This window comes from Legionella dresdenensis (assembly GCF_042649825.1).
In the GTDB taxonomy this organism is placed as follows: domain Bacteria; phylum Pseudomonadota; class Gammaproteobacteria; order Legionellales; family Legionellaceae; genus Legionella_C; species Legionella_C dresdenensis.
In genome coordinates this window covers 132,623-190,293 of sequence record NZ_JBHSAB010000023.1, presented here as the reverse complement: position 1 = coordinate 190,293, position 57,671 = coordinate 132,623, and the positions used below count along the sequence as shown (strand labels likewise).

Below are 57,671 nucleotides of genomic sequence, written 5' to 3'. Positions count from 1 at the left end.
TTCCGCATTTTCCTCAGGCTGAACGGATATGAGCTGTAAAATCCGGTACAAAGTATAAATCCATGAAAATGCTATTGTTCATTGCTGTAACATGCAAAGTGTGGTATAACTAGCACGCTTTTTAACTACACACACGTTTCGACACATAAAGCGGGGTCCCTTTAATGGGTGTTTTATGGGAGGCGTGGAGGCATAACCCTGGAGATATTTAAATGAGTAATGTAAGTATGCGTGAGCTGCTTGAAGCAGGTGCACATTTCGGTCACAGAACCCGATACTGGAATCCTAAAATGGCAGAGTTCATTTTCGGTTCCCGAAACAAGATCCATATTATTAATCTTGAAAAAACAATGCCTATGCTGAGTGATGTAACCAACTATGTTGGTCGTCTGGCGGCAAACAAGGCAAAAATTCTTTTCGTTGGCACCAAGCGTGCTGCTCAGGAAAGCATCCGTACCCACGCCAAGCGTTGCGGCATGCCTTATGTTGATCACCGTTGGTTAGGTGGTATGCTGACTAACTACAAAACTGTTCGTCAGTCAATTTTCCGTTTGAAAGAATTAAAAGAGTTGCGTGATAAAGGCGCTTTCGCAGGCATGATTAAAAAAGAAGCCTTGATGCTGACGCGTGAACTTGAGAAACTGGAGAGAGGTCTGGGCGGTATTGAAGATATGGGCGGCCTGCCTGATGCTCTGTTTGTTGTGGATGTTGGCTTTGAGCACATTGCTGTTGAAGAAGCCCGCCGCTTGAAGATTCCAGTTATTGGTGTAGTTGATACTAATAACAGCCCTGATAACATTGATTACATTATTCCTGGCAATGATGATTCAATGAGAGCAGTTGACATTTATGTCCGTTGTATTGCAGACGCTATTTTGGATGCTAAAAACGGCAATACTGTCGGCGGCGTCTCTGCTGATTCTGAATTTGTTGAGATTTCTGAAAAAGAAACTGACAAAACCGGTGAGTAATTAAAATTATGTAGAGGGGTGCTTAATCATCATTAACGCACCCCTTTTTGCTATGTGGAGGAAGTAAAATGTCAGTTAGTGCATCTTTAGTAATGAAATTACGTGAGCGTACCGGTTCTGGTATGATGGAATGTAAAAAATTCCTGGTTGAAGCAAATGGCGATATCGAGTTGGCAATTGCCAATATGCGTAAAGCAGGTCAGGCGAAAGCTGATAAGAAAGCGGATCGCATTGCTGCTGAAGGAGTGATCGTTATTCAACGTTCAACTGATGGCCGTACAGCCGTTATCATTGAAATCAACAGTGAGACAGACTTCGTAGCTCGTGACGAAAGCTTTAACACGTTTGCTGAGCAAGTTGCAACTACTGCACTAAACAGCAATGTTAGTGACATTAACGACTTATCAGGGCTTCAGATTGCAGGTACAGATACTACTATTGAGCAGGCAAGACAACAACTGGTCGCTAAAATCGGCGAGAACATCAAACTGCGCCGCATGGAAAGAGTAAGTTGCGACGGCGTTATCGGTGCGTACCTGCACGGTTCCCGCATTGGCGTTATCGTTGCCCTTAAAAATGGCGAAGAAGCCTTGGCTAAAGATATTGCTATGCACATCGCAGCAAGCAGGCCGTTGGTTGTAAGCCGTGATCAGGTTTCTGCTGAAACAATTGAAAGCGAACGTGATATCTTTACTGCTCAGGCTCGTGAAAGCGGTAAACCACAAGAAATTATTGACAAAATGATCGAAGGCCGCATCAATAAGTTTGTTGATGAAGTCAGCCTGTTAGGCCAACCCTTTGTTAAAAATCCTGATATCAAAGTAGGTCAGTTACTGAAAGAGAAAAACGCAGAAGTTATTTCTTTCCTGCGCTATGAAGTCGGTGAAGGTATCGAGAAGAAAGAAGATAACTTCGTTGAAGAAGTAATGGCACAGGTTCGCGGTAATGACTAAATTAAAATACAAACGTATTTTATTAAAATGCAGTGGTGAGGCATTAATGGGCAATGCGCAGTTTGGCATTGACCCTGCAGTGCTTGATCGGATGGCTAAGGAAATCGCTGAACTGATAAGCTTGGGCGTTGAAGTCGGCCTGGTTATCGGTGGTGGAAATCTGTTTCGGGGCAAGGCATTATCAAAGGCTGGACTTGGACGGGTTACAGGCGATCATATGGGCATGCTGGCTACTGTAATGAATGCTTTAGCATTGCGTGATGCGCTTGAGCGCATTGATTTGCCGGCACGAATTATGTCGGCAATCCCCATGCTTGGAGTAGTAGATCCTTACCATCGGCGTAAAGCGATTACCCATCTGCGAGATGGGCATGTTGTCATTTTTGCGGCCGGTACTGGCAACCCATTCTTTACAACCGATACAGCTGCCTGCCTGCGGGCAATCGAGATAGGCGCGGATGTTGTGCTTAAGGCTACCAAGGTTGACGGTGTTTACTCAGATGATCCGATGAAGAATCCGGAAGCGGTCCGTTATGATTCATTAACTTACAAAGAAGTTTTAAACCAGGGATTGGAAGTTATGGATTTAACGGCAATTTGCTTATGCCAGGATCAAAACATGCCCCTGCAGATCTTTGACATGGCAGCCCCTGGCGCTTTACTCAAGATCGTATCAGGTGAGCGAGTCGGAACAATTGTAGGAGCTAATCATGATTAATGATATCAGGCAAGATGCAGAAAAACGGATGAAAAAAACCATCGAAACTCTGCAGAATGATTTAACAAAAGTAAGAACCGGTCGAGCGAACGTCAGTTTACTGGATCACGTAATGGTTGATTATTACGGTACCCCAACACCTATAAATCAGGTTGCTAATATAACTGCCAGTGATGCCCGTACTATTCTGGTAACCCCATGGGAAAAAACTATGGTCGCTGCCATTGAAAAAGCTATCCTTACCTCTGATCTGGGTTTAAACCCAGCGACAGCTGGTAACGCGATTCGTGTTCCCATGCCGCCTTTAACCGAGGAACGCCGTAAAGAACTGATCAAAGTTGTGCGTGCAGAAGGCGAACAAGGGCGAGTAGCAGTGCGAAATATTCGTCGTGATGCAAATAATCATCTGAAAGATTTGGTAAAAGACAAATCTATTTCTGAAGACGATGAGCGCCGTGCTACTGAGGTTATTCAGAAATTAACTGACAAGTATATTGCCGAAGTTGATGCGTTGTTGGTTGAAAAAGAAAAGGATCTGATGGAAATCTGATTGTTGGGTCGAACGACCCAACCTGCATTTTATATTGTAATTAGTAAAGCTTTACGCCTCTTCAAGTACTTCTTCAGGCATTGTCACATTAAGCTCAAGAACGGCATTATCGCCCATTCTTTCCAGATTAACGCTTACTTTATCGCGTGAAATAGGAATATATTTCGCAATAACTGTCAGAATTTCCTCTTGCAGTTTTGGCAAATAATCTGGTGTGTTGCGCTGTGTACGCTCGTGAGAAATAATAATCTGCAAGCGTTCTTTCGCCACAGACGCAGTGCTGTGGCGTTTTCTTAAGTAACTGAATATACTCATGCTGGAACATCCTCCTTGTTCTTGCCAAACAAGCGCCGTAAAATTCCTTTACGTTCAGTGTTTACAAAGCGCATTGGCCTGCTTTCGCCCAGAAAACGGGCTATAGCATCCTGATATGCCAATCCGGCATCGCTAGTCTCATCCAATATAACCGGAGTTCCTGTATTTGACGCTTTTAATACGGCTTTTGATTCTGGAATAACGCCCATGAGCGGAATAGCCAAAATTTCTTTTACATCTTCAACCGACAGCATTTCACCTTTTTCAACGCGGGCAGGATCATAACGAGTCAACAGTAAATGTTCCTGGACTGGAGGTTTGTTTTCAATGGCACGGCGGGTTTTGCTGGCCAGAATACCTAAAATACGATCCGAGTCACGGACAGAAGACACTTCGGGGTTAGTCACTACGATGGCGTGATCAGCAAAATACATTGCAGTCAACGCACCGGTTTCAATACCTGCAGGCGAATCGCAGACAATATAATCAAATTCAGCAGCGAGATCATCCAGGATTTTACCGACGCCTTCCAGGGTAAGTGCATCTTTATCACGTGTTTGAGAGGCTGGCAAGATATAGAGTTGGGGAACCCTTTTGTCTTTAATCAAGGCTTGATTAAGGCTTGCTTCTCCATTGATTACATTGATAAAATCATAAACTACACGGCGTTCGCAACCCATGATAATATCGAGGTTACGCAGTCCTATATCAAAATCAATAACAACTGTTTTATGGCCTTGTAATGCCAGACCGGAAGAAATGGCAGCCGATGTAGTTGTTTTGCCTACACCACCTTTACCGGAAGTAACTACGATAATTTTAGCCAAGGTGATACCCTACCTCTAAAGTCGATGTTTAAATTATTGTTCAGTTTACACGGTATTGATTGGTCAGTTCAAGCACAATAATACAATCTTCGTTTAATTAATAAAAATTGTTGCGAAACCGTTTTTTTCAAACACAAAGTGCTGTATTTATCGGCTTAAATCCATTATTGTGTGCAAAGCGTAAGTTGTAAAAATTGCACAGGAGAGTACATGCATTACCGGCGTATGTTAAAGTCAAAAATTCATCGAGCTCGCGTGACTCATGCTGATCTTGATTATGAGGGCAGTATTACCATTTCTCCGGAGTTGCTGGCTGCTGCCGACATTCTGCCCAATGAAGCGGTAAATGTCTGGAATGTTACTGCCGGTACCCGGTTTGAAACGTATGCAATTACCGGACAACCAGGATCGACTGCTGTCTGTGTTAATGGCGCCGCGGCTCATTTGGTGTCGCCCGGCGACATTATTATTATTGCGTCGTTTATTCAGCTTGAGGAAGCAAGATGTCGGCTCCATCAACCGGTTGTTGTCTTTGTTGATGAGAAAAACCGGCAGAAAGAAATCCGGACTGAAATACCGGCATTGTTGGACTAATTGAAGGAGGTTGTGATGCGTAGACTGATTTTTTCTTTTCTGATATTACTGCAACCCCAGGTTTATGCGGCAAATTGTCAGACTATGCGGGAAATTTACATTGAAAATAAAACTACTAAAGTCTGGAAAACAGTTATTTGTCCCGGTCAGAAATTGCCTTTTCATACGCATCAGTATGCCAGGGTAGTGATTCCAGAGCAGGATGGAATTTTGCAGGTTATTTACCGTTCCGGCAAAAAAGAAATGCTGAAGCTTGAAAAGAAAACGCCCATTTACCTGAGTAAAGAGCAAGGTAAATACTCACATCAGGATCTGAATATTGGCAAAAAACCGTTGGAAGTAACGGTCATAGAGTTGCGAAAAGGGTAAAAAATTGACATCCCCGCCAATGCGGGGATGATAGTACTCAGGAGTGGATTACCAGCCTCCGGAACCACAGCAGCCGGAGGTACTGTAACTGCTATAGTAGGTTGTATAAGAGTTGCAGCATGATGAATAAGTATATTCACCGCAGCACCCATTATTAAATCCGCATCCGGTTAAAGCCGCGGCGCTCACAATAACAACAGCAATTACTAGTTTTTTCATGATTTGCATCCTTGCTTTGGGGATATAATACAAGTATATACCATTGTTTTAAATTTGCACTTAAAGTTTAAAGTTAATCAATTCAAGGTTGAATAATGTCTGTATCATCCTCTTTAAATTATACAGATCTGTATTTAATGCTCATTTCACACTATAATTTGGGGTTAAGTAAATTACAGGGGATTAGTATGTCGCTTCCCATTGTCCAGCAAGCCTTAACGTTTGATGATGTTCTTTTGGTTCCTGCCCACTCTCAAGTCCTGCCTAAGGATGTTTCTCTGAAAACCCGGTTAACGCGTGATATTGAATTGAATATTCCGGTTTTATCCGCAGCCATGGATACAGTTACGGAAGCCCGATTGGCAATTGCAATTGCCCAAGAGGGCGGAATTGGGATTATTCACAAAAATATGACGATTCAGGCTCAGGCTGATGAAGTGCGTAAGGTGAAAAAATTTGAAAGCGGTATGGTAAAAGATCCTGTGTTTGTTGCACCTGATATTTCTGTGCAGCAATTGCTGGATGTTATGGCTAAACATAATTTTTCAGGAATGCCTGTTGTTGATAATAATCAATTGGTTGGTATCGTAACCAGCCGTGATATCCGGTTTGAAACAAACCTGTCATTACCGGTTTCTGCGGTTATGACGCCTAAAGAGCGGCTGGTAACGGTAAAAGAAGGCGCGTCGCGTGAGCAGGTACGCAGTCTGCTGCATAAACATCGAATCGAAAAACTGCTGGTGGTAAATGATTTATTCAATCTTCGTGGCCTGATAACTGTTAAAGACATTCAAAAAGCAAAAGAAAATCCTTTTGCCTGTAAAGATGCTTCCGAACAGCTCCGGGTTGGGGCAGCAGTGGGTGTTGGCGAAGGTACAGATGAGCGGGTGGCGGCATTAATTGATGCCGGGGTAGATGTGCTCATTGTCGATACTGCCCATGGTCATTCGGACGGGGTGTTAAAACGCGTGCGCTGGATTAAAAAACATTTCCCGCATATTCAAATCGTAGGCGGAAATATTGCGACAGCCGCAGCGGCTGCAGATCTGGTGAAGGCCGGTGCTGATGCGGTTAAGGTGGGTATTGGCCCTGGTTCAATTTGTACCACCCGCATTGTAACCGGAGTCGGGATTCCGCAATTATCGGCAATTGCAAATGTCGCGAAGGAATTGAAAAATTCCGTACCCATTATCGCAGATGGCGGTATTCGTTTTTCTGGTGATATCTGTAAGGCGTTGGCGGCTGGCGCTCATACCGTTATGCTTGGCAGCCTGTTTGCCGGGACAGAAGAGTCGCCGGGTGAAATTGAGCTATATCAGGGGCGCACCTATAAAAGTTACCGCGGTATGGGGTCAATTGGCGCCATGGCGCAAAAGCAAGGCTCTAGCGACCGTTATTTTCAGGATATCGGTCAGGGTACTGAAAAGCTGGTACCGGAAGGGATTGAAGGACGAGTTGCCTATAAGGGACCGGTTCAGACCATTATTCATCAAATGATGGGCGGATTACGCTCCTGTATGGGGTATACCGGTTGCGAGACAATAGTTGATTTGCATAAGAAAGCCCAGTTTGTGCAGGTAACTAATGCGGGTATGCGTGAATCGCATGTCCATGATGTCAATATCACAAAACAGGCCCCCAATTATCAGGTAGACAATTAGTAATGATAACTATTAAAAAACAACCATTAATAATTCTTGATTTTGGCTCACAATATACACAATTAATTGCCAGACGTGTGCGGGAAATGGGCGTATATTGTGAAATTCATCCTTATAATTTGAATGAGAATATTGCCAAAAATATGAAACCATGCGGCATCATTCTTTCCGGCGGTCCATCCTCTGTTAATGACGAATGTAATATCAGTGCGCCCGGTTGGGTTTTTAGCTGTCAATTACCCGTCCTGGGGATATGTTATGGCATGCAAACCATGGCGGCACAACTGGGAGGAAAGGTCAGTACATCTCACTTGCGTGAATATGGCTATGCTGAATTAACCCTGCGTAATCATTCAGAGTTACTGGTTAATATTGAAGACAGAACCACTATAGAGGGCGATGCGCTGCTTGATGTCTGGATGAGCCATGGCGATAAAGTTACCGAACTGCCGCCCGGATTTAAGGTGATCTGCGAAACCGCCAATGCACCCATCGCCGGCATGGCTAATGATGACAATAAATGGTATGGCCTGCAATTTCATCCGGAAGTTACTCATACTACTCAAGGGCTACGCATCCTGGAACGGTTTGTTGTCGATATTTGTCAGGCGCGTGCTGATTGGACTGCGCATAATATCATTGAGCGTTCGCTGGCAGATATTAAAGCAAAGGTTGGCGCCAGTCATGTACTGCTGGGGCTGTCTGGCGGGGTTGATTCATCGGTGGTTGCTGCGTTGCTGCATAAAGCCATTGGCGATCAGTTAATCTGTGTGTTTGTGGACACGGGCTTGCTAAGGCTTAATGAAGCCGAACAAGTACTGGCAATGTTTTCAAAGCATATGGGTATTCGAGTTATTGCGGTGAATGCCGAACAGAAATTTTTGCAAGCGCTCGCGGGAGTTGATTGCCCTGAACAAAAGCGGAAAATCATAGGTCGGACGTTTATTGAGGTTTTTGATGAACAGGCCAGGCAAATTCCTGAAGTGGAATGGCTTGCCCAGGGAACTATTTACCCTGATGTCATAGAATCGGCGGCTACCCAGACCAATGGCGCATCAGTGGTAATCAAGTCGCATCATAATGTTGGCGGCTTACCGGAAAAACTGCATCTTAAATTGCTCGAACCTATACGCGAGTTGTTCAAGGATGAAGTCAGGAAAATAGGTCTTGAGCTGGGATTACCGCATGATATGGTTTATCGGCATCCGTTCCCTGGGCCGGGGCTTGGTGTAAGGATTCTTGGCGAAATTAAAAAAGAATATGCGGATATTCTGCGCAAAGCTGATGCGATATTCATTGACGAATTGCATAAAGCAGATCTATACCATAAAGTAAGCCAGGCGTTTGCGGTTTTTCTGCCCGTTAAAAGTGTCGGCGTGATGGGAGACGGTAGACGTTATGATTATGTTATTTGTCTGCGCGTGGTTGAAACAGTTGACTTTATGACGGCGCACTGGAGCCATTTGCCTTGGGATTTTCTTGGTAAAGTATCAAACCGGATAATCAACGAAGTGGCAGGTGTTTCCCGTGTTACTTATGATATCTCCGGCAAACCGCCCGCGACTATAGAATGGGAATAAAAAACGACAGTTTCTGGATGGAAAAAGCATACCAGCAGGCTCTGAAGGCAAAAGAAGATAATGAAGTGCCGGTGGGCGCCGTGCTGGTTGATGCGGATAATTGCCTGATAGGGCAGGGATATAATCAGGTATTACAGGATAATGATCCTTGTGCACATGCAGAAATTCTGGCGATTCGGCAGGCTGCGAAAACGGTGGGGAATTTCAGGCTTAATAATACCACGCTGTATGTGACTCTTGAGCCTTGTGCAATGTGCGCGGGCGCAATTGTTCATGCCAGAATCAAACGGCTGGTTTTTGCCGCTCGGGATTTTAAAGCGGGTGCGGCAGGGTCTGTTTATAATTTATTGCGTGGTTTTCCGTTGAATCATCAGGTGCAGATTGATGAGGGAAACATGCAGGAACCGTGTGCAAGGTTGTTAACCGAGTTTTTTAGGAATAAATAGAGGCTTGGATTACACCTTTGCTATTTAAATTCGCATCAAAATGATCAATAATTATATTTTTGTATTAGTTATTTGTTCTCATGAAACCACCTTCGCCTAGCTTTCCGCACCCATTAGAATCATTTTGTAGTTCTCGGCTTCTTGGCTGTCGAGTGTTTAATTCAAATTATTGGATTCGATCTATACTAATTTTATTCTCAAGAAACGATTTTCAATCTACCAAAATTCAAACAGATTTATTAAAAGAATGGGCCGCCCAACCTGCTAATATTATCAAACGAATATCAGCTCCCTATAAAAAACAATTTTCCTATAAACTACTAGCGTTAATGAAAAAAAAGAATGCTACTAGCCAATACCGTTTATTAGGGATTCAACAACCAAAATTAACTTGGATCTAGGTTCCAGCCTTTATGAAAAATTACAAAATCAAGCGAATTTCTCCACATTAAATCGCAATCAAATAATCGATGCAGCAGGAGTTTTAATACTTAACGATATCCAAGCGGTAATTGCCAATGGTAATGACTTAACTCTGCAAGGAATCTATATAAAATTTTTTACAGAGTTATTTTTAAAACTTAAGCCCTGTTTAAACGAAGCGTCTCATCTTAAAAAATCTACCTTAGATGTAGCGGCTCACTTTTAGGATTACTCCAACCCACATTTATCCGCAAAAGCGACCCCATTATAGGACTTTTATCATGGAATCTTGACAAATTAAACCAGCTCCTTTGCCAAAGCCTCCTTCAACTGCTCTTTCTGCTCATTATCCAAAGCAACGCCAGCATTATTGGAAATATAAAATGCGTCCTCAACCCTTTCACCCGCTGTGGCGATTTTTGCGCTGTGCAGATGAATCTGTTGCCCGGTGAAGATCGCGCTTATTTTGGCTAATAATCCAGGCCGATCAGAGGCAATCAGAAACAGGCGGGTATATCTGCCCTGAGGATCATCGTAAAAAGTAATCTGCGGTTTGAATTTAAAATGCGCCAGTGCGCGTGAAATCCGTCGTTTTATTGCAATAGGCAATTGCTCGGGGTTCGACAGGCTTGCTGTTAAAACTGCCTGGATTTCTTCCCGCTGTTTTTCATCAGTAATAGTTTGATAATGATCATCAAGGATAATATAAGTATCCAGATCAAATTGATTATTACAGGTAGAAACACTTGCTTCCTGAATAGTAAAATTATTATTGCTTAATACTGTGGTTGCTATAATAAAGCGGTTTTCATTATGAGGCATATAAATAAAAACCTCAGTGCCGCCTTGACTATGATGGGGCAACACCATAACCAGCGGAAACTGTTTGCAATTGAGAATAGCCATAGTATGGCAGGCTATCATTTCAGCTGATTCATGCAGAAAATATTTGTTTTTGAGATCAGCCCAAAGGGTGAGAATTTGCGGCGAATCGATATTAGCCTGATTTAAGATGGCTAAAGCCTGCAATTTGCGGTTATTAATCAAGGCCGTTTCATCAAGCTGCTTTTTCTGCTGTTCAAGAGCCCGTTGCGCCGCCTGATGAAGTTCTTTTAACAGCGAATCTTTCCAACTGTTCCATAATTTGGGATTGGTTCCGCAAATATCGGCAACGGTAAGCAAATATAGATAATCAAGATAATTCGCTTCGGGTAATTGCTCACAAAAAGCTTTAATGGTTGCCGGATCATAAATATCTTGTCTTTGTGCAGTTTGCGACATCAACAGATGATTTTTAACCAGCCAGACCAGCAACTGGCGATCAGCATTCGCCAGCTGGTGGCGAATAGCAAAATTATTAGCTTCTTCCGCGCCTAACTCAGAATGATCGCCGCCGCGTCCTTTGGCAACATCATGAAATAAAGCGGCAAGAAACAGAATTGATTTTTTCGGCAGACGATTTATCAGGTTTGCCGCCAGCTGGAAAGGCTGATTAAACTGATTATCGCTAAAGCGCACCAGGTTGCGGATTACAAACAGAGTGTGTTGATCAACCGTATAAACATGAAATAAATCATATTGCATCTGCCCGGTAACTGCGGCAAAGCAATCGAGGTAATGGCTCAAAACACCATAGCGATTCATATGGTACAGGGCTTCATAAGGGTTGTCCTGTTCAAAAATGGCCAGAAAGCAACGAGTAATTTCTGGTGAAGAGCGAAAATGCTTGTTGATAAGATAAATATGATTACGCAACAGGCGAATGGTTGTTGCTTTAACGCCAGCAATATCAGGTTTTTTGGCTATCCATAGAAACAGTTGGATAATTGCTTTTGGGCAGAGGCTGAAGACATGATTATTTTTGACTTCAATAAAGTTGTTTGAGAGCTGAAACTGTTCATCCAATGGTGTAATGAGTTGTTTTTCCTGATAGACAATCGCTTCTGAAAACCACTGCAGCAGCATTTCATTTAATTCACGGCAGCGTTTGATAACTTTAAAATAGGCTTTCATGAATTGTTCTATCGCCAGGGAATGGGGAGTGTCGGAAAAGCCGAAGATGGCAGCAAGTTTTACCTGATAATCAAACAACAATCGCTCTTCCGGTTTACCAGCCAGAATATGCAAGGCAAAGCGTACTTTCCAGAGATAATGCTGGCAATTAATAAATTCCTCATATTCTTTATCTGTGAGGAAACCGTAATTAATGCTTTCCGACAATTTTTTAATGCCAAAATGGCGTTTGCCAATGCTGGTTAAAATTTGTAGATCACGTAAACCGCCAGGACCTTGTTTAACATTGGGTTCGAGATTATAGGCGGTTTCACCAAATTTTTTATAACGTTGTTGCTGCTCGGCCAATTTGGCAAAAAAATAATCCAGTCCATTCCAGATATGAAGCGGATGCGTGGCGTATTTTAACTCCTCCATTAACGCTCCGCGTCCACAGAGTAAATGCATATCAAGCAAGCTGGATATAACGCTGACATCATTGCTGGCGAGTTCGGCGCATTGAGCAATAGTAGTAATTTGGTGGCTGATAGTCAGGCCATAGTCCCAACAGTCTTGAATAAAATTCTGAGCTTTTTGCAAATCGTTGGGGTTGGTCAGGTTTTCATCATAAAGCAGCAGCAAATCAACATCTGAATGCAGTTGCAATTCACGCCGGCCATAACTGCCCAGTGCGAGCAGGCAGAAACAGGTTTGTTCCAAGCCGTTTTTGTCAAACAGATGCAATAGTAATTGGTCGATAAAATGAACCAGCTTGTGGATCAGGTGCAGGATATTGCAATTCAGGGAAAACTCAGCGCTCAGCTCATCCTTGAACTGTTTCAGGGAATATTTATGCCAGTCGGCAGGCAACGTGTTTTTTTTCAATTTTATCAGCGGCTTTGAGGATTACAGACATAGTTTAGTCTATAAAGAAGACGCAGGAAAGAGTAAGGGATATTGTCATTCCCGCGAAGGCGGGAATCTATCTTTCAAGCTGGCTCCTTACCTTGTTTGCCGGATGGATCCCCGCCTTCGCGGGGATGACAAGGGCTATTACCGCTTTAATTCCCGCGGTAATTTCGCCACCGCCTCGCGCGGAACCAGTAACCAGTAATGACCTTCGTTTTTCATATTACCGGCAATAAGCGTCGCCATTTGACCCGCTCCCCAGAATACATCGCCGCGGACTGTGCCGCGAATCGCTCCGCCAGTGTCCTGAGCAATCATCAGCCGCTGCAGCTTTTGAGGCGCATTGGCCATAAGTGGTACCGGGTGGGTCGTGTCCAGCCAGAGCGGGGCGCCTAACGGAATCCATTTGCGATCGACTGCCAATGAATAGCCTGCAGTCAACGGTACTCCCTGAGCGCCAAGCGCATCGGTGTTATCCAGCATTCGGAAGAATACAAAGGATTTATTCTGATTGAGTATCGGATCCCGTTCTTGAGGATTGGCTGTAAGGTAGGCTTTAATCGCTTGCATTGAAGCAGTATCTTTGGTCATGACGCCTTTATCAATCAATACTTTTCCAATCGCAGTATAAGGCGCGCCATTTTCACCGGCATAGCCAACAGATATTTTTTTGCCGTCAGTCAGTTTGATAATGCCTGAGCCTTGAATTTCCAGAAAAAGGCGATCAACATGATTATCAACCCAGACTAAAACCGGCGCATGTTTGGATATGGCGCCCTTATTGATTTCTTCACGCGTGTAATAAGGGCGGATTTTACCTTTTTCCATCCGACCTATTATACGTTTACTGCCATAATCATTATTAAAATCCGACAAATTGACTGTAACCAGATTACGGGGCATGCCATAGATTGGTACGTTGTATTTTGCAGTACGGGTAAGGCTTCCGTGAAGTAATGGCATATAATAGCCGGTAAACAGGCCTTTTACCGTTTGTTTATTATAAAACTCAATCGGCTTGAACCAGTGTTGAAAGAATTTTTTTGCCGCGTTTCGGGTTACAGGATTAATTGCAATAGCCGCACGACAGGCAGGTTGCCAGTCTTTGACCTGTAATGGAATCAGCTCGCTGCCGGCATTGCTTTCCGGATCCTGGCGCAGAAAAGTCTTACACGAAACCTGAAAGGTCTCTAATGATTTTTTAACATTACTTTTATCCCAGCCAGGCAGTTTTTTGAACGCAGCGGGTTTTAAGGTAATGATTTCAGGTTGCGGGCGCCAGAGAAACCAGGCAGTGCCTGCAACAGCGAGAATGAATAAGATTGGGAATATTTTTTTCATAGGTTGAGATCATACATGAATGGTTGAAAATTGCAAGTTAATTGCTCATATTTGGTTTGATTATAGCGTTTTGGATAATAATTGAAATATCGTAAGCCTTGATTACGCTGCGTTACATCAAGGCTGCCCAGTGTTTAAATTTTAGGGGTTGGGGTCAAGGCTTTCTTTGCGATATTCTTCATATCCTTCAACGAAAGTACCATTTTTAACCTGACATAATAAGGATGCGGTTTTACTTCCTTCCAGAGCATTCACTAAATCTGCTCCAAGGCCAACTTCCTTTTCTAAAAAAGCATCAACCATGGTCTTGTAAGCGGTCCATGAGGCTGCTTCAATAAGCCCTAATCCAAAAAAGCGATCGCGGGTTCGACGGCGGCGGTGGTGTGATATCGTTGCTGTCCGGTTGATAAAATTTTCCATATTTATTGGGCTAATATCATTGGCGGATTTTAACGCAGTGTGCAGATCAATCAACAGTTCCCGGTACAAGGTTATTTTATCCAGTTTTCCGTTTTTAATTTTACTTTTATGAAGACGATTAATCTGTTCCTGTACATGTTGAAATAGCAGTATTAAAACCTGTTGATTTGGGGTTGGGATATCCTCTGTACCAGCGTTGCCGGCAAGATTTTTATACACGGTAATATCGAATTGTTCAGGTTCGATTTCGTCAATCGCTTGATTGATTTCCCTTTGTTGAAGGAATGAGCGCAGTCGATTACGCTCGCTTTGAGACGGCATTTGCTCGTTCAAAAGTTTATCATAGAGGAGTTTGTTATCGGGATCGCACACCGTATACTCTGCACCGGCTTCAATCCATTCTTTCGCGACGGCGAAGCTTTTTGCTTCACGAAGGGATTGATTGAGGAGGTCCTTAACCGGTTGAGTAAGAGCAGCGCCAATTTCCCGTAAATATTGAATCACAGGCGCTGTTTTCGCAAAACATAAGGGGCCTTCATTGCTATCGCTGCATGCATCTAAAATACTGCTGTTATTTTGGTTGGCACGGTTCTGAAGCTCTTTTAAAAAGAATGTGTCTCCTTTTTGCACTGCCAGCAGGACTTCTTTTTTACGGCCTAGAGGAATAAGCCCGGGATTTTCGGTGTAAATCTGTTTTATGGTTTGGTATTTTAGCGTGTCCTCGTCAGTTGTCTTAATATCCAATAATAATTCGACTAATTCACTTGCTGTAATAATTTTCTGATCAATAGCGATTTGAAAGCGTTGTTTATGACGAGTTTGTCCAGCAATTTCGGCTGATTGGGAAAGATCAGCGCCTCTTGTAATCAGAAATTCTAATGCGTCGCGATTCAGTTTTTTTGACGTATAAAGCCGGTCAAAAATGAATTCGGGGGTACAGGTCTGTTTGCGTGCAATAAGGAACTGATAAATTGGCAGCTTTTGATTATTTGGCATTTTAATTTCGGCGGTCAGATCAACTCCGCGTTCAATAAATTTTTGAGCCATTTGGGGATCGGTTGTAAGACAGACTGGCGTAAAGCCGCTGTTGGCTATTTTTGAATCAAACAGGGGTGAATTAGCTGGAATGCGTTCAAATAGCTCAGTATTATTAAGTGAGGCTGCGACATGGGCCACAGTCCATCCGGTTTCGCCCACCGTATTAATATCCACCTGTTTTTTTAGCAATGCTAATATTACTTTCGGATCGGCATTGGTTTTTTTATCCAGTTCGGTTTGCAGTTCTTGAAGTGGAGTCGGCTGTGGCTTGAACTCTTCCTGAATAATATGGACAACAGCCTGTGCATTTTCGGAATAATGTTGCTTGATATAATCGACGAGTTCTTGCGGTTGAAAAATATTCAATTGAATGAGTTTGCGGTAAAGAGGAATACCTAAACCAGCAGTATTTGCCAATTCAGGATTGAATTTCAGTAAGTACTTTACAGTCTCCGGATTTGGTTGATTCTGCTTAAGGCTAATTGCAAGCAGGATTTCAGGTTTCCAACCAGCCTGGTTAATTAAATAATCCGCGACTGTAAGCTGTTTGAAGCCAGAGTGACTGCTATATCTTAGCTTCAGGTCAGCGCCTTTTGTAATGAATGCCTCGAGTATTTCAGAGGTTTTAGACATACAAACAGGCGGTAAAGAGGATTGACTATTGAGCAGATGGGAGTTATCGGGAATCATTGCGAGTAGTTTCTGATTGCCTGAATATGCTGCAACGTGAGCTATAGTCCATCCCTGTCGGCTTTTTACAGTCTGTTTTGCTCCTGCTTCGAGCAGGTTAATAATGACTTGTGGGTTGGATTCTTTTCCAAGTTCCAATTCGTTACGTAATTTTTGATTCAATGTGGCTGGGGTGATTTGCCGGTCTTCTGCTGCAGGCGGAACTGTGGCGCTAGCTGGTTGTTCGTTGCCAGCTCTAATTTGTGGCTGTTTTTCCAACGCCCGTTTTATTCTGGCAGTCCCAGCGTCTGTGCCTTTAATTAACTCCATTAGATCTTCTAGAGTTAAGCCTGATTGTATCAGCCAATCAAAATCATTATGATTTCCTTGCGAAGCTACGACATCGGCTACTGTCCAACCGCTGGTTCTGCCCCGAGTTTTTATTGATGCGCCTTGTTCAAGGAGCTTTTTGATTATTCTGAATCTCGCGTAACTTTTCCGATCAAGTTCTTCAGCCAGGAAATCGTCTTGAGAAACTGCAGGAGAAGGAAGCGATGCACGTTGTAACGTCCGGTCAATGGTTTCCTGACCATATTTATTGCAGGCACTAATATAACCCTGTTTATCGGTAATGGTACAGTAGGTATTCCACATTGGGTCAATAATATAAAGATGGTCTTTTTGTTTTAAAACAACCCAGGTATGTGCACCAAACGGGATATTATCCCGACAGTGGTGTACAGAGGTATTATTTTCAGGGTGATTTTTATAGTATTGTCCTAATAAAAATGCAGTGAACAGAGCAAAATGCCGGCACACGCCTTTTCCACCCTTAACAATTTCCGCGAGGGAAACGACAGATTCCTGAGTTTTTATATCACCATAGTAAATTTCTGATTTTTTGGGATAGTCCTTGTCTTCATATTTCTTAATTGGAATTTTTCTTTGAGTAAATTGAAGAACAGTATTAAACAGTTGGGCCTTATTGGGGTTTTGGGGTAGTTGTTCGGCAAATTCTTCGTATAATTTAGCCATCTCTGACGCCTGGCAATCCATGGTAATAATTTCCCGCCTGGTACCTACTGATGCAACTTGCGGTGTTTGTAATGCCACAAAATCAATCGCTCCATGCAGGCATTCATATTGTGTATTATTATGGGTAATGGTCAGGCGCTTTATCCCGCCGTGATGGGCTGCGGTACGTGGGCCTTGCTGGAAATGAATTTTCTCTTGTTGATTGTCGTAGAGATCTTCAGTATAGGCCTGCAATTCTGGTAACTGATGATAAGCTCCGGTATTGGCTAATAGCGTAATTGCCCGGGTAAATTCCTGAATACTATAAACGGTAAGAGTAATGCTCTGGTCTTGTTCCTGGCGAGTTTGAAGAATATCTGTACTGAAAAACTTGCTCAGATAGTCTTCTGAAAACCCTTCCAATGCTTCATTTTTGACCCAATTATGAAAATTAAAGTTAAACTGAAAGCTAGGAATGTCAGTATTAATCTTGAGACAGATATTTTCCAGACCCATCGGCGCCTGGGTATTTGCTTGCAGCGTATAAACTATTGATGGCATATTATAGGTCTATAATTAGAATAATTGTATTTATTATAATAAAAATAAATTAAGGCTTTATTATGTAGGTTGGGTCGTTTGACCCATGGCCGTCAAGCTAAGCCAGGTACATAGGGAATTAGAATAGTAAATGTACAAAATTCCTTAACTGACTGCTATGGGTTATACAGCCATATTCGTTCGGCCTGAGGAAAATGCGGAGCATTTGTCTCGAAGGCGTGGCACTGTACCACAGGCTTCGAGACAGCGCTAAAGCGCTTCCTCAGCCCGAACGATATTGTGAAATGTAGAAATTTAATTAACTTGACGGCTATGGGTCAAACGACCCAACCTACTTGGCAGGTATTTATGGAGATCAGCACTGAGGAATTAAAAGGCATTAATCCATTTTTGCTGTCAAAACAAACGGGTCAGAAGAAAGTGATGAACATCATCATTACTCTTCTTATGGTTTGCGGGCTCATAATTATCGCTGAATATGTGTATCTCGGGTTATATCGAAGCATCTTAATCATAGCCTTTTCTGAAATGGTAGCGCTACTGGCATTAATTATGCTGAACCGTCGCCATAAACCGGTTGTCGCTGGCATATTAGCAATGTCTGCCTATTTGTTTGCAGTCACTGGCGTTAATATTGTATTTGGCGGATTTTTTGATCCCAATTTCTCCTGGTTTATGCTGGTGCCGGTATTATCCGGGGTATTAATTGGCAAGCGCGGCTGTATATTTTTTACCTTGTTTGCTATTGCGCTCATGCTGATTTTTTTCATAGCCGATTGTTTTGGCTATAAACCGCTATTACAGCTTACCGGTTTTTCTTATACGGTTATCAGTTTGACCAATCGTTTCATGCCGGCTTTAATTTTGCTGATGATTACTTATGTTTTTTTAAATGACCGCCAGGATTATGAAAAAAACATCGCTATCCAAAATAAGGAATTGGTTAAACATACTGAAGACTTGCTCCACAGTGAATTTTTATTACAGAAGGAGATGCGCGAGCGGAAGCGAATCGAGCAGAAATCGATTGAGATGACCACAATAATTGATGAAACGCATAATGAAATTTATGTTTTTGATGCAGATGATTTTCGGTTTTCCCAAATTAATAAAGGGGCATGCGAAAGCCTTGGTTACAGCAAAGAACAGTTATTTCGGATGACCATGCTAGATATTCAAAAACAACATACACCAGAGTCATTCTGGCAATTGATTGAGGAGGTACGTACTTCCGAAAGCCATTATCTCGATTATCAGACTACTCATACCCGAGCAGACAAAACCAGTTATCCTGTAGATGTCTATTTACAATATACCGAAATTACCGGCAGATCGATGTGTCTGGCAATCGTGGTCGATACCACGGAACGTCATTTTGTTGAGGTATTGCAAACCCAGTTACAACAGTCGCAAAAGCTTGAGTCTATAGGGCAAATGGCGGCAGGCATCGCGCATGAGATCAATACGCCGTCACAATTCGTCAGCAGTAATTTAAGCTTTTTGCAAAACAGTTTTCATGCATTTATTGAACTGGATAATTTTGTGCTCAACAATAAGATATCGCCTGAGTTGGAGCAATATCGCAACAAGTTGGATATTGATTATTTAAAACAGGAAACGCCGGTTGCTATCCAGCAAACTATCGAAGGTATTGATCGGATTTCCAATATTGTCAAAGCAATGAAATCATTCTCCCATCCCGGGCATGTCGAGACAAAAGAATTTAATTTGCACCGGGCGATTAGTGATGCCATTACCATTGCATCCAATGAGTGGAAAAATGTTGCGCGGATAGTGACTGATTTTGATCCGGTAATTGGTGATGTAACAGGGTATCCGCAAGAATTCAGTCAAGCCATTTTAAATCTGATTATAAACGCGGTGCATGCGATTAAAGAAGTATTAACCAGGGACGGAAAAGTAGTCGGCGAAATTAAAATTGGCACGTATCTGGCTGGGAAATGTATTGAAATCCGAGTCAGTGACAATGGTACGGGAATTCCGGTTGAAATTAGAGATCGGATTTTCGATCCCTTTTTTACAACCAAGGAAGTTGGTATTGGAACCGGGCAGGGACTTGCCATTGTTAACAGGATTATTGTCAAGCAGCACAAGGGTTCAATCAGGGTTGAAACGGAAGAAGGAAAGGGCACAACCTTCATCCTGACGTTACCTGTTCCTGGGGATGGGATAAAATGAGCGATAAAATATTATTGGTTGATGATGAAGAAAATATCCTGCGGGCTTATCAGCGCACGTTGAAAAACCTGTTTACCATTGAAGTGGCTACCGGCGGCGCCGAAGCGCTTGAGGCCATGGCAGCAAACGGCCCCTACGCCGTGGTTGTTTCTGATATGCGTATGTCCGGAATGGATGGGATCGAGTTATTTTCCAGAATGAAAAAACTCTATCCTGAAACAGTCAGAGTGATGTTGACCGGAAACCTCGATCAATCTACAGCGGTAGACGCGGTAAACCGGGGTGACGTGTTTCGTTTCCTCAACAAGCCATGTACAGTCGATACCTTATCGCTGATGATTAAAGAATCGCTCGAAAAATACCACATGCTGGCGGTTGAAAGAGATGTGCTTGAAAGCACGGTAAAAGGCTGTATTGAAGCAATCGTTGCCATTCTTTCACTGACCAAGCCGGAAATTTTCGGTAATGCAACCCGGCTTAGAAATCATATGCGCAGGTTAGTAAAAGAATTAAACCTGACTGAGATGTGGTGGTATGAGTCGCTGGCATTACTGTCGCAAGTTGGTTGTGTAGTAGTCGCGGATAATATTATTAACAAAAAAAGAAACGGGGCAGAATTATCCAGTGATGAAACAGCTCTGTTTATCAAGCACATGACAATAGGCGCTTCATTACTGGATAAAATCCCGCGTATGGAATACATCGCGGAAAGTATACGCTATCAGGAAAAAAACTATGATGGCAGTGGTTTTCCAGCTGGAAGCCTCGCTGGTGAAGACATTCCTTTAGGCGCCAGATTATTAAAAGTCATTCTGGATTATGACCGCTATCGCTTCTCCGGCTTGACCAACCAGCAGACTATTCAGGAGATGCAAACCAATTGCCAGAACTATGATCCTGAAATATTAGAGGCGCTCGTTGAATCGATAAGTGCGGAATTTAACGCAACAGCAACGTGGCAAGACATATATTCGCTCACAGACGATATGATTCTTGCAGAGGATGTTAATACCAATACTGGTATTTTGTTGTTGTGCGAGGGACAACAGTGTACGCGGGCAATCAGAGAACACCTGGTTACGTATTGTAATAATGGCAGTATTAACAAGATGGTGCTGGTAAGAAAGGCTGTGCGTTGATGGCTTTAAATTAATAAATGAAAGTTGGACTGTAAAGCCCAACATTTCCGTACTTAAATCTTACTCATTACCATATCCTGCCAACAATCCGTATAATTACTCTGCCGTGCCGGATGATAATAAGCCTGCTCGCTTACCTGCCATGTCTCCCGTGTCTCAAACATAAAGGCCAGCGTATTATCGTAATACTGGGGTTGTAATTCAGCCGCTGTCATGGCTTTAAAGGTATCGGTATCAGGGCCGTGGCCCGTCATGCAATTATGAATACTGATGCCGCCAACCAAAAAACCTTCTTTCTTGGCATCGTATTCGCCGCGAATCAATCCCATTAACTCGCTCATAATATTACGATGAAAATAAGGCGGACGGAATGTATGTTCTGCCACCATCCAGCGCGGCGGGAAAATAACAAAATCAAGATTGGCAACACCGGGTGTGTCGCTTTCAGATGTTAATACCGTAAAAATGGATGGATCAGGGTGATCAAAGCTGACGGTATTAATCGTGTTAAATAGCGCCAAGTCATAACTGTAAGGCGCATAATTGCCATGCCAGGCGACCACATTCAACGGCGAATAATGACTTTTGGCAGACCAGAGTTGATCCTGATATTTGCAAATTAACACGGTCTCAACCGAAGCCTGTTCAAAGGCTGCAACCGGATACAGAAAATGGCGAGGGTTCGCGAGACTATTAGCGCCAATCAGGCCATGATCCGGCAAATGCAGGGGAATGCCGGCATTCTCACAAAGATAACCGCATGCTGGCGCTGATAGCAGTTCAATCTTGAACTTTACCCCGCGTGGTATCACTGCAATTTTACCAGGCGACAATTCAAGCCGACCGAATTCTGTGACTAAAATCATTTCGCCTGAATAAGGCACAAAAAGCATTTCGCCATCATTATTGCTGAAATAACGGTTATCCATTGACTGGTTGCATTGATAAATATAAGTACAGCAAGTACGGTTGCCGGCGATAAGATACAAGCCATCAATAAAATCAACCGGCTGCTGTGGCATGTCCAATGGCGACCAACGATAAGGGTTTGGCGGCTGTTGTTTTAATAACGAAAACGTTTTCTGTGGTTGATAAGGAACATAATCCTGATGAACAACAGAGGGCAGGGTCCGGTATAGCCAGCTGTATAAATTACAATGTCGGGCGCGGGTAAAGGCGCTGCCGCTGAGTTGTTCAGCATAGAGGCCCTGCGGGGCTTGCTGGGGTGAATTCTGGTCTTGCGGGAGCGCGCCGGCAATGGCTTCTGTTTGATGATGATTACCAAATCCTGTCAGATACATATCAATTCCCTTTATCCAATAGTCAACAAAGCATAGCCCGAATTAGCCAGGCATGTCGAGTTGTAATGTAATACAAAAAATGTCCTGTGCGAAGGTCCGTCCTGCCAATAGCATTTTCATCTTTATTGGGTATAATTGCAGTATTTTATTTTATGAGGTTTTACAAATGGCTGGTCATAGCAAGTGGGCTAATATCAAGTTCAGAAAAGGGCTGCAGGATGCCAAACGCGGTAAAATATTTACCAAACTGATTCGGGAAATTACGGTTTCTGCGCGTATGGGCGGTGGCGATGAATCATCCAACCCTCGTTTGCGGGATGCGGTGATTAAAGCCCTGAAAGCTAATATGAAACGCGATACTATTGATAATGCAATCAAGCGTGGCGCAGGCGGCCTTGATGGCGATAATATGATGGAAATGCGCTACGAAGGGTATGGCCCTGGCGGTGTGGCGATTCTTGTTGACTGTTTATCTGATAATAAAAACCGTACTGTATCCGAAGTCAGGCACGCTTTTACCAAAAATGGCGGTAATCTGGGTACTGATGGTTCGGTATCCTATTTATTTGATAAACAAGGTGAAATCCTGTTGGCCACAGGTCAGTCGGAAGATGCCGTGATGGAAACAGCCATTGAGGCTGGCGCTGATGATGTCAAAACCGAAGAAGGGCAGATTGAGGTTATTACTGCTACTGAGAATTACCACGCTGTTCTGAATGCCTTACAACAGGCTGGTTTTGACATAGAACATTCACAACTGACCATGAATCCGCAGACTATGGTTCCTATTGACGATGAATCTGCTGAGTCGCTGATTAAATTGATTGATATGCTCGAAGATCTCGATGATGTGCAGCATGTTTATTATAATGCGCAATTTTCTGATGCTGTGCTGGAAAAAATGGGAGAATGACCACCATTTTAGGGATAGATCCCGGCTCAAGGATTACGGGTTATGGCATTATCCGGGAAGAACGGCGTAAATTATATTATCTTGACAGCGGATGTATTCGGACATCAGCAGGAGAGATAAGCCAGCGCTTATTGCAGATTTTCAACGGCATATGTCAACTTATGGATGAGTATAACCCTGATGAAGTGGCGATCGAGCAGGTGTTTATGCACCAGAACCCGAGTTCTGCTTTAAAACTCGGGCATGCGCGCGGTGCAGCCATGGTCGCTGCCGCGTCGCATCGAATTAAAATCAGTGAATATACTCCAAGAGAAGTCAAGCAGGCTGTAGTCGGCTACGGCGCTGCAGAAAAAGATCAGGTTAAACAAATGGTTGTTAACCTGCTCATGTTAAACAGCTCACCGCAACAGGATGCTGCAGATGCCCTGGCAATCGCGATTTGCCATAGCCATATGCGCAACAGTTTGCAACGCTATGGGAGAATTGCAAAATGATTGGATGGTTAAGCGGTAAAATAGTTGATAAGCAACATCCGGGTAAAGTTGTACTCAGTGTTAATGGCGTCGGCTACGATGTAGAAACCTCCATACCTACCTTTTTTCAATTGGAAAGCCAGCCCGATGCAATTAATCTGCATATCCATACTATTGTACGTGAAGATGCGCTTTTGCTTTATGGGTTCCTCGACAAACAAGAGAGGGCATTATTCCGCGCCTTGATAAAGGTAAATGGTGTTGGGCCTAAAGTTGCCATGGGCATTCTGTCAAGCGCCACTCCGGCTGAATTTGTCCAGTTGATTAACCAGCAAAACACGTTATTTCTTACCAGGCTGCCGGGAATTGGCAAAAAAACTGCCGAGCGGCTGGTGATTGAAATGAAAGACAGTATTCAAAATATCTTTGAAAACGAATTAATCATCGAACACCCTCAACCTGTCAATTCAGCCCAGCGTGATCAGGATGAGGCCATCAGTGCGCTGGAAGCGCTGGGCTATAAACGGCCAGAGGCGGTTAAGGCAGTGAAAAAAGTTGATGATGGCAACAACAAGGGCTGTGAGCAATTAATCAGACAGGCCTTACAAATTCTGGCAAGACAGTAGGTTGGGTCGTTTGACCCAACCTGCTTAATCCTTAATCGGAAAATAAATCCTGACAATTAACCCCGTGCCGTGCCGGGGCGAATCCAGTTCAATCCGGGCATTATGCATATCACAAATCTGCCGTACAATGGCAAGCCCGAGCCCGCTGCCGGTACTTTTATTCCCTAACACCCGGAAAAACCGTTCAAATACGCGTGTGCGGAGTTCAGCTGGTATCCCTGGGCCATTATCCGAAACTTCAAGGATAATATCGTTTTGTTCGTAAATACGCACCAGCACACGGCCTTCTTCTTTACAATAACGGATTGCATTGTCTACCAGATTCCGCACCAGAATACTCAAGGCCGTAGTATTACCCGTAAATGTCGAGATGTTATCGTCATGTTCAAATTCAAGCGCAATTTGTTTTTCAATAGCGCTGGGTGCCAGCATGGCCAGAACTTCGCGGGTAATTTTAACCAGTTTTACCTCATCCAGCTCGTTAAGATTAGTCGCTTCCGGAACGAGCTTACTCATAGTCAGTAATTGCTGGACAATATGCGTGCTGCGATTAACGCTGGCTATCAGCTTTTCCAATGCCAGGTTTTTTTCTTCAATATCATCAATATTCAGTGCAACCTGGGCTTGGGCTTTCAACGCGGCCAACGGGGTACGTAACTCATGGGCGGCATCGGCTGCAAATCGTTTTTCACGTTCAAAACCTTCCTGCAGCCGGTAAAATAACTTGTTTAATTCATCGATAACCGGTTTGATTTCTTCCGGGACTTCTTGCAAATTAACCGGTTCCAAATGCGTTGGAGCACGGTTGGCTACTTCTTGCGCTACCCGATCAAGACTATCGAGGCCGCGGCCGATGATAATCCAGATCAGCAAGCCGGATAGCGGAAAGGTGAGCAGCATAATATAAAGATCATCCTGCGCAATGCGGTGTCCGAGTTCGTTACGGGTATCATACCGTTCGGCAAGCACAGTTCTGATGCCAGCCTTTTCATTATAACTGGTAAAAACCCGCCATTTCTGCGAGTTAAGCGTTTTATCGCTGAAGCCGTCAAGTTCAGAGGTCAATGGGATTTTAGGCGCAGTAGATGAATGTAAAAGCAGACGGCCGCCATTGGTCCATACTTGAAAATTAAACTTGTCCATGTAATTTTTAGGCGGTAAATCATTCAGAAATCGGCGTTGGTAAAAGTTTTCTATTTTCTGAGGGATTTCATCAAGCGTATCCTGAATTTTGGCAAGAGGGCGCTGATGCAGATCATCGCCGAGCAGTGCCTGATAGGATAAGGCCGAGATTGCCATCAGAGTATCCAGATGCTCCTGAATGTCTTTCTGATCCAGATAGTAGTTTCCGATGGCAGTCAGCGTTGTTGTTATTGTAATAGCCAATAACAGGTTAATAAGCAGGAATTTGCGAATCGAAGATTTCACAGTAGCAAATTACTCACTTTTCTCGGCCATATACCCGACACCGCGAATGGTTCGGATAAAATTGGCGTTAAGTTTCTTACGCAGATTGTGGATATGCACTTCAAGCGCATTACTGTCCACATCTTCATCCCAGCCATAAATACTTTGCATTAACTGTTCGCGCGATAAAACCTGTCCGCTGTTTTCCAGCAATTTTTGCAAAAGGGCAAACTCACGGCGAGGTACATTAACCAGCATTTCATCAACATACACCGAATGCGCCGCGGGATCGAGCGTAATATTGCGATACTGCAATGCAGAGTCAGCGCGGCCTTGCGAGCGTCTCGCCAAGGCACGGATTCGGGCGTTTAATTCTTTCAGTTCAAATGGCTTGATCAGATAATCATCTGCACCGCTGTCTAATCCTTTAACCTTGTCTTCAACTGAATCGCGGGCGGTAAGGATAATTACCGGAGTGCTATTACCATCGCTTCTTATCGCCTGCAAAAAGCCAAGACCTGAGAGTTTGGGCAGGCCGAGATCAAGAATAATTAATTCAAATGATTCGGTTTTTACAGCCGCTCGCGCTGCTTCGCCATCTCTTAACCAGTCAACTATATAACCAAATTGTGTTAAGCCTGCTTTTACGGCATCGCCTAGCAAATCATCGTCTTCTACCAGTAACAATCTCATTTTAGCTCCGTAATTCCGATTGAACATCCCTATCCAAAACGTGCCTGGTCAGATAAATTGCCTGTAGAAATATAAATACCATTGTAAGACCGGCACCACCGAATAACTTGAAATTTACCCACGTGTCGGTACTGAAATAATAAGCAACGTACAGATTCAGTGCGCCCATAATCAGAAAAAACGCAGACCATGCATAATTAAGCCGATACCAGATTCTGTTGGGAAGGCTGATATTACTTTCCATCATTTTTTGAATCAACGGCTTTTTAGCAACCAGCGGTGAAACAAGGAAAACTAAACAGGTAATCCAGTAAATACCGGTTGGTTTCCATTTGATAAACCATGGGTTGTGGAAGAACAGAGTTGCTCCGCCAAGGACAAAAATAATACCCAGACTGAATAAATGCATTTTCTCATAGCGCTGATGCTTCAGGCGATAAATAATAACCTGAGCAAGAGAGGCGATCATGGCAATTGCTGTGGCAGTATATATCCCAAACAGCTTATAGCCCAGGAAAAAAAGTACAATAGGAAAAAAATCAAATAATAGTTTCATATGTTTTCAATTGGTTACAGCGTTAATATATAGTATAACACATGATTTGCACAGAACTTGCAAGCATCTGTGTTAACAATTTGTTAAGTTATACTGCTTGTGTATCTGCACCTTTGCACAGGGCAACCTACACTCATTTATCCAATTACCAGTTTCTGCCCCGGCTTCAACAATCGGGTATTAATCCGCGGATTTAACCGTTCCAGCGATGCTGTTGTCGTATTATTTCGCCGCGCAATACTACTTAAATTATCACCAGCTACCACCGTATAACTACCGGGATTTATCATTTTTTTCCAGATTATTAACTGATCGCCTTTGGCCAGTTTTTTATTTGCTGACATTTTATTCCATGAACGGATATTTGCCGTTGTAGTGTGATATTTTTGTTCCAGCTTCTGGAATGTATCGCCGGGCTGGACAATATGAATTACTTTATAGGTTTGGGTAGTTGCCGGTTTGTCAGCAACGGCCAGCCTGGTTGTCTGTGATGATTTTGCAGGCGCAGGCGGGGAAAATTTTGTACTTGGAATCAGCACAAATTGCCCCTCACGCAATTGATTTGATTTGAGCTGATTAAGCTCGCGAATGAGCTTGGCTGTTGTAAAATAGCGTTTGGCAATTGAATCAATAGTCTCGCCGCGAACAACCAGATGGCGTGTCCAGCTTACCCGTTTTTCCTGTGGCAGACTTAACAGGTTACGGTTAAAATTAGCTACTTTATTTGTCGGTATTAACAATTTGAAAGGTTTATAAGGCGCAGTTGTCCAATGGTTATATCCCGGATTAAGCTTAATTAAATCTTTATAGGAAATACCAGCAAGCTTTGCAGCATGGTTTAAATCAATCTGGCTGCCGATATTCACTTCTTCAAAATAAGGCGTATAGGGGATATCGGGTAAACTGACCCGGTAACGCTGTGGATATTTGATAATTTCAGCCAGAGCTAACAAACGCGGTACATAAGTTCGGGTTTCGGACGGTACCGGCAAGCGCCAGAAATTAACCGAGCGTGCGTTATATTGTCCACTGTTTTTAACGGCACGGGCGATTGTGCCTTCGCCCGAATCATAAGCGGCTATCGCGAGTAGCCAGTTACCGTTGAAAAAACGGTTCAAGTAAGTCAGGTAATTAAGCGCCGCATCAGTGGAAGAACCAATACTGCGCCTTCCATCAAACCACCAATCCTGTTTCAGGCCAAGATTACTGCCGGTTCCTGGCATTAATTGCCATAAACCAGCCGCACCGGCTCCTGAATAGGCGAATGGATCATACGCGCTTTCAAGCATAGGCAGCAGGGCGATCTCGCCGGGCAGCTTGCGCTTACGGATTTCAGTCAGGATGTGATAAATATAAGGTTCTGCCTGCGACAGTTTTTGCAGATAACCAGGATGCGAAATTAGCCAGCGTAATTGTGTCTGCACTTCAGGCTGGGTAATCTCATGATTTAACGTAAGCTGACTGCGCAGAACATCCCAGGCATTTGGGTTGTAAAAACTTCCATGAGCCAGATTAATCAGCATGAGGCAGCTGGACCAGAAAGTAAAAAATTTGAGTAAAATTGCTGGCTTGGACTTCAAACGAATAGCCTTTGTTCAATTCAACGGGCGGCCAGTTTACTTCATTTGGTTTGTGAGATAAACCCTTTTTGTTTTTAAAAAAATCTATTAGAGCTAAAAAAGATCTATTTTAGCTCTTAAAGCTATTTTTTTGTGTCCTTAAAACCGAAAAAACAGACAGTGAATCCAATTGTTTGGCGCCATTTTGTGCTGCAAATTGTTGTTACTATATCAAGCAAGCACCAGATGTAATTATCATTAAACGCTTTTACTGGTAAAATTTTCATGGCGATTCTCCAGTTATTCTACTCAATAAGATAGCTTGCCTGCCCTGGTTTATATAACGCAACCAACTGCTTCATAATTGCCTTCATTTCCTCTACAAGCACATACGGCGGGTTAATAATCCATAATCCGCAGCTTTGCATTCCGGGTTTGTCTCCCATATTTACAGTAAACTCCACCCTTAACGTTTTGGTAGTTTTGACCGCTGATAAATTACGCAACAGCTTTTCATGCATTTTTTTATCAATAATGGGATACCAGAGGCAGTACACGCCCGTTTCAAAACGTTGATAGGCCTGAGCAATTGCCTGCGGAACAGTTTTATATTCATCCTTGATTTCATAAGACGGATCAATAAAGATCAAACCACGTCGTTCGGGCGGAGGCAGCAGGGCAGTTAAATTGTGCAGGCCGTCAGTATGATCATAAAATATTTTTTTACCTTGTTTGTCCATTTGCTCAAGGTATTCAAATTCTCTTGGATGCAATTCACAGCAAACAAGTCTGTCCTGTTGGCGCAGGGTGGTTGCGGCAATGCAGGGTGAACCGGGATAAAAGCGCAGGGTTTCATGAGTGTTTAAATTTTTTAACTGTTGCAGATAAGGAGTAAATAACTCATCCAGTTTATTTCGTTGATCCCATAATACCGCAATACCATCGAGATACTCTCCGGTTTTGGTTGCCTGGCCGTCTTTTAAATCATAAATACCACGGCCTGAATGGGTTTCGAGATAAAAAAGCGGTTTGTCCTTAAGCATCAGATAATTAAGAATGCGGGTAAGCGTCAAATGTTTGACAACATCTGCAAAATTTCCTGTGTGATAACCATGTTGATAACTGAGCATAATAAAAATAATTAAAAAAAAGATAAGTGAATTATACGGTTTACTAACCGAATAAACCAAATGTTTTAAAAAATTACATAAAAAGATAATCAGTATGCAGATTTTTTGCACTATAATTGGAGTAACAGCAACAATCAGGAGCCGCTGATGGGTTTAAGAAAAGACTATGATGATGACAGTTTTTCTTTTACTGATATTCCAATGGAAGAGGATGCCGAAGAGCTGTCTCACAAAAAACGAGTGCGTAAACTGTTAGAGCAAAAGCTTGAACGTAAACGCCTTAAAGAAGAGTTTGACGAGCTGGATGGCGAATTCGACTGGGATGATTTGGAAAAATAAATCAACCAGCCCATTGAGCTGCCTGTAGGGTATTCTGCAGCAGGCACGCAATAGTCATAGGGCCGACGCCTCCAGGCACCGGCGTTATAGCCTTGACACGCTGAAGCGCCTGTTCAAAGTCGATATCACCGCGCAGCTTGCCATTAGACATGCGGTGAATTCCTACATCAATGACAATCTGATGCGATTGTAACCACTCGGCCTTAACACTATCGGGCACTCCAGTGGCGACAACAAGAATATCGGCCATGCGGATATGCGGCTCCAGATCAGGTGTTTTTCGATGGCAGACAGTTACCGTTGCGCCGCTATTTAAAAATTCCAGTGCCATAGGCCGTCCAACTATGTTTGAGGCACCCACTACAACAGCATTTTTACTCTTCATTGAGATATCATACGCTGCAAGTAGCTGAATAATGCCATAAGGCGTACAAGGCCGCAGTTTGGGTATGCGTTGCGCTAGCAGTCCAATATTATAAGGATGAAAACCGTCAACATCTTTGCCCGGATGAATTGCTTCAATAATCTTACTGCTATCCACAGCATCCGGTAACGGCAATTGCACCAGAATGCCATCAATAGATGTACTCTGGTTTAATTCATTAATCAGTTGTAATAATTGCTGTTCGGTGGTTGAAGAGGGTAAATCATAGGCATAGGAATGAATCCCGACTGCTTCGCATGCCTTGCGCTTGTTTTTGACATAAATTTCCGATGCCGGATCATTTCCGACCAATACTACCGCAAGACCAGGCGCTCTGTACCCAGTTTGAAGCCGGGCTGTAACTGCTGTGCGGATACCGGCTTGCAGTTTCTGAGCAACTTGTTTTCCATCTAACAAAAGAGCGGTCATAAGCGGGAAATACCTTAAATCTTTAAACCCGGTATTCTATTTTGAACAGCGCAGCTTGTCCACGGTATCCAGAGAATATGGCGATTTATGACTTACTATAATAACTATTCAACGCTTTAATAAAGCGGATATTCTGGTCATTTGTTCCTATTGTTACTCTGAGATAATTATTCATCTTATAATAAGCTAGCGATCTGACCAAAATACCTTTTTCCAGAAGGTAATTATAAATTTGCGCACTATCTTCTTTGCAGTCAAAGCAAATAAAATTAGCGGCTGACGATAAATAGCTGATGTTTAAACTTTCAAAACACTCACATAGTTTCTGTTTTCCCGACTCATTTGTTTTCAAACTTAAATGGATAAATTCCTCATCGCTCAAAGCTGCATTGGCAGCGATTAATGCAGCCTGATTAACGGAGAATGGCAGCTGCACGCGTTGTAGCATATCAATAATGTCGGGATGGGCTATGGCATACCCAAATCGTAAACCAGCTAAGCCATATATTTTAGAGAAAGTACGAGTAATCACTAAATTAGGATGCTCAGTAAGCCAGTCAATATTATTGCCATTATATTGGGAAGCAGCGAACTCAAAATAAGCTTCATCAACCACTAATAAACAACTTTCCGGGATGTTTTCAAGTATTCTTTTTATTTCCTTCTTCCCGGTCAGTATCCCTGTAGGGTTATTAGGGTTAGCGATAAAGAGAATGGCTGTTTCGCTACTACAGGCTTCGATTAAATTATCGATATTAACTGTCCAGTCAGAATTAATTGGTACAGAATGATAAGGTATATTCAATGCGGTAGCTAATAGAGCATAAGAGCAAAAAGCATAGTCATGTATCAGAATATGCTTTCCCAGATGCGAAGCAAAGGTTTTTAAAAGTAAACAAAATAAATGATCTGAACCATTACTTAGCAATAATTGATTGTTATTTACTTTAAATTTTTCTGCTAACTTCGATTTTAAAAGGTTATCGTTGGGGGGCGGATAAGCAGCTATCATTTTGCCGGTCATTTGATGCACTGCGGCTAAAGCTTTAGGACTGCACCCGAGAGGGTTCTCATTGCTTGCCATGCTGATAAGGCCTTTAATTCCTTTTTCACGCGCCAGTTCGTCAACCGATTTTGCTGTGCCATAAGAGGTTAGCGAGCGTATGCCGGGGTGAGGTAATTGCTGAAAATTAACTGTCATAAATTGCTCCCTTTAAGATTATGACCAACGAGCTTGATGCCAATATGGATAAGGAAGCCCTTGTTGACTGATTTCATCTAATTTTTTTATCTGTTCGTCAGTCAAACTCCATCCAACTGCGCCTAAATTCTGTTGAAGCTGCTCTTCTGATCGGACTCCTATAAGCACGCTACATACCGTTGGTTTCTGTAAAAGCCAGTTTATAGCAATTTGAGAGACAGTTTTTCCCGTTTCTTCGGAAAGTTCTATTAATGTATCCATTACATCAAATAATAGCTCATTAGAAACAGGTGGACCTATTTCTTTTGTGATGTGAAGACGGCTAACTTTGGGTAATGGTTTGCCGCGTAGTATTTTTCCAGTTAATCTGGCCCCTCCCAAGGGACTCCAAACGATAGTACCTAGGCCTTGATCTAAAGCAAGAGGCATTAATTCATGTTCATAGTCGCGTCCAATCAATGAATAATAAACTTGTTGAGCCACATAGCGGTTGGTACCTAATTGATCAGCAATAGCCAGGGATTTCATTAATTGCCAACCTGAAAAATTGGAACAGCCTATGTATCGTATTTTTCCACTTTGTATTAAATTTTCTAAAGTTCTAACTACTTCCTCTACCGGGGTTAAGGGATCAAAACCGTGCATTTGATACAAATCGATATAGTCAGTTTTTAATCGCTTAAGTTGCCCGTCAATGGATTTTAATAAATGAAACCGCGACGATCCTATATCATTAGGTCCTAATCCTAACCGAAAAGTTGCCTTGGTTGAAATAATGACTTGATCGCGCCTGCCCTGGATAGCTTTCCCTAAAATTTCTTCAGCCATCCCTTTAGAATAAACGTCAGCAGAATCAAAAAAATTAAGTCCTGCGTCAATGCACATATCAATAAGGCGCGTTGCCTCATTGATTCCAATATTGCCCCAGGCTTTATAAAATTCAGTCCCGCCGCCAAAAGTACACGTGCCCAAACCAAGCAAAGGTACTTTAAATCCTGATTTTCCTAGTTGTCTGAACTCCATTATGTTCCACCGCCATTAAAGTGTTAATAATATTCTGGATCGAGTAAGTGCATTTCTACAAACTCATCTTCATAGTATAAAGCGAGAAGGGAGCCTTTCTGGAAATGAAAATTGTCATCAGACAATAACTCTTTATTTTTAAATCCCACGCTTGTTAGTGTAATTGAGTTTATATCCCTTATATGAGTTAGATTAAACTTGATTTTCCTGTTTTTGAAGTATAGCGATATTTTATTCTCATCTATCGATTTAAATAAATCGGCATTAAAAATATGAAGATGAATTTGAAAACCGCCTATTTTATCCATTAGACAACAGGAAAATCCTTCTTGATATACATGAATATTGACTGGAACTTTGTTGTTGATTAAATATGTAAAGTTTCTATAACAAGCTAAAATTAATTGGTTGATAATAAAATGTACATTGATGTTTTTTTCAGAAATTATGCTTAAATAATATGAGTATTTGTTGCTGGAAAATAAATATCTTCTATCTTCATTAAGATAGTAAGATTTTACTTCAACATCCGAATAAACCAAATTTAATTTATTCATGATTTTCATATGAACTTTATCATAAACCCTTATAAATTTTTTTATGATTTCGTCACTGTCTTTGTCCTGGCTATGTTTCGCAATATAGGGTGAAAATTTTTTATATATTGATTTGTTCAGGTATTTTTCTTCTTTTCGTGAATATTCACGTTTAAAATAATTATCGTAATTATTGTTAATCTGGTTCGAGCATATAATCAGCGTTAAAAATGCCTCCATCTGTTTTTCAGCTATAATGTTGGATTTTACAAGCGGGTAGTAACGAAAAAATTTTGAGAAATCATATACAGAGCACGATAATGAATTAGGGTTTGAAGTCTTAAGCCTTTCTTTGTTTAAATAAAATTTTCTTGATAATAATAAGAACGAATTGATAAGCGATTTAATTTTATATTTAAAGTAATCGGGTATCTCTTTCGCATTAAATCCCATTAGCTTTAAAAATCCATTCATAAGGCTAGTTGCCATACCCTCTTTAAATTCATAGTTAATATCCGTAAATGCCAGCGAGTCCAAATTAATCAATTTATTGTTGCATAATGCTCTTAATACATTTAACTGTCCCAAATATTCAAATCCGAAATAATTACTCCGATACCATTCCATCGCGCTGTACTGGGGATGACGTCCTTTGACACAACAAAATGTTTCCATATCGAAAAATGAGCCATTCAATGAGATATTACCAGCAGACCACATGCCATGTAATATTCGCTCAATAAATTTGGCGCCTTCCATAGAACCAATATCCCTGGCGGCTTTTAATAATTCCTTTTTTTCTAATTTTTTGCCCATATAGTGCACATGTGTAACTCTTTCCATGGATGCGCATTTATTAACCCGGACTATAATGGCATTTTTCAAAAAAATATTCTCTCCCTCAAAATAAGCAGGAGAGTAATGATTACACTCCAATATCGCTAATACCGGTGCAATAGGATAAGGCATTGTGTCTGTGAGAGAATTTGATGCAACAGCCTCCCAGATACCAGTATTAATACTCATTAATCCATCTCGTGTTAGAGCAAATGGAGTTTTCTCGCCTTTTAAATTAAAGTGTTTTCCCAGGTAGCAAGATCTTCCTGAGCCTGGATGAAAATTGTTACTCCCTGGATCTGACTGCCTGTCAATATAAGCATGTCCAACAATCTCAAGTGGTTTTTCCGCGTACTCAATACATAGCGTAATTTGAAACAAAGAAGCCATTTCCTGTTGCATTTCAAGATAACTATCATGAGCCGGTGAGATATACTCTTTATATAATTCCTGATTAATATAAATGGGTTTAAGTTGATGTTTTCTTTTATATAAGGGAACCTTCAAACAAAGGTCGGTTCCGAATGTTTCAATCAGGGTTGGCGTTTGGAAAAAAAAATCCTTTGAAAATTTCATAACGTATGCCGTTTATAGTTTTGACCAAAATCAGGAGCGGTTTTCAGATAATCGATTTCTTCAGCGGTTGTTTCACGCCCGAGAAGATCATTTCGCCATGGAAAACGTCCATACTTATGTATAACCTCATAATGAACATAAACCCACTTAAGGTAATACTGCAATTTAGACACGACATTTTTGGGGAGTTTTTCTACCCAATCGTCATAAATGCTTATATGAAGCTTTTGATCGCATAATTTTTCAGAATGCTCTAATGGCGCATAATAAAACATTTTTTGACAAAGCAAGAGATTAGTTCCCATTGGCATGTGACAAGGTTGATACACCAGCGACAGCGCTTTCTCATCTCCTGCAAAAGCTTGAGCGGTATTCCGGTAAACATGCCTTGTAAATTGATCCAATAGAATAATAAGCGCTAAACGGCCTTCTGAAGTAGTAGACCAATCATCATATTGGCCAGCGAGAGCCTTTTCAATATCATTCAAAAAATTTTTTCTAATGATAGCATCCAGATCAGGATGGAAACTATACCATCTATCGCTAACAGAACGAGGAGGAAATTCATCCTCAAATGAATCACCGAACCAGAAAGAAATAATTTGTTCAATTTTGCTTTTCATCATTATTACAACTCAAAGAAGTTGGTTAATTTTTCAATTATTTCTTTGTAATTATATTTTGAATAACACCAATTTTTTATATAAGGATGGATAAACCGCCCCAACTCACTATCAATGTTAATATTTTTCTCTATATTTTGATAAATAAGTCGAGATAAATCAGGAAATACCGATTTGAACCCATATGACATAGACTCTTTGCCTATGAGAAGCGCCATAATACTTTCAATAAGCAATTTTATCGAATTTTCTAAAGCAAATTGAATTTCGCCGGAATAATGAAAGCTATCAATATGCCGTATACTCCCCATATCGACCATTCCACCATCTAGTACCAAATTCCCCGGATCAATACAATACCCTTTACAGGCATGGATGGGATCTGCAGGTATAAAGCCCAGATTCAAAAATCGACAAAAAAGTAAAATCCAATTTTCGACACACTTTTCTATATCCATTATTGAAGAAAGATAAGCAATTCGTTCTTGAAACCCTGCATTGGAAGCGGCTGTACTAAATGCAATATGCGCTGCTCTTTTCGGAACATTCGGATACCAATATATCTGTATAGCTATACCCTCATCCATAAAATTTTTTACCAGTTTATATCTTTTTTCATCATAAAAATTTTTAAATATTGAATCGGCTGCTTTTAAAGATTCCTCTGGTATTTTGTAAATGGCCAAGGGTATTGGTATCCTGGCTAGTGTCTGGTAGGAATCCAGATAAGCCTTTTGTAAATTAACAGCCGCATTGACTTCCTCAACTGCCTCGGATAGCAAATAGAGTAAGGGAATTTTATTTTCTACAAATAGATAGCGATCAGCCATAGGAAGCAAAGCGTGATCGCTATTATGCAAACCTAATCCAGATTTCCGGGTTGACCAGGAATAGATTGAATGAACAGCTTTTATTTTTTTTAATAACTCATCAATATTCTCAGCGAATACCTCCGTTCCCTTTAAGGCAATATATCCTTTATAATCCAGGTTAAGCTCTTGGGCAGGATAATAAAATGATCTGAAATGACGATAGGGACGAACAATGGTATCGCTTTCAGTAGTAACACGCACATTTTTTTGAGCAGGGAATGGATTAATATTATTAATAACATTAATTGAAGGCAAAAGTTTCACAATTTTTTTATATAAATTTGGTTCATTTAATTTTAAAGACCAATAAGCAGGTAGTTCATGAATAGTAAGATTATCAGTATTAGACATTTAGTTTAATCCTGGAAAAACGTCCGTTTAAGTATATCTATTGCTTGCAATAGATTAGCCAGTTTTTAGAGTTAAGCACTTCATTGCCCAGTAAATCAAAATTATAGTTCGGATACTCATTTAATATATTCTGAACTATTTTCTCCTCAATGAGAGAATGTTGAAGATGGGATTTTAATTTTTGCAAAAGATTTTGTGCGCATTGATTAAGCGCTTTGGTACACCCTGTTTCCAGTACCAGACTAGGATACTGACTAATCATCAACCATCCAGGGTCTGTCTCCTTTATTAAATTAAGCCACTGATTTATCACTTTACGTTCAATAGCATGGAGTCGCTCAGGCTGTTCAGATAATTGTTGCCAATGCAAAGTAAAATTCTGATGAACTTCTAATTTATTTTGTGATACCCAGGAAAATAGTTTCTCAAAGAGTTGAGGGTTTCCATCCATTGCCATAATCATATCATCTAAAGGATGATGAGAGATTATACAATCAACAGATTTAGGTAACTGCTTAAAACAATCATTTAGTAAATGATTTACTGGATGAACTATGGCATCAGGCAAAATTTCCTGATATTTATCGAGAATTAATTTCAATGCTTTTTCATACGGTTCTATAATATAAATTTGACCTTTAAAGTTGATTTTTTTTAAAGCCTGAGCAATTTTTGAGGATGTTCCAGGAGCAATTTCGACAAAAACGCCATCCCGAGGCAGATTGCAATTCGACAATAATGAAGCCCAGATATGAGAGACAAATTCATCCCAGGCGCTATAACTTGTTAATAGTAATTCATCTATTTGTTCTTTCGTGGCTCTGCCAAACATAGTCAACTCAAATAGATTTCTGATGGAATTTCATGAATATCTTTAATTGTTTTAATTTTTAATGGATAAACAGGTCCTAATATTGGATTAATTGAATCGCCCAGGCGATTTCGGGTAAATGTAGAAAATAAGATGCGTGCAAACGTTCTTGTTATCGGTTTATCTGTATGATTACATACCGCTCTATGGGCCATATAGGGATTGAGAAAATTTAGTTGGTTTTCCTGGAGTCTCATAATATTTTCATTACTTTCATAAGCGCTTGCTTGTTGCTCAATTACATCTTGCATATTAATTGAATCCAAATCGCAATAATTTTTTTTGCAATATTCACGGAGCTTATTAAAGTCGAAACGACAATGAATACTCTCAGTAGGTAATACATTTGAAATTAAATATTGTCTATCGCAAGGAAGCTTTTTGCCATTTTTTTGCAAACGCTCATACCCTTGATGGCCATCAATATGCCACCCCCCACGTCGTTGCATTGTGCCAGGTTGGACAATTGAATGACTGACAGATAGGAAAATATAGTATTGATTCATAAATTCAGGATTGCATTGTCTTTCAATTTGACAAGCATGTTTAATTAAGGGCATTAAATATTTTAATTCTTTTGGCAGATAAATTTTATCATATTCAATTGGATTTCGACTCTGTGCCAGCACCCTTCCTTCTTTTAATAATTCCCTTGCATTGTCGGCACTGATTTTTATCGGTAAATGTAAAACGTTTTCAGTAAGTAACTGTGATTCATTAAATACATAATTACTCCCCAGCTCTTCTGGCAATCCGACACAGACTGGCAGAGTCGTGCTATCTTTTTTTTCCATTTCTGAATAGTCAAATGGTGCGGGTTTTGTATGCAACTGGGGATTTTTATTAATAATATCTTGTAAATTTTGAGAGCAATCCGGCAATTTATTCAAATCCAGAGTTTCATATTCTGTTTCTGATAGAGTGGGGCGGATAAACATTGCGGTATCAAGTAACTTGCCTTGTACTTTAATTCTGGAAACATGATCATCATAGGATAACTGTCTTTCATCATATAGCTTTATTCTATCCAGCTCTCCTTTCAATCGAGTATATTTTTTTATTAATGAAGGACGCTGCTTCTCAAAGGAATGATGGAGATGTATATTTTCAACGCCGCACCATGGATGTAATGATTGAGGATAATGACTAGCGGTTGTTTTTAAAATTAAATGACTATTTTTAATATACTCTAAATAATGTAATAATTTTCCCTTGAGGTAATTGAAACTAATCATGATTATTTCCAGTTTATGACATTCATGATTCATCCGGTACGGCAAGCGGCGCATGGATTAGCATCGCGCCATTGGCTTTTAACAAGTTATATATATCGTCACTCAAACCATGAATCTCACAATAGCTTAATGTTGTAGTTCCTGCAGACGTTTGATAACTGAATAACCATTCCCAATTTTTAATTGGAAAATCTGTTAAAATGGCTTCCAGCAGTTCGACATTATTAAAATCAATAGCTGCCTTTGCTAATACATGCACATTTTTGTTAATGGCAACTTCTCTGTATATTTGATACATGGTAAGCACATCAGGTGAATCATTCGCGATGGAATTTATCAATGTGTTTAACGTATTTTCAGTTGATACACTCATCGTCGTTACTCCCTGTTTCTTATATAATTTATAGTATAGCTACTCAGAAAATACAACCAGTTCTATCTAAAGTGCGTATTAACGTTATTAAATCTGGTTTTCATTGTGTTCAATAATTTTAGTAATATTTTTCTGGATCTCAGAAAAAGCAGTAAATATCCCTTGTTTCTCATATAACTCTCTGAAATCATCGTCTTCTACAACTCGATTGAAAAGCATAACAATTCCATGGAGTTCTTCAATAATTAAATTGACGTACCCCTCAACATCCTGTCTTTTTTCTAGTTGGAATTGCATATTTGTAAGTGCAACCAGATGCATAAGCCCATTTTTATACGGACTCTCAATATCTTTTGCTGTTCTTAATATTCCGTTTAATCGTACTAACTCAGGTTTTAAAGCCTGTAGCAAATTATTTAATTTATCCGCATGGGAGGAGTTGTAATGACTGGCATTCATGGATTCATCCCCTTATCCTGTTTATTTTCTTCTTTCTCTTCATTTTTTTGAGCACAACTTGTAACAAGATTCTTAATTGCATTGACAAAATTGCTTAGAGCATTTCCTAATTTTTCCAATAAAGATTCCTTGTGATCACTTTTTGCAGTAAGAGGATCTTTTTCCACTTGGAGAGAAGATGTGGGAGGCGCCATAAATATAGCTTGATCTTGTTCTTTGGCAGGAGCGCTTGCCTCAGAGTCAGTGGATGGAGGCGGTCCTCCTGTACTTTCAAATTTACTTCGCGACGAGGGCGGTTCCTCAAAGCGAGAGGGTGGAGGCGATTCGCTTTTAGGCTGCTCTATCACGGGAGCACTTGCCTCAGAAACAGGAGATTGGGGCGATCCTTCTGTACTTTTAAATTTATCTCGCATCGCGGAATATTCCTCAAAGCGAGAGGTTGTAGTTGATTCGCTTTTAGGCCATTCATCAAAGCGAGAGCGTGGAGGCGATTCGCTTTTAGGCTGCTCTTGGACAGGAGCGCTTGCCGCAGGGCTTGAAATTGTAGGCGATTCGGTTTTAGGCTGTTCTTTGACAGGAGCGCTTGCTGCCGTGCGAGGAGTTGGAGGCGGTCCGCCTGTACTTTCAAGTTTGATTCGCGCCGCAGGCCGTTGCTCAAAGCGAGAGGGTGAAGGCGATTCAATTTTAGGCTGCTCTTTGGCAGGGGAGCTTGCCGCCGTGCGAGGAGATGGAGGTGGTCCTCCTGTACTTTCAAGCTTGCTTCGTACCGCAGGCTGTTGCTCAAAGCGAGAGGGTGAAGGCGATTCGATTTTAGGCTGCTCTTTGACAGGGGAACTTGCCGCCGTGCGAGGAGTGGGGGGCGGTCCCCCTGTACTTTGAAGTTTACTTCGCATCGCAGGCCCCTGATCAAAGCGAGAGGGTGAGGGCGATTCGATTTTAGGCTGCTCATTGACAGCAGCGCTTGCCGCCGTGCGAGGTGACGGCGGCGGCCCTCCTGTACTTTGAAGTTTACCTCGAAACGAGGGCTGTTGATCAGTCCGCAACCCAGCCTTTTCCTCTTTACTTTGCATATTATGCCCCATTGCTATATACAAATTTCAAACATCAGCTTAAGAAATAACAGTACTTATAAATATTAAATGTCAGGAAAGTTATATTTGTTAGTATAGGCGACAATTATTGGTTGCGTTGCAAAATTTGTGACTCCCCACGTCATCCCGAGCGCAGCGAGGGATCTCCCTTCAGAGGCAGAATCTCTAGCATAACGATCGATATATCCCAATAACGGGGGTTGTGAATAGTGAACAGCGACAATCTGGGCAGGATAACAAAACATGCTTTTTGTTCGTAGTCTTTCATGTGGCTATTTGATCATAAACACATAATTTTTCAAGCGCTTTTGACATTAATTTAGTACATGCCGTTTGTTGGAGATCCCTCGCTGCGCTCGGGATGACGGGGGGAGCTACCAAAATTTTTAAATGGATAGAATTTGCCATTTGGAGTTGTAATAAACCGTTACAGGGGTTGTGTATCACAATATATGATGCTATTTTCAGTTTAAGCTATCCTTTTTATTGGGTATATACACAGGTTGTGTAAACAAGTTAAAAGTCCAGGCCGGGAGCGCGGTTGAATAGAAAAAAACTCTACACATCTATTTTATTACTGTCATTGCCTCTGAGCAGTTTTGCGTTGGGTATGGGCGATATGGCGGTAAAATCCTATTTGAACCAACATTTTCAGGCGGAAATTCCGCTGATTGATGTTGACGGTATTCCTTTGTCCGGAATAAAAGCGCATCTTGCCTTACCAGAGGAATATGAACAATTGGGTCTGGTCCTTGGCGATAATGTTTCTTTGTTATCATTTAATGTAACAAAAAATGCGAGCGGCAAGCCGGTAATTGCAATTAACTCATCTGAGCGGATTACAGAGCCGTATCTGGAGGTTGTTGTTGATCTGGCCTGGCCGCAAGGGCAATTATACCGTGCCTATACCATATTACTTGATCCGCCCAATTATCAATTAAGCACACGCCAGTTCAAACCTAACTCCAAATACCTTGCTCCGATGGTGATGCGCGGGCAACCCGGAGTTATTGATAAACCCGTTTATAACCATATTGTGGAACAACAACCCCCGCTAAATACAGCGGCACATAAAGACGTGATATACGGCCCAACCCTTGCCAATGAAAATATCTGGCAGATTGCCCAACGTTACAGTGTTGACGGCGCTTCTTTACAACAGGTAATTTTGGCTATAGTCGGCACTAATTCACAGGCTTTTACTCAGGGTAACCTGAACGGATTAAAAGCAGGTGAACGGCTGCAGATTCCTGCCCGCGAGGAAATTTTAAAAGTACCGGATGATTTGGCCAAGCAGGAGGTTGAAGCTCATGATGCAGCCTGGCAGGCAAAACAGGAGATAAAGCATGTGCTGTTACCGCCTTATATAAATGGCGAAACCGGCGCATCCCAGTTTCCTCAGCCGCAGGTTAACACAACCCCTGCTGAAACCCCCGTTAACAATGCAGTCAGTCATGATAAGTCTGCTCCCGCACAAGGCATGATTTCAACTTTGATGGCTGTGCCGCAATCATTCTTTGGCAGCGAGAGTACAGAATCAGCTGGCTCTCATGAGAAGTTTAAAGCAGAAATTGATATCAATGCCGCAGCAATTGACACCGTTCGCACCGAAAATACCCGGTTAAAAGATAAAATCGGTTCGCTAGAAACCAAAAATAGCGAGTTAGAACAGAAATTAACCCGGCAAACGGCTGAAATGGCGAGGCTGCGGCAACAGATACAGGCAATTGTTAAACAAAGACAAGGTTTAAAAGCACAGGTTAATCAGTTGGCTGATAATACAGATGATTCATCCAGTTTATGGATAAGCATTTTATTTGCCGCCGGTTTGATAGGAGGTTATGGCGTATTGTACTGGTGGTGGCATAAGCTACGAGAAGAACGCGCTCAGATAGCAGCTTCATCCAATTCACCCGAACCTGAGCCAGAAACAATCACGACTGAGCCGCCAAAAGCCGAGCCGCCTACGCTCCCGCCTTTCGTCGAACCCGAGCCTGTACAACAAATGAGTGCTGAGCAACCGGTTATTGGACCAGAAGAAGAACTTGCTGATGAAGCGCAGCCAGGGCAAAACTTGCCTGTGGCGCCAGAGGAAGCGATTGAACCTGAGCAAGAAGATGATAACATAGTAACAGCGCCAGAACAGCCGGTTAACCCTGATGACTACATACTTGATTTTGAGCCCGGGTTGGACAAGGTAATTACTCAACAGGAATCGGCTGATATTGATGTCCCTGTTGCTGAACAGGACGATAACACACTTGATTTTGTTGTACCTGATAAAGCGGAGTTTCCCGCCGAACCCGCCGCGGCAGAACAAGTTGCTGATGATGAGTCGAGTGAAGCAGTCATTGATTTTCAACCTGAACAAAATCAGGATAAACCAGTAAAGAGCAAATCAGCGCTTGATACTTTGCTTGCCCTGGCTAAAACCTATATAGGCATGGATGACCCCGAAGCAGCACGACAATCACTCCAGGAAGTAATTGATTTTGGTGATGAAGCACAACGTTCTGAAGCTGAAAAGCTAATGAAAGAATTGGAACAAAAAAATTAGGATCAACAGATAGAGAGTAGCCTTGATGCAGCGAAGCGTAATCAAGGTTTCACCGCGCGTTTAGTCACTGATGCCTTGCAAGTTCGGAGCGGGTAATCCCTTTCCTTTAAAGGCTTTCTGCAAACACGCATGAAGTCATCCTGACGCTCCCAGATGCCATCCCTGGCATCTGAGGGTTTGCAAAAAGCCTTTAAAGGAAAGGGATTACTGGATAGATTGGTAATTGTTCTCACTCTGATTCTAACGCATGCATAAAATTTAACTCATCTTCCCGCAGGCTTGCCATATCTTGATTTATTCAACAAGCCCCCTGGCGGGGATAATGGCTTTAAAGCTTCACTGTTCAACGCATTTGCAGGTCAGCGGGAGGAGCCGCATCAGCATCAGGCGCGTCAGCGATAGCCTGAGCAGGCAATGCTTTATTATGCTCTTTCATAATAAATATTATCCGTGCGCTCAATGAGCCGGCTCTGTTAGCGGGTTTAACTGCGAGCAAAACGGTAAGCAATTCATCGACTGTGTTAATTTCTTTATTATTCACCCGCCTGAGAACTCTATTCACATCGCTAATATAGTGGCGATTCCAGTGGCCAGATAAAAAGCGCAACGTTGATGAATTATTTTTGGCATAGTCTTTTAATAATGCACAAGCCTTATCTAAGTCAGAACCTGAAGCTGCGTTATAAATTCGGCTGTAATTTTGGGGTAATCGCAGGTACGTTTTTAAAATGTTCAGATAGTTTTTTTGATGACTGTTTAGCCTCTTGATTCTACTATTGATTATATCAATGGCTTCTTTTGCCATTTGCTCGGTAGTGTATTTATGGGTTACAAGGTTATAGAAAGATTCGATGGTAGAGAAGTAGTAACGAGCTGTAAAAATTTTGTATGAAAACAGATTGCCCTGTGAGTTCCTGGCAGTAAATATTTCTGGCGTCAATTTCGGACTTTCTAATAGATAGTTAAATATTTCTCTATCCCTTTCGGTCATAAGTAGCCTGCTTAATGTATCCAATAATACCGTATCAATAATTGTTCCTCGTTCATCACGAACATAAAGCGCGTCCGAGGTGCAATTGCGGCTTTCTAAAGCCAGCTTTATAACGTCGGGTATCGCTCTATTTTTTATCAAATTTATAAGTACCTTATGTTGTAAAAAAAGTTCTTTATTAAAATAGGGGCTGTTAATAATAGAATCCATCATGGGCATTATAAGGCTTTGTCTCCAGGCCCAGCTTTCGCAAAGAAATTTTATTAAGCCTGCCTGCAAAAACTGGACTATTTTCGGCGTTGACATTGCAATTTTTAAAGTATCAGAGCGTTTGTTCTGTACGGCATGATGACAAAATAGTTCATCAACCCGATTATTTTCAATATGGCTGGCTTTAAGCGTTGGGTTGCCAAACAAAAAGGTGCACCGTAAGTCGCAATTTTCAAACTCAATATTGCTTAAATCGACCTGCTTTAAATCAACGCCCCGCAAGTCTCTGCCCCGGATTGTTATCGGCTTGCCGATTTTAAAGTGTGAGAGGTAGCCTTCTGCAAGGCCAAGGCTAAATGCTTCTTCCATCAGCGCTGACTCGCCAATGGCATTGAGCGGGTAGCCATATTTAATCGCAATATTATTTAAAAATTGCTGGCGCAGCGATTCAGGCAACGTGCCAAGCCATTTAATGAAAGAATGCTCTTGGCCCCAGCGTTCGCTTAACTCCTCGACCAGGGTTTGCCAAAAGCAGCAGGGTTCGGTTACTCTTTGACCAATGGCCAGTAATTGCACCGCTTTCGCGCTGAGATTGTTTAATAAAACTGCTGTTTGTTCTGGATTCAACTGATCAAACAAAGGCTTCCAGAGACTGGCGCTCTCGCTTTCCAGCAAAAGGTTTTTTAACCTCTCAGGGATAATGGCTGACTGCAGATAATCCGCTGCTTCGCTGGCTATTGTCTGCACAAAAGCTACAGAGGGCGGGGTTTGCTTCCGGGCGCAATGAGCGGTAATCAATTGATGAACATACTCGCTGACAGCCGCTTTACTATCGCCAAATAATTTATCGCCCAGAGGCATCCCTTGCGCAAACAGGGTAAACAGTAGCGCTGAAAGATGGTTCAATCCGGGCACTAGTAACGTTTCCAGTTCCCCGGCTTCCCCTAAACAGAGTGGATCGCGTAAATAATCTAACAGGGAATCCAATTTCTCAGGCTCGATTTGCTTTTTTTCCGGTTTAGTGTCGCGATACTCTGTTCTCACGGTATCAGCAAACTGGTCATGCACTTGTGTTACCCAGTCCTTTAACGCCTCTGGCACTGTCTCTTCCAGGCGACATCCTCCAGGTAATCCACGCAACGCATAATAGCGTAAATACTCGCGAAACAGGTCAGGCTCTCTTCGTGCCAGCTCTTCAAGCCGGCTTTTGCAGTAGGCGGTGTAATGCTCGCCAATAGATTCTTCGGTGATTGGCAATTCTTGGGCGATACGGACATCACAGTGTATGGCGTCCATACAGCTTACCATCTGGTTACGGGTTCCCATCCAGCATGCCGGATTATCAGGGCCATACTCGTTTTGAGACATTGCCAAATGTTTTGCGAACAGACGCTTGCGTATCAATGTTTCTGATGCCGACATATCAGTACCGTGCACAAAGGCTTCCGGCCGCGTATCATTGACCGCTTGCCAGAGTAGCTCCTGGACTTGCCGGTTCGTTAAATGCACTTTTTGTTTAGAGGGTAATTCATACTCCCGGGTTTCACTCTGTCTCATAATTCGTCTGCAGGCTTTTTGTGCCGCTATAATTTCTTGCTCACTGAGCCCGTCATCCGGCAGTAATTGGTTTAAAAAATCTTCCAGACTTTGGTCAGGCTGTGCAGAGCCGTTATAACGCTGGTAAAGGGAAACGATGCTGTCATCGGTTGCTTTTACAACCACGCTATCATGGGTATTTTGGCGATCGGCTGCAAAACGCTGCCCTGCATTCTCATCGGCTCTTGCCCCGGGTCGGGCCCGATGTTCCTGAATGTACTGATTTTCACGCCATCGAATACGATGATGTATCGTCCTTTCCTGTGGATAGACTGTAGCAACAAAGACCCGTGGCGTTACCCAGTCATACATGAGAGCAGGATTAATTCTGCCGGTGTCAAGCAAACATTCTATAACTGCTCCTGAAATACCTTTACCAGCCGGCGGATTCAGCGCCAACCATAACGCCGAGAGGTGATTAGGTGTAAAATCCTCAAGATCAAGCCCCGGGTTTTGGTTTAATAATTCTTTGAGCGCGCCGGTATCCTGAGCATCTATGGCTTGCTTTACTTGTAAATGAACAGAAGTAGATGGCATGGTTTCGTGTAAAAATTGATTTGTTTGATTAATTATATATCAAAACAGATCTGGTGTATATAATGAAGGTTTATTCAGCTATAAAACCAGATCAACACATTTGCAGTCCAGGAGCCGCATCAGCATCAGGCGCGTCAGCGATAGCCTGAGCAGGCAATGCTTTATTACGCTCATTCATAATAAATATTATCCGTGCGCTCAATGAGCCGGCTCTGTTAGCGGGATTAACTGCAAACAAAGCGGAAAGCAATGCATCAACTGTAGTGATATCACTATTATTAACCTGCTGGAGAATTCTATTCACATCGCTAATATAGTGACGATTCCAGTGGCCGGATAAAAAGCGCAACTTCGATGAGTTATTTTTGGTATAGTCGTTTAATAATGCACAAGCCTTATCTAACTTCGAACCTGAAGTTGCGTTATAAATTCGGCTGTAATTTTGGGGTAATCGCAGGTACGTTTTTACAATGTTTAAATAGTCTTTTTGAGCACTATCTAGTTTAATGTTTCTACTATTGATTGTCTTAATGGCTTCTCTTGCCATTTGCTTGGTAGTGTATTTATGGGTTACAAGAGTATAGAAATATACAATGGCAGGGGAGTAGGCACAAGCTGTATAAATACTGTTTAAAAACAGATTGCCTTGAGAGCTCCGGGCAGTAAATATTTCTGGCGTCAATTTCGGACTTTGTAATAGAGTATCAAGTAATTTAAAATTTCTTTCATAATTAAAGTGGTATGTTTTTCTTATGATTTGCAATAATACCGTATCAACAATTGTTCCTCGTTCATCACGAACACAAAACGCTTCTGAGGTGCAATAGCGGCTTTCTAATACCAGTTTTATATTGTCAGGTATCGCATCATTTTTTACCGAATTTATAAGTACTTTATGTTGTAGAAAAAGTTCTTTATTAAAATAGGGGCTGTTAATAATAGAATCCATCATGGTTATAAAGCCATCTCTCCAAGCCCATGTTTGACAAAGAAATTTTATTAAGCCTGCCTGCAAAAACTGGGCTATTTTCGTCGTTGACATCGCAATTTTTAAAGCATCAGAGCGTTTGTTCTGTACGGCATGCTGACAAAATAGTTCATCAACCCGGTTTTTTTCAATATGGCTGGCTTTAAGCGTTGGGTTGTCAAACAAAAAGGTGCACCGTAAATCGCAATTTTCAAACTCAATATTGCTTAAATCGACCTGCTTTAAATCCACGCCCCGCAAGTCCCTGTCGCGGATTGTTATCGGCTTGCCGATTTTAAAGTGTGAGAGGTAGCCTTCTGCAAGGCCAAGGCTAAATGCTTCTTCCATCAGCGCTGATTCGCCAATGGCATTGAGCGGGTAGCCATATTTACTCGCAATATTATTTAAAAATTGCTGGCGCAGCGATTCAGGCAACGTGCCAAGCCATTTAATTAAAGAATGTTTTTTGCCCCAGCGTTCGCTTAACTCCTCGACCAGGGTCTGCCAAAAGTAGCAGGGTTCAGTTACTCTTTTACCAATTTCCAGTAATTGCACCGCTTTGGCTTTGAGATTGTTTAATAAAACTGCTGTTTGTTCGGGATTAAACTGATCAAACAAAGGCTTCCAGAGGCTGGCGCTCTCGCTTTCCAGCAAAACATTTTTTAACCTCTCTGAGTTAATTGCCGACTGCAGATAATCCGCTACTTCGCTGACTATTGCCTGGACAAAAGCTACAGATGGCGGGGTTTGCTCCCGGGCGCAATGAGTTGTTATCAATTGATGAACATGCTCGCTGACAGTTGCTTTAGTATCGCCAAATAACTTCTCGCCCAGAGGCATCCCTTGCGCAAACAGGGTAAACAGTAGCGCTGAAAGGCGATTCAATCCGGGCACTAATAACGTTTCCAGTTCCCCGGCTTCCCCTAAACAGAGTGGATCGCGTAAATTCGCTAACAAGGAATCTAATTGCTCAGGCTTGATTTCCTTTTTTTCCGGTTTAGTGTCGCGATACTCTTTTTTCACGGCATCAGCAAACTGGTCATGCACTTTTGTTACCCAGTCCTGTAAAGCTTTTGGAGCCTCTTCATCCGAACGGCATCCGCCAGGTAATCCACGAAGCGCATAATAGTGCAAATATTCGCGAAACAGGTCAGGCGCTTTTCGTGCCAGCTCTTCAAGCCGGCTTTTGCAGTAGGCGGTGTATTGCTCGCCAATAGACTCTTCGGTGATTGGCAATTCTTGGGCGATACGGACATCACAGTGTATGGCGTCCATACAGCTTACCATCTGGTTACGGGTTCCCATCCAGCATGCCGGATTATCAGGGCCATACTCGTTTTGAGACATCGCCAAATGTTTTGCGAACAGACGCTTGCGTACCAATGTTTCTGATGCTGACATATCAGTACCGTACACAAACGATTCCGGCCGAGTGTCATTGACCGCTTGCCAGAGTAGCTCCTGGACTTGCCGGTTCGTTAAATGCACTTTTTGTTCAGAGGGTAATTCATACTCCCGGGTTTCACTCTGTCTCATAATTCGTCTGCAGGCTTTTCGTGCCGCTATAATTTCTTGTTCACTGAGTCCGTCATCCGGCCGTAATTGGTTTAAAAAATCTTCCAGATTTTGGTCAGGCTGTGCAGAGCCGTTATAACGCTGGTAAAGGGAAACGATGCTGTCATCGGTTGCTTTTACAACCACGCTATCATGGGTATTTTGGCTATCGGCCGCAAAACGCTGCCCTGCATTCTCATCGGCTCTTTCCCCGGGCCGGGCCCGATGTTCCCGTACATACCGATTTTCAAGCCTTTCAATACGATTATGTATTGACTTTTCCTGTGGATAGACTGTAGCAACAAAATTCCGCGGCGTTACCCGGTCATACATGAGAGCAGGATTAATTCTCCCGGTGTCAAGCAAACATTTAATAACCGCTCCTGAAACTCCTTTACCAGCCGGCGGATTCAGCGCCAACCATAACGCCGATAGATGGTTAGGTGTAAAATCATCAAGATCAAGTCCCGGGTTTTGGTTTAATAATTCTTTGAGCGCGCCGGCATCCTGAGCATCTATGGCTTGCTTTACTTGTAAATGAACAGAAGTAGATGGCATGGTTTCGTGTAATAATTGATTTGTATGTTCAATTATATATCATAACCGTTCTGGTGTATATAATGAAGCGTAGATTCACTGCCATTAAGTTAAGAAAATATGTCATCCCCGCGAAGGCGGGGATCCATCTCTCAAACAAGTAAGGAGCCAACTTGAGAAATGGATTCCCGCCTGCGCGGGAATGACAGCATCCTTAGCTTAATGGCAAGTCAGCTATCAAACAAGGTAAAGAGCCAACTTGAGAATAGATATCCGTTTTAGACGGAATGACAAAATTTTTTTGTTATTATGACTTTTCGGCTCCATTACCGGACAATTTAATCAATAACAGCTTAATCTCCACGATCCGCTCTTCATGGCTGATGCCATCAAGCAAGAACTTTAAGCGAGTAGGGCCGTCAAGCTGATAACGTTTGGCATGGACTTGAATCAGACTGATAATAACTGCCGGATCAAGCTGAGGCGTTTCATTAAACTCGATCTTGCCTTGCTGACCTGCCGCACTGATTTTACCTATGCCCAATTCGCTGGCGAGAAGCTTTAATTCAGTCACCATGAGTAGATATTTCGCTGGTGGCGGTAAAAGTCCAAAGCGATCAACCATTTCTGCCTGTAAGTCGTTTAATTGTTCTTTGCTTTTAGCATTGGCAATTCGTTTATACATGATTAACCGGGTATGGATATCGCCTATGTAATCGGATGGTAAAATAGCGCTGATGCGTAAATCAATTTCCGGTCCCTGATGAATAGGCGCAGCCAGTTCAGGAGTTTTTCCTGCTTTCAGATCACTAACAGCCTTATCAAGCATTTCCATAAACAGGCTAAAGCCTATTGCATGCATATTACCGCTTTGCTCTTCACCAAGAAGTTCGCCGGCGCCGCGGATTTCCATATCATGGGTTGCAAGCGTGAAACCTGCGCCCAGATCTTCCAATGAGACAATGGCTTCAAGCCTTTTCACCGCATCTGCCGTTAACAGCTTGGCGTCCGGGGTCAGCAGGTAGGCGTAAGCCTGATGATGGGAGCGGCCAACCCGGCCGCGTAATTGATGAAGTTGGGCAAGGCCGAATTTATCGGCCCGGTCAATGATAATCGTGTTTGCCGTTGGAATATCAATTCCGGTTTCAATGATAGTTGTACAGACCAGCACGTTAAAACGATGGTGGTAAAAATCAGACATAATCCGTTCAAGCTCGCGTTCGCGCATCTGGCCATGGGCGCTTCTGATTTTGGCTTCCGGGACCAGCGTTTGTAAATCCTGGCAAATACGCTCAATTGTCTGGACATTGTTATGAAGAAAGTAGACTTGGCCGCCGCGCAAAATTTCCCTTAATAATGCTTCCCGGACAATGCGATCGTTTTTTTCCTGCCAGAAAGTTTTGATTGCCAGACGCTTGGCAGGCGGGGTTGCAATAAGTGAAATATCCCGGATGCCCGCTAACGACATATTTAATGTACGGGGAATAGGGGTAGCTGTCATCGATAAAATATCAACATTGTTCCGCATTGCTTTGATATGTTCTTTTTGCTTGACGCCAAAACGATGTTCTTCATCGATAATCAATAAACCAAGATTTTTAAATTGAATGTCTTTTGAAAAAAGTTTGTGGGTTCCGATAACAATATCAACGCGGCCAGTAGCCAGGCCATCAATAACCTGAGCTGCTTCTTTTCCACTGCGAAAACGCGATAGCAATTCAATATTAATTGGGAAATCAGCAAAGCGATCGCGGAAATTTTCATAGTGTTGACCGGCAAGCAGCGTTGTCGGAACCAGTACGCAGACCTGTTTACCGTTTTGAACCGCCAGAAACGCAGCACGCATAGCGACTTCTGTTTTACCGAATCCCACGTCGCCACAGATTAAGCGATCCATGGGGCGGGGCGATTTCATGTCATTAATGATTTGCTCAACCGCGTTTAACTGATCGGCAGTTTCTGTAAACGGAAATCCGCTGGCAAAGCGTTGATATTCCTGCTGATTATATTCATACACAAAGCCCGGTTTAGCTTCGCGTTTGGCATATATTTCCAATAATTCAATCGCGACATCGTGAATTTTTTCAGCAGCTTTTTTCTTTTCTTTTTGCCATAGGTCGGTGCCGAGCTTATGTAAAGGAGCATGTTCGCTGTCCAATCCGGTATAACGGCTGATGCAATGCAATGAAGTCACCGGCACATAGATGCGATCGCCGCCTGCATAAGACAGAATAAGAAACTCATTGGTAATGCCATTTGATTCAAGCGTTGTTAATCCTTGATAGCGGCCGACTCCAAATTGCAGATGAACAACCGGTGCCTGCAACTGTAGTTCGGCAAGATCGCGAATAATTAAATCCGGATCGACCGTTTTCTGGCTGGCACGGCGTTGGGGAACGGCCTGTTCTCCAAAGAGCTGCGCTTCAACAATGATAGCAATGCGGCTATCAATCAGCTCAGCCCCTTCAATTAAAGGCCCGGTAGTGATATTAATCGGTTCGTTGCTGGCGAGAAAAGCCGGCCAGTCCGGCTGCACTGCGGCGCGAATACCGGATTGCTTCATCAAATCAAGCAAAACTTCCCGTCTTCCCGCACTTTCTGCGACCAGAAGATAACGCTGACCGGGTTGAGCCAGATAATCCGCCAGTTTCTTCAGCGGCTGCTCCGCCTGGCGTGCAACCGGCAGCGAAGGCGCGGGGCTGGTTTTAAAATTACAAACCACGCCTTTTTTTTCTACAGGTTGGTGAAAGCAGCGTATTTGCAGGTATTGATTCGCATGCGTGAGAATTTCTGTCGGAGTGAGAAAACAGATTTCAGGTTTAAGGATAGGCCTTGTAATATCATAACAACGCTGCTCGTAGCGGGTTGTTAATTCCTGCCAATAGTGTTCTGCCTGTTCCGGGAATGGGCCAATGGTAAAGACGGTTGCATCGGCAGGCAAATAATCAAAAATTGTTGCTGCCTGATCAAAAAACAGCGGCAGATAATATTCAATACCTGACGGCAGTTTGCCTTCGCTAACGGTTTCATAAATTGGCGATTGGCTTGGGTTCCCGGAAAATTGCTCCCGGAAATGGCGCCTGAATGCGGTTATACTGGCTTCGTTTAAGGGAAATTCACGGGCAGGCAGTACTTCGATATTGGGGATTTTACTAATAGTTCGCTGCGTTTCGACATCAAATTGCCGCAAGCTTTCAACCGTATCATCAAATAACTCAATGCGAAATGGAACCGGGCTCCCCATGGGATAAACGTCAATAATGGAACCGCGAACAGCAAACTCGCCATGTTCAAGGACTTTATTAACTGCATAGTACCCTGCATGCTGCAGGCGGTTTCTGAAATGCTCAATGTCAAATGTCTGGCCTTCCTGGAGGACAAAGGCATGGTGTTGTAGAAACTGTGGCGGGCACAGCCTGTGCATCAGGGTAGTGACAGAGCTTAAAACAATGGCATTTGTCGTTTGCTGCAAACGGGTCAATGTGGTCAAGCGTTCTGAAATGATATCCTGATGGGGCGAAAATTGATCATAAGGTAAGGTTTCCCAGTCAGGAAAAAGCAGAATTTGCTGGTTGTTATTATCGGCCAGGAAAAAACGCAGCTCATCATAAAGCTGGGCCGCGACCTGGTTATCTGGCGCAATTAACAGTTTGATACCAGTATGCTGACGGCAATATTCAGCCAGTGCAAGTGAAAGGCTGCAGCCTGACAATTGTCCCCAGGCTTGTTTCTTGTCGGATTCAGGAAAGTTAAACAGCGTTGATGGCATAATTACAGACTAAGGCAAAAAATTTGATCGAATTATATACCTAAAACCCCAAAGCGTCATCCGATCTCCGGCTGGGTTCTTATTGGTCAACAAAAAAGGTGGGTAGAAATGTGGGTCAAACGACCCATGGCCGTAAAGCTAAGAATTAAATTTCTACATTTCACAATATCGTTCGGGCTGAGGAAGCGCTTTAGCGCTGTCTCGAAGCCTGTGGCACAGTGCCAAGCCTTCGAGACAAATGCTCCGCATTTTCCTCAGGCCGAACGAATATGGGCTGTAAAACCCGTTTGACCCAACATTATTTAAGGTAAAGGTTTAGTTGATGCAACGGTTTGCTGTTGCTGAAACGCCTCTAAATCATCTATGACTTTGGCAATAGTGGTTGAGTCGTTACTTTTAAGCTGGCGTATAATACGATAGAGCTCATTAGTTTTCGCGTCACGGCCACGAAATACTGCATGGAAGAATTGAAAATGGGCGCTGTATTTTTCTGCAGCCAAAGCGCTGATTAACTGAAAGCGAGAGCTCTCTTCCTTATTCAACAATATTTGAATTTGTTTCACGCCAGCGGGTTTAGCGCCGACCCGGGTGTGTTCGCGCCAGTACTTGTTGTTGCTGCAAATTCTGGTTAGTAAATCAATTAGCTTATCCTGTTGTGAAAAGGATGTTGATACCGGTTCGGAAGGTGGAGACGCGACTTGATTTTCAACGCTTTTACCCAGGATTTCTTCCGCTTTAATTTTACCTTTAACTATATTTTTTGCCAGCCGTGTTAAATGACGAAAAGTCGGTGCAGGTTGTTTGTTATGTTTGCGTGCATAAGCCGCCTGTTGTTCAAACACATTCACCATGTCATGCGCCAGACCATCAGGGACTCCTTTTTCTTTAATGATAGCGAGCATTTCTTCGCGCGGATGCGGCAGGAGGTCAGCACTCATTATCCGCCGTGCGAGTGCCGTTACGGTCGCTTTTCTGCCAGCCAGCGTAATCGGATTTTGCGTGCCAATCATGAGACCGCCTGCCTGTTCCAGTTTTTTACCGTTAGGTAATCTGCCTGTCAGCAAATCATTCCTCAGACGTTCCATCATCGGGGCGCTGTTGATTTCATCAGGAATGACCACTGCTCCAGTCTGATACGCCCGCAAAAACAATTTTTCCATCTCGACGGGCGACATACTTACCGGCATACGGTAAAACGCTTTTTCAGGCACAACCGTATCCGTGATGTGCGCTTCTTTAAAACCATGGGTAAGTAAACGATTAATAACCAGTTCAGTTTTACCAACTCCCGGCATACCCTCGATAATAATCCCCCCCAAGCCGCCAAACTTTTGCTCACGATTAGTTCCACGCCGGCGAAAATCGTACAAATTGAGCAAGTCATCCAGTTGCTGGCAGAGCGGCTGGCGAGATGACGTAATAATAAATTTGGTTTTTATCTCGGGATTAGTCTCTGCTGGCGCGTGGACAAAGGGTATTTCAGGTTTAAACTTGGCCTCAAACTCGTTTTTCTTATGCGCTGGGGTACAGGCAAGCCCTATTTGATATGCATAATGCTGTGCTGCAACGACAGGGTCGCTATCGGGGTGTTTGGTATGATAGCTGGCAGTTAACAGCGCCATCATTTGTAATTCGCGCGGCGAAATCAGTATTTCAGTAGTAGAGCACTCAACCAGAAAGCGATAGACTGCCAAAATATCATGGGCAATTGCTTCGGCTTTTTCGGCGCAGGAGGTATTGGCGAAAACAGGTTTTAAGCTATCTTCATAAATGGCTTCCGGAGGCAAGGGATCAAAGACAATCGCGTTGCCATGACGCTCAAAAAGCTCAGGCATGATGCGTTCGCCGCCATAACTAAGCGGATTGCCGGCAAAAATCACTTTGTGCTTGTCTGTTAATGGATGCAGTACGCCATCAATCAGGATAGTCGGCGGATTATTAAATAAGCCTTCAAATGCAGACCAGTGATTGCTGCCAATATTAGCCTCATCAATAAACAGGACTTTAACTTTGTCGGATTGGTCGTTAGCCCATGCAAGCAGGCTGTTTTCACCATAGTGAACTTTTACGCCAGAAGGTTTTAAAACTTTTTTGATAAAGGTAGTTTTTCCAACCGCTGTCAAGCCGGTTAAGAGGGCGTAGGGTGAAGAGGACAGAACCTGATTAACAGCTTTAAGTCGGTTTGCATTGAACTCGGCGGTAACTGCAGCGCTGTTAGTTAAATCGAAATCCGGTAATTTGGTATAAACGGGGAGATCCATCATGCCTTGCCAGGCCTTATCACTGTTTTGTTCACGATGGATGCGTAAATAGTTTAGCCGTGCCTTTAACCTGCAAAGCCCTTCCTTGTCATAATAGTCCGAATCTAACAGCGCAATTTCATTATCTAACTGCGCAATTTCATTATCAGTATATTCTTTCTGCAGTACAGCCAGTTTATCATCTGCTGTTATGGTCTGACTTGTTACAGGTAAATAGTTAAAATAGTTTGCCTTATCAGTCACCAGGGTTATTTGATCAGTACCGGCATTGAGTAGCCAGGGAGCCAGGGCATCAGCCAATTCTTCACTGAAACGGCCTTTTAGAATGACCTTCTTGTTCGCTGCCAACGCCTGAGGCAATGCACGTAATTCCTTCCTGAATTGAAAAGTCAGCTTTTCTTTATCCGGCAGGTTAACAATATGCTCAATTAACTCATGCGGCGCACACTCGGAAATATCAATGACAACGGTATCCGAATCAGCGCTGAGAAGGTTTGCGACACTGGTATCGATGTCACTGCTTTCAATGACCTTGATGCGGTCTGCATTCGCCTCATAAAGCGGCGGATTCATGGCTGGCGCATTAAGTTCGGGCGGTAAAATTACCCCCGGTGCGCAATGGACAACCAGCTCTACCTTATGCTTCCGGCATTCTGTTAACAGCATTGCCCAATGTTGTTCACTGAGCGTGCGAGTCAGGTTTACTGCAATCGTTTTATTTGCTGAGGCTTCTATAATACCCGAAATAGTGTGCAGTGTTAGCTGCGCGTTATCACAGTCGTATTGTTGTAAAAAGTTATGAAAGCTGCCGGGATTTAACGGTATGGCATTGTTACTTAAACCCTCACGCCACTGCACATGATTTATCAACGGCGCCCAGTCATATCCTTCTGTGGCAATTATTGAGAAATTAGCCGGTAATTTTATCGCCTGATTGCCATGCCTGATTTCGCCAAGGACTTTTGCCTGTTGCCAGAAATTGACAAATTCCGGATCATCCCAGGGACCATTTTCGATAATGATCGGCTTACCGGATTGAATGGCCTCGGCAAGACTGCCGGGGCGGTAAATCAAATCCTGCCCTTTAATTATCCAGTTTCCAAGCAAGCGCTCCTTCCAGTCTGGCGCACCAAATAACTGAATGGATTTATTGTAGTCTGGGTTCTCATGCGATATGTGTAATGCAGGGTAAGCAGTTTTAAATCGTTCGGACGACACAGTACATTTGATACGCTGCTCAAAACGGGAATAAAAATCGTCTCCCTCATAACAATCAGGGTTATTGCTATTCTGCAATCCGATTACCAGAGCGCCTTTGGGCAGGGGAGTGCCATCGGCATAGCGCTTGTCATCGAGCAGACTATTAAAGCGCACTAAATCATCGGCAGCAAAATTATCATAATTAACAATTAATACTGGCGGATTGGCGGCATCCTGATTGGCTTGTAAGAAATCAAACAAAGGTCCGCCAGGGCCTTTAGTCACAACGCCTTTATCACCTAGTTGTTTGACAAAAGGAGCCGAACACGCCAAATCCTCTGGCGAATTGACATAATAAACCGGACGCGAGCGTGCACTACACTGGGCCTGTAATGCCAATCCCAGCGTAGAGACTTGTTCGCTTGAATCGCAACGTACCAGTCGTTTTTTATATTCATTGGTTAATAAGGTCTGGCAAAATGGAACTGGCTCAGTGAGTGGTATCGTCTCCGTTTCCCATGTCTTGAAGTAACGTTCTAACCATTGCCTGGCCTGACTGCCGGTTTTGGCAGTTGAAGGCGCCGATTCTGGAGAATCATTCGCTGCTTGTATCGGATTATCGGGCGTTGATTGTCGAGCAGGCGGGGGCTTATGTTTAAGGTTGTCCTGAATCTCCAGTTTAGCGG

Annotated in this window: 44 protein-coding genes (1 of these 44 cut by a window edge); 17 read left to right on the top strand and 27 right to left on the bottom strand. The window is 42.6% G+C overall.

The features are described 5' to 3' along the window. Positions 1-212 precede the first annotated feature (212 nt). The 4 genes from rpsB (at position 213) to frr (ending at position 3,192) form a co-directional block, all read left to right on the top strand. On the top strand, positions 213-971 hold the full coding sequence (gene rpsB, locus ACFORL_RS09965; protein ID WP_382343577.1) for a 30S ribosomal protein S2: 759 nt from the start codon (positions 213-215) through the stop codon (positions 969-971). 68 nt (positions 972-1,039) lie between these two features. Continuing rightward, the gene (tsf, locus tag ACFORL_RS09960) at positions 1,040-1,924 is read left to right on the top strand and encodes a translation elongation factor Ts (protein ID WP_382343575.1); all 885 of its coding nucleotides are present in this window, start codon (positions 1,040-1,042) and stop codon (positions 1,922-1,924) included. Next, the gene (pyrH, locus tag ACFORL_RS09955; protein WP_382343573.1) at positions 1,917-2,642 is read left to right on the top strand and encodes a UMP kinase; all 726 of its coding nucleotides are present in this window, start codon (positions 1,917-1,919) and stop codon (positions 2,640-2,642) included. Before tsf ends, pyrH begins: the two co-directional genes overlap by 8 nt. Continuing rightward, positions 2,635-3,192: a ribosome recycling factor gene (frr, locus tag ACFORL_RS09950; RefSeq protein WP_382343571.1), complete on the top strand. Its 558-nt coding sequence runs from the start codon at positions 2,635-2,637 to the stop codon at positions 3,190-3,192. Before pyrH ends, frr begins: the two co-directional genes overlap by 8 nt. Positions 3,193-3,243: 51 nt before the next feature. On the opposite strand, the gene minE is transcribed toward frr, so the two are convergent. Together minE and minD are read right to left on the bottom strand one after the other, a co-directional pair. Beyond that, on the bottom strand, positions 3,244-3,507 hold the full coding sequence (gene minE, locus ACFORL_RS09945) for a cell division topological specificity factor MinE (RefSeq protein WP_382343569.1): 264 nt from the start codon (positions 3,505-3,507) through the stop codon (positions 3,244-3,246). Beyond that, on the bottom strand, positions 3,504-4,334 hold the full coding sequence (gene minD / locus ACFORL_RS09940; protein ID WP_382343567.1) for a septum site-determining protein MinD: 831 nt from the start codon (positions 4,332-4,334) through the stop codon (positions 3,504-3,506). Before minD ends, minE begins: the two co-directional genes overlap by 4 nt. 210 nt (positions 4,335-4,544) lie before the next feature. Between minD and panD the strand changes: the two genes are divergently transcribed. Then, on the top strand, positions 4,545-4,928 hold the full coding sequence (panD, locus tag ACFORL_RS09935; protein WP_382343565.1) for an aspartate 1-decarboxylase: 384 nt from the start codon (positions 4,545-4,547) through the stop codon (positions 4,926-4,928). Positions 4,929-4,943: 15 nt separating this feature from the next. Then, a complete protein-coding gene (locus ACFORL_RS09930; RefSeq protein WP_382343563.1) occupies positions 4,944-5,297 on the top strand; it encodes a hypothetical protein in 354 nt (117 codons plus the stop codon). A gap of 48 nt (positions 5,298-5,345) precedes the next feature. Here the strand turns inward: ACFORL_RS09930 and ACFORL_RS09925 are convergent, their stop codons facing one another. Beyond that, positions 5,346-5,516, bottom strand: a complete 171-nt coding sequence (locus tag ACFORL_RS09925; protein ID WP_382343561.1) for a hypothetical protein — start codon at positions 5,514-5,516, stop codon at positions 5,346-5,348. A gap of 188 nt (positions 5,517-5,704) precedes the next feature. Here ACFORL_RS09925 and guaB point away from each other — a divergent pair, with 188 nt between their 5' ends. The 4 genes from guaB to ACFORL_RS09905 all read left to right on the top strand — a co-directional run bounded on the left by guaB (position 5,705) and on the right by ACFORL_RS09905 (position 9,852). Continuing rightward, a complete protein-coding gene (gene guaB, locus ACFORL_RS09920; protein WP_382343559.1) occupies positions 5,705-7,177 on the top strand; it encodes an IMP dehydrogenase in 1,473 nt (490 codons plus the stop codon). Positions 7,178-7,179: 2 nt separating this feature from the next. Then, complete coding sequence (gene guaA, locus ACFORL_RS09915) at positions 7,180-8,757, top strand: glutamine-hydrolyzing GMP synthase (protein ID WP_382343557.1); 1,578 nt, start codon at positions 7,180-7,182, stop codon at positions 8,755-8,757. After that, positions 8,748-9,203 carry a tRNA adenosine(34) deaminase TadA gene (gene tadA, locus ACFORL_RS09910; RefSeq protein WP_382343555.1) on the top strand — a complete coding sequence of 152 codons (456 nt, stop codon included), beginning with the start codon at positions 8,748-8,750 and terminating at the stop codon, positions 9,201-9,203. Before guaA ends, tadA begins: the two co-directional genes overlap by 10 nt. Before the next feature lie 391 nt (positions 9,204-9,594). Further along, the gene (locus ACFORL_RS09905) at positions 9,595-9,852 is read left to right on the top strand and encodes a hypothetical protein (RefSeq protein ID WP_382343553.1); all 258 of its coding nucleotides are present in this window, start codon (positions 9,595-9,597) and stop codon (positions 9,850-9,852) included. Between the two features lie 71 nt (positions 9,853-9,923). On the opposite strand, the gene glnD is transcribed toward ACFORL_RS09905, so the two are convergent. From glnD to ACFORL_RS09890, 3 genes are all read right to left on the bottom strand, one after another. Then, positions 9,924-12,503: a [protein-PII] uridylyltransferase gene (glnD, locus tag ACFORL_RS09900; protein ID WP_382343551.1), complete on the bottom strand. Its 2,580-nt coding sequence runs from the start codon at positions 12,501-12,503 to the stop codon at positions 9,924-9,926. 168 nt (positions 12,504-12,671) lie between these two features. After that, positions 12,672-13,868 carry a murein transglycosylase A gene (gene mltA, locus ACFORL_RS09895; RefSeq protein WP_382343549.1) on the bottom strand — a complete coding sequence of 399 codons (1,197 nt, stop codon included), beginning with the start codon at positions 13,866-13,868 and terminating at the stop codon, positions 12,672-12,674. A 141-nt stretch (positions 13,869-14,009) separates the two neighbouring features. Continuing rightward, entirely contained in the window at positions 14,010-17,570 is a 3,561-nt protein-coding gene (locus ACFORL_RS09890) for a transglutaminase-like domain-containing protein (protein ID WP_382343547.1), read from the bottom strand. A 348-nt stretch (positions 17,571-17,918) separates the two neighbouring features. Between ACFORL_RS09890 and ACFORL_RS09885 the strand changes: the two genes are divergently transcribed. Then, on the top strand, positions 17,919-19,769 hold the full coding sequence (locus ACFORL_RS09885) for a PAS domain-containing sensor histidine kinase (RefSeq protein WP_382343545.1): 1,851 nt from the start codon (positions 17,919-17,921) through the stop codon (positions 19,767-19,769). Next, entirely contained in the window at positions 19,766-20,908 is a 1,143-nt protein-coding gene (locus ACFORL_RS09880) for an HD domain-containing phosphohydrolase (protein ID WP_382343543.1), read from the top strand. Before ACFORL_RS09885 ends, ACFORL_RS09880 begins: the two co-directional genes overlap by 4 nt. Positions 20,909-20,961: 53 nt before the next feature. Here the strand turns inward: ACFORL_RS09880 and hmgA are convergent, their stop codons facing one another. Further along, complete coding sequence (gene hmgA, locus ACFORL_RS09875) at positions 20,962-22,209, bottom strand: homogentisate 1,2-dioxygenase (RefSeq protein ID WP_382343540.1); 1,248 nt, start codon at positions 22,207-22,209, stop codon at positions 20,962-20,964. Between the two features lie 166 nt (positions 22,210-22,375). On the opposite strand from hmgA, the gene ACFORL_RS09870 reads away from it, so the two are divergent. Genes ACFORL_RS09870 through ruvA form a run of 3 tightly spaced genes read left to right on the top strand, consistent with a single transcriptional unit; the run spans position 22,376 to position 24,221 of the window. Then, on the top strand, positions 22,376-23,122 hold the full coding sequence (locus tag ACFORL_RS09870; RefSeq protein ID WP_382343538.1) for a YebC/PmpR family DNA-binding transcriptional regulator: 747 nt from the start codon (positions 22,376-22,378) through the stop codon (positions 23,120-23,122). Then, positions 23,119-23,616: a crossover junction endodeoxyribonuclease RuvC gene (gene ruvC / locus ACFORL_RS09865; RefSeq protein ID WP_382343536.1), complete on the top strand. Its 498-nt coding sequence runs from the start codon at positions 23,119-23,121 to the stop codon at positions 23,614-23,616. Before ACFORL_RS09870 ends, ruvC begins: the two co-directional genes overlap by 4 nt. Continuing rightward, a complete protein-coding gene (ruvA, locus tag ACFORL_RS09860; protein ID WP_382343534.1) occupies positions 23,613-24,221 on the top strand; it encodes a Holliday junction branch migration protein RuvA in 609 nt (202 codons plus the stop codon). The genes ruvC and ruvA overlap by 4 nt, the downstream gene beginning before the upstream one ends. 24 nt (positions 24,222-24,245) lie before the next feature. Here the strand turns inward: ruvA and ACFORL_RS09855 are convergent, their stop codons facing one another. The 5 genes from ACFORL_RS09855 to ACFORL_RS09835 form a co-directional block, all read right to left on the bottom strand. After that, positions 24,246-25,649 carry an ATP-binding protein gene (locus ACFORL_RS09855; RefSeq protein ID WP_382343532.1) on the bottom strand — a complete coding sequence of 468 codons (1,404 nt, stop codon included), beginning with the start codon at positions 25,647-25,649 and terminating at the stop codon, positions 24,246-24,248. Between the two features lie 9 nt (positions 25,650-25,658). Beyond that, positions 25,659-26,321 carry a response regulator gene (locus ACFORL_RS09850; protein WP_382343530.1) on the bottom strand — a complete coding sequence of 221 codons (663 nt, stop codon included), beginning with the start codon at positions 26,319-26,321 and terminating at the stop codon, positions 25,659-25,661. A 1-nt stretch (position 26,322) separates the two neighbouring features. Next, positions 26,323-26,877: a septation protein A gene (locus ACFORL_RS09845; protein WP_382343528.1), complete on the bottom strand. Its 555-nt coding sequence runs from the start codon at positions 26,875-26,877 to the stop codon at positions 26,323-26,325. Between the two features lie 137 nt (positions 26,878-27,014). Continuing rightward, entirely contained in the window at positions 27,015-28,400 is a 1,386-nt protein-coding gene (locus ACFORL_RS09840; protein WP_382343526.1) for a lytic transglycosylase, read from the bottom strand. Positions 28,401-28,741: 341 nt separating this feature from the next. After that, positions 28,742-29,566: a 23S rRNA (adenine(2030)-N(6))-methyltransferase RlmJ gene (locus ACFORL_RS09835; RefSeq protein WP_382343524.1), complete on the bottom strand. Its 825-nt coding sequence runs from the start codon at positions 29,564-29,566 to the stop codon at positions 28,742-28,744. Between the two features lie 147 nt (positions 29,567-29,713). On the opposite strand from ACFORL_RS09835, the gene ACFORL_RS09830 reads away from it, so the two are divergent. Further along, positions 29,714-29,905, top strand: a complete 192-nt coding sequence (locus tag ACFORL_RS09830; RefSeq protein ID WP_382343522.1) for a hypothetical protein — start codon at positions 29,714-29,716, stop codon at positions 29,903-29,905. Position 29,906: 1 nt separating this feature from the next. Here ACFORL_RS09830 and folD read toward each other — a convergent pair whose 3' ends face one another. The 11 genes from folD to ACFORL_RS09775 all read right to left on the bottom strand — a co-directional run bounded on the left by folD (position 29,907) and on the right by ACFORL_RS09775 (position 40,785). Beyond that, positions 29,907-30,758: a bifunctional methylenetetrahydrofolate dehydrogenase/methenyltetrahydrofolate cyclohydrolase FolD gene (gene folD / locus ACFORL_RS09825; RefSeq protein WP_382343520.1), complete on the bottom strand. Its 852-nt coding sequence runs from the start codon at positions 30,756-30,758 to the stop codon at positions 29,907-29,909. 85 nt (positions 30,759-30,843) lie between these two features. Further along, positions 30,844-31,959, bottom strand: a complete 1,116-nt coding sequence (gene hisC, locus ACFORL_RS09820) for a histidinol-phosphate transaminase (RefSeq protein ID WP_382343518.1) — start codon at positions 31,957-31,959, stop codon at positions 30,844-30,846. Positions 31,960-31,977: 18 nt separating this feature from the next. After that, entirely contained in the window at positions 31,978-32,982 is a 1,005-nt protein-coding gene (locus tag ACFORL_RS09815) for an aldo/keto reductase (protein WP_382343516.1), read from the bottom strand. A gap of 23 nt (positions 32,983-33,005) precedes the next feature. Beyond that, positions 33,006-34,931, bottom strand: coding sequence for a hypothetical protein (locus ACFORL_RS09810; protein ID WP_382343515.1), 1,926 nt, complete (start codon positions 34,929-34,931; stop codon positions 33,006-33,008). Further along, entirely contained in the window at positions 34,928-35,557 is a 630-nt protein-coding gene (locus ACFORL_RS09805) for a DUF924 family protein (protein ID WP_382343513.1), read from the bottom strand. Before ACFORL_RS09805 ends, ACFORL_RS09810 begins: the two co-directional genes overlap by 4 nt. Before the next feature lie 2 nt (positions 35,558-35,559). Then, complete coding sequence (locus ACFORL_RS09800) at positions 35,560-36,777, bottom strand: hypothetical protein (protein WP_382343511.1); 1,218 nt, start codon at positions 36,775-36,777, stop codon at positions 35,560-35,562. Between the two features lie 37 nt (positions 36,778-36,814). Then, the gene (locus ACFORL_RS09795) at positions 36,815-37,609 is read right to left on the bottom strand and encodes a hypothetical protein (RefSeq protein WP_382343509.1); all 795 of its coding nucleotides are present in this window, start codon (positions 37,607-37,609) and stop codon (positions 36,815-36,817) included. A gap of 2 nt (positions 37,610-37,611) precedes the next feature. Further along, complete coding sequence (locus ACFORL_RS09790) at positions 37,612-38,883, bottom strand: hypothetical protein (RefSeq protein ID WP_382343507.1); 1,272 nt, start codon at positions 38,881-38,883, stop codon at positions 37,612-37,614. Positions 38,884-38,905: 22 nt separating this feature from the next. After that, entirely contained in the window at positions 38,906-39,256 is a 351-nt protein-coding gene (locus ACFORL_RS09785; RefSeq protein WP_382343505.1) for a hypothetical protein, read from the bottom strand. An 87-nt stretch (positions 39,257-39,343) separates the two neighbouring features. Beyond that, positions 39,344-39,715, bottom strand: a complete 372-nt coding sequence (locus tag ACFORL_RS09780) for a hypothetical protein (protein WP_382343503.1) — start codon at positions 39,713-39,715, stop codon at positions 39,344-39,346. After that, complete coding sequence (locus ACFORL_RS09775) at positions 39,712-40,785, bottom strand: hypothetical protein (RefSeq protein ID WP_382343501.1); 1,074 nt, start codon at positions 40,783-40,785, stop codon at positions 39,712-39,714. The genes ACFORL_RS09780 and ACFORL_RS09775 overlap by 4 nt, the downstream gene beginning before the upstream one ends. Positions 40,786-41,347: 562 nt before the next feature. On the opposite strand from ACFORL_RS09775, the gene ACFORL_RS09770 reads away from it, so the two are divergent. After that, positions 41,348-43,363 (top strand): FimV/HubP family polar landmark protein, encoded by a 2,016-nt coding sequence (locus tag ACFORL_RS09770; RefSeq protein ID WP_382343499.1) that lies wholly within the window; start codon positions 41,348-41,350, stop codon positions 43,361-43,363. A gap of 343 nt (positions 43,364-43,706) precedes the next feature. Here ACFORL_RS09770 and ACFORL_RS09765 read toward each other — a convergent pair whose 3' ends face one another. The 4 genes from ACFORL_RS09765 to ACFORL_RS09750 all read right to left on the bottom strand — a co-directional run. After that, positions 43,707-46,697 carry a DUF5617 domain-containing protein gene (locus tag ACFORL_RS09765; RefSeq protein ID WP_382343497.1) on the bottom strand — a complete coding sequence of 997 codons (2,991 nt, stop codon included), beginning with the start codon at positions 46,695-46,697 and terminating at the stop codon, positions 43,707-43,709. A 91-nt stretch (positions 46,698-46,788) separates the two neighbouring features. Continuing rightward, on the bottom strand, positions 46,789-49,776 hold the full coding sequence (locus ACFORL_RS09760; protein WP_382343495.1) for a DUF5617 domain-containing protein: 2,988 nt from the start codon (positions 49,774-49,776) through the stop codon (positions 46,789-46,791). Positions 49,777-50,062: 286 nt separating this feature from the next. Further along, complete coding sequence (mfd, locus tag ACFORL_RS09755) at positions 50,063-53,524, bottom strand: transcription-repair coupling factor (protein ID WP_382343493.1); 3,462 nt, start codon at positions 53,522-53,524, stop codon at positions 50,063-50,065. 302 nt (positions 53,525-53,826) lie between these two features. Beyond that, positions 53,827-57,671: the 3' portion of a hypothetical protein gene (locus ACFORL_RS09750; protein WP_382343491.1), read on the bottom strand. The gene runs 2,854 nt beyond the window's last position; 3,845 of the gene's 6,699 nt are visible here — the last part of the coding sequence; its start codon lies off the right edge, out of view — the gene reads right to left on this strand; the stop codon is at positions 53,827-53,829.

What these genes read in the sequence shown, in the direction of transcription:
- rpsB (WP_382343577.1), top strand. Translation starts at nt 213, where the DNA reads ATGAGTAATGTAAGTATGCGTGAGCTGCTTGAAGCAGGTGCACATTTC.
- tsf (WP_382343575.1), top strand. Translation starts at nt 1,040, where the DNA reads ATGTCAGTTAGTGCATCTTTAGTAATGAAATTACGTGAGCGTACCGGT.
- pyrH (WP_382343573.1), top strand. Translation starts at nt 1,917, where the DNA reads ATGACTAAATTAAAATACAAACGTATTTTATTAAAATGCAGTGGTGAG.
- frr (WP_382343571.1), top strand. Translation starts at nt 2,635, where the DNA reads ATGATTAATGATATCAGGCAAGATGCAGAAAAACGGATGAAAAAAACC.
- minE (WP_382343569.1), bottom strand. Translation starts at nt 3,507, where the DNA reads ATGAGTATATTCAGTTACTTAAGAAAACGCCACAGCACTGCGTCTGTG.
- panD (WP_382343565.1), top strand. Translation starts at nt 4,545, where the DNA reads ATGCATTACCGGCGTATGTTAAAGTCAAAAATTCATCGAGCTCGCGTG.
- ACFORL_RS09930 (WP_382343563.1), top strand. Translation starts at nt 4,944, where the DNA reads ATGCGTAGACTGATTTTTTCTTTTCTGATATTACTGCAACCCCAGGTT.
- ACFORL_RS09925 (WP_382343561.1), bottom strand. Translation starts at nt 5,516, where the DNA reads ATGAAAAAACTAGTAATTGCTGTTGTTATTGTGAGCGCCGCGGCTTTA.
- guaB (WP_382343559.1), top strand. Translation starts at nt 5,705, where the DNA reads ATGTCGCTTCCCATTGTCCAGCAAGCCTTAACGTTTGATGATGTTCTT.
- guaA (WP_382343557.1), top strand. Translation starts at nt 7,180, where the DNA reads ATGATAACTATTAAAAAACAACCATTAATAATTCTTGATTTTGGCTCA.
- tadA (WP_382343555.1), top strand. Translation starts at nt 8,748, where the DNA reads ATGGGAATAAAAAACGACAGTTTCTGGATGGAAAAAGCATACCAGCAG.
- mltA (WP_382343549.1), bottom strand. Translation starts at nt 13,868, where the DNA reads ATGAAAAAAATATTCCCAATCTTATTCATTCTCGCTGTTGCAGGCACT.
- ACFORL_RS09890 (WP_382343547.1), bottom strand. Translation starts at nt 17,570, where the DNA reads ATGCCATCAATAGTTTATACGCTGCAAGCAAATACCCAGGCGCCGATG.
- ACFORL_RS09885 (WP_382343545.1), top strand. Translation starts at nt 17,919, where the DNA reads ATGGAGATCAGCACTGAGGAATTAAAAGGCATTAATCCATTTTTGCTG.
- ACFORL_RS09880 (WP_382343543.1), top strand. Translation starts at nt 19,766, where the DNA reads ATGAGCGATAAAATATTATTGGTTGATGATGAAGAAAATATCCTGCGG.
- hmgA (WP_382343540.1), bottom strand. Translation starts at nt 22,209, where the DNA reads ATGTATCTGACAGGATTTGGTAATCATCATCAAACAGAAGCCATTGCC.
- ACFORL_RS09870 (WP_382343538.1), top strand. Translation starts at nt 22,376, where the DNA reads ATGGCTGGTCATAGCAAGTGGGCTAATATCAAGTTCAGAAAAGGGCTG.
- ruvC (WP_382343536.1), top strand. Translation starts at nt 23,119, where the DNA reads ATGACCACCATTTTAGGGATAGATCCCGGCTCAAGGATTACGGGTTAT.
- ruvA (WP_382343534.1), top strand. Translation starts at nt 23,613, where the DNA reads ATGATTGGATGGTTAAGCGGTAAAATAGTTGATAAGCAACATCCGGGT.
- ACFORL_RS09850 (WP_382343530.1), bottom strand. Translation starts at nt 26,321, where the DNA reads ATGAGATTGTTACTGGTAGAAGACGATGATTTGCTAGGCGATGCCGTA.
- ACFORL_RS09845 (WP_382343528.1), bottom strand. Translation starts at nt 26,877, where the DNA reads ATGAAACTATTATTTGATTTTTTTCCTATTGTACTTTTTTTCCTGGGC.
- ACFORL_RS09840 (WP_382343526.1), bottom strand. Translation starts at nt 28,400, where the DNA reads ATGCTGATTAATCTGGCTCATGGAAGTTTTTACAACCCAAATGCCTGG.
- ACFORL_RS09835 (WP_382343524.1), bottom strand. Translation starts at nt 29,566, where the DNA reads ATGCTCAGTTATCAACATGGTTATCACACAGGAAATTTTGCAGATGTT.
- ACFORL_RS09830 (WP_382343522.1), top strand. Translation starts at nt 29,714, where the DNA reads ATGGGTTTAAGAAAAGACTATGATGATGACAGTTTTTCTTTTACTGAT.
- folD (WP_382343520.1), bottom strand. Translation starts at nt 30,758, where the DNA reads ATGACCGCTCTTTTGTTAGATGGAAAACAAGTTGCTCAGAAACTGCAA.
- hisC (WP_382343518.1), bottom strand. Translation starts at nt 31,959, where the DNA reads ATGACAGTTAATTTTCAGCAATTACCTCACCCCGGCATACGCTCGCTA.
- ACFORL_RS09815 (WP_382343516.1), bottom strand. Translation starts at nt 32,982, where the DNA reads ATGGAGTTCAGACAACTAGGAAAATCAGGATTTAAAGTACCTTTGCTT.
- ACFORL_RS09810 (WP_382343515.1), bottom strand. Translation starts at nt 34,931, where the DNA reads ATGAAATTTTCAAAGGATTTTTTTTTCCAAACGCCAACCCTGATTGAA.
- ACFORL_RS09805 (WP_382343513.1), bottom strand. Translation starts at nt 35,557, where the DNA reads ATGATGAAAAGCAAAATTGAACAAATTATTTCTTTCTGGTTCGGTGAT.
- ACFORL_RS09800 (WP_382343511.1), bottom strand. Translation starts at nt 36,777, where the DNA reads ATGTCTAATACTGATAATCTTACTATTCATGAACTACCTGCTTATTGG.
- ACFORL_RS09795 (WP_382343509.1), bottom strand. Translation starts at nt 37,609, where the DNA reads ATGTTTGGCAGAGCCACGAAAGAACAAATAGATGAATTACTATTAACA.
- ACFORL_RS09790 (WP_382343507.1), bottom strand. Translation starts at nt 38,883, where the DNA reads ATGATTAGTTTCAATTACCTCAAGGGAAAATTATTACATTATTTAGAG.
- ACFORL_RS09785 (WP_382343505.1), bottom strand. Translation starts at nt 39,256, where the DNA reads ATGAGTGTATCAACTGAAAATACGTTAAACACATTGATAAATTCCATC.
- ACFORL_RS09780 (WP_382343503.1), bottom strand. Translation starts at nt 39,715, where the DNA reads ATGAATGCCAGTCATTACAACTCCTCCCATGCGGATAAATTAAATAAT.
- ACFORL_RS09775 (WP_382343501.1), bottom strand. Translation starts at nt 40,785, where the DNA reads ATGCAAAGTAAAGAGGAAAAGGCTGGGTTGCGGACTGATCAACAGCCC.
- ACFORL_RS09765 (WP_382343497.1), bottom strand. Translation starts at nt 46,697, where the DNA reads ATGCCATCTACTTCTGTTCATTTACAAGTAAAGCAAGCCATAGATGCT.
- ACFORL_RS09760 (WP_382343495.1), bottom strand. Translation starts at nt 49,776, where the DNA reads ATGCCATCTACTTCTGTTCATTTACAAGTAAAGCAAGCCATAGATGCT.
- mfd (WP_382343493.1), bottom strand. Translation starts at nt 53,524, where the DNA reads ATGCCATCAACGCTGTTTAACTTTCCTGAATCCGACAAGAAACAAGCC.